This is a genomic window from Sphingobacterium sp. 1.A.4 (assembly GCF_002734245.1).
Lineage (GTDB): Bacteria > Bacteroidota > Bacteroidia > Sphingobacteriales > Sphingobacteriaceae > Sphingobacterium > Sphingobacterium tenebrionis.
This window is the reverse complement of sequence record NZ_PEAZ01000046.1, coordinates 1-46,489: the sequence shown is the minus strand read 5'-3', so window position 1 is coordinate 46,489 and position 46,489 is coordinate 1. Positions and strand designations below refer to the sequence as shown.

Below are 46,489 nucleotides of genomic sequence, written 5' to 3'. Positions count from 1 at the left end.
GAAATGTCAAAATAATCCTTTGAACAATCAATACCTGTTACCATCTTTGTATACCATTTTTGTGGATTACAGCAGCTCTTATCATAACTTATCAATCGTAAAAACAGGCTCCTGGCCTAATGAACTGTCCAAGTTTATGATAGGAATAAGAGAGGGGGATTAACATTGCGAAGGGTCTCTCAAGGACCAATGACGATTAAAAATCTTACTCCCTCTCTCGCTGTATCCTAAATGAAATACAAAATTATATTCTGTTTCTTTAATTCCTATAACTTCCCTACAAACTTACGATGACGGTATACCTCGCAATGACGGTTTTAGTCTTTATCAGTACCTCTGAAAAGGCCTAATTGACCGTTATCATCAATCTGAATATCATCTGGATTGGTAATTTCAAATGAAATCTCATCTGCTTTCGGAACAACCTCTTCATTCTTCTGTACATCCACCTCTTTCTGAACGGCATCTTTATTCTGAAGGTTTTCTTTATTCTGAACATTCTCCTTATTCTGAATATTCACCCCTTTCTTAACATCTTCCTCTTTCTTAACATCCTCCACATTGCCCATCTTTGGATTTTCCGCTTGAGAATCTACTTCTTCCAATCCTCCGCTAGCATCTTCCAAACCAGCACCATTACCCTCCAAACCAGCACCAACTTCCAAACCCGCACCAACTTCCACTACCTCTGCCAAATCCTTCTCCTCCGTCAACAACTTGATTTTTTTCACGGTATGGAAAGATAACCTATTCCCTTGCGCCTTCATACCCTTCACATCCACGATTTCTGTTAAATCCTGATCCAAATTCTCTTCCGTCTGCGATTTCCCTTTTAACAAATCAAGATGAACAACAGGTTGATCATTATTGGTCAACAAGATCAATTTACTATCCTCGCCAATAAATTTCACACGCTTTCCAACCGGATTATCATCAAAATTAAACCTTTTCACAAAATAAGTACCCTTACTATCCTGATGGATCGCTGTATAAACCTGCTCCGGAATAAATTTTTCCAATCGGATCATCTTCTCATCAAAATGGTTATTCAGATCAAAGGTGCTCAGTTCATAAGAACCATCGCCCAAAGCCATTAATATCTTATCATCACCATCAAATTCACCCAAGAACTTCCCACGATCATCAGCATTCAAACGCTTCAATATATCATCATACCAGATCTTCCTGCCCGCAAGAGTGGATATTCCCGCACTTTTGAAAATGATTTTCTTAACCGGATACTTGCTCACGATATTTCCCTGAGAACCCCGGCCTTTAATGGCCACTTCTGCAAAATCCATATCAAAATTCAGTTTCCGAAGCTTCGTATGCGGTTTCAACTGCACATTGACAATCTCTGCCTCCCCATTGGAATTCGCTGTAAAATACAATATTTTGGTACCCTTGCTTCCTTTCCCGATATCATAATCCTTATCACGCGTAACCCCGGTTACCGCAAAACGTTTAATATAACTCGTTCCAGTCGCTCCATCCTTATAAATCGCATTGTAAATAGTCCGCTCATCACCTTTCTTGAATACCGCCACATGGATGATATCCTTGCCCACAAACACCTTATCCTGGATTTTTACAATGGAATATTTACCATCCGCACGGAACACAATGATATCATCGATATCCGAGCAATCGCCCACCAGTTCATCTTTACGCATGTTGGTCCCGATGAATCCCTCTTCACGATTGACATATAATTTTGCATTGGCAAGGGCAACCTGCGTCGCCTCCACCTTGTCAAATACGCGAAGCTCTGTTTTTCGTTCGCGGCCTTTACTGTACTTTCCGCGCAGGTATTCGAACCATTTGATGGTGAATTCCGTCAGGTTCCGAAGGTTCTTCTTCACCTCCTTGATTTCATCCTCCAAGGCCTTCATCAACTCATCCGCCTTTTTCACATCAAATCGCGTGATGCTACTCATCGGTTTATCGATCAAGCGTTTATAATCCTCCGGAAGGATAGGGCGGTAGAACTGCTCGAAGAAAGGTTCAAACAAGCGGTTCAATACTTCGACCACCGTTTCAAAATCACCGGAATTTTCATAGTCAGGATGTTTGTACATCCCTTCTTGGATAAAGATCTTCAAAAGATTACTGAAGAAGATCTTCTCCATCAATTCATTCAAGCGGATCTCCAACTCCTGTTTCAGGAGGCTTTTGGTCTGCTTGGTATTCTCGATCAGAATATCATTCACACTCATGAAATGAGGTTTGTTATTCTTGATCACACAGGTATTTGGCGAAATGGATGTTTCGCAACCTGTAAAAGCATATAAGGCATCGATCGTTACATCAGGGGAGATCCCAGGTGCCAAATGCACCAAAATCTCCACGAATTCTGCTGTATTATCCTCGATTTTCTTGATTTTTATTTTACCCTTTTCATTGGCAGTAACGATACTATCGATCAAACTGCCTGTGGTAGTGCCAAAAGGGATTTCCGTGATCGCCAAGGTCTTTTTATCGCGTTCCTCGATCTTCGCTCGAACGCGTATTTTTCCACCACGCTGCCCTTCGTTATAACCCGTAACATCGGCCATACCGCCTGTCGGGAAATCGGGATAGATGCTTGGTCTTTCTCCTTGAAGAACCTGGATGGATCCATCGATCAGCTCGATGAAGTTATGGGGCATGATCTTGGTCGCCAAACCTACAGCAATACCTTCCGCACCTTGTGTCAACAACAAAGGGAATTTTACCGGCAGGGTGATCGGTTCTTTCTTCCGACCATCATAACTCAACTGCCACTCGGTGGTATCCGGATTGAAGACCACTTCCAGCGCAAATTTCGACAAACGACCTTCAATATAACGTGCCGCAGCGGCAGAGTCGCCTGTGATCGGATCTCCCCAGTTTCCCTGGCAATCGATCAACAGGTTCTTTTGTCCCAATTGGACCATCGCATCCCCAATTGAGGCATCTCCATGCGGGTGGAACTGCATGGTATTTCCGATGACATTGGCTGCTTTGTTGTATCTTCCATCATCCATCTCTTTCAACGAGTGCAGGATGCGTCGCTGAACCGGTTTGAAACCATCGTTGATATGTGGAACAGCACGGTCTAGAATAACGTAGGATGCATAATCTAGAAACCAGTTCTCATACAGTCCCGAAAGGGGAATCGTATTGCTTTGTTGGTCTTGTGATGGGCTTTGTTCGTTGTTTTCGTCGATGTTGTTAATTTCGTCGCTCATTTACTGTTTGTAAGTTTTTCGGGTTTGGCAGATTCGAATACTGCAAACCTTGTAAAAATACAAAATTCATTTTATTTTTAGGTTTATATCCGCATACCTCATCACGCATTATGAAGAATTTTCTGTTAAGTGTTTTATTCAGTTGTTTATTGTTAGTTGCCCAGGCCCAACAGGCTGCCTACCAGTTGAAGGAAAATATTTCTTATGCTGGAAAAGGGGCTGATGCCTATAGCCAAGAGCGCTGTGTATTAGATCTTTATTTCCCTACGGACAAAAAAGATTTTGTGACCGTTTTATGGTTTCATGGCGGTGGACTAACCGGAGGAAATAAGGAAATCCCAGCCTTTCTAAAAGACAAGGGAATTGCCGTCATTGGCGTCGGTTATCGCCTTTCGCCAAAGGCTAAGGTCGAAGAGATCATACAAGATGCTGCGAAAGCTGTACAATGGGCCTATCAACACCTGGAAACTTATGGGGGCAATAAAAACAAACTGGTACTTTCCGGGCATTCTGCCGGGGGATACCTTAACCTGATGTTGGCCTTAAATCCGAGGTACCTGAAAGAAGTTGCTGTTCCTGAACAGGCGATTCTGGGCGTCGTACCTTTCAGCCCGCAATGTATTACCCATTTTACTGCACGAGCGGAGCAGAAAGTCGATATCAACCAGCCGGTGATTGATGCGTTGGCACCTTTATTCTGGGTACGGAAGGAAGCTTCCCCGATCACCTTGATCACGGGCGATCGCGAACTCGAGATGGTGGGCCGTTACGAAGAGAATGCCTATCTCGCCCGGATGTTGAAAATTGTCGGCCACCAACAGGTAAAACTGATCGAACTTGATGGCTATGACCATAATATGGTTTATCCGGGTTTGCCTCTTTTGTGGAAAGAGATCCAAAACTGGTCAAAATAGGATTACCTTATCCCGATAAAATTTCTAAAAGCGCTATTGTTTGCTAATATTTTTAGTATTTTTGAAATACTATTTTAATATTTAGCTATGGAACTGTTTGATAGTAAGCGTTTTGTTGCGCATTTGGATTTGGATACCTTTTTTGTAAGTGTAGAAAGGCTCAAGAACAGTCAGTTCATTGGCAAGCCTTTGATCGTGGGGGGTATGAGTGATCGTGCGGTGGTATCTGCCTGTAGTTATGAAACCCGAAAATTTGGTGTACACAGTGCCATGCCGATGAAATTGGCTTTGCGATTATGCCCGCATGCGATCGTGGTGCGTGGTGATATGGACAGTTACAGTTATTATTCCCGGGTGGTGACGGATGTGGTGCGGGAGACCGTTCCGGTGATGGAAAAGGCGAGCGTGGATGAGTTCTATGTGGACCTGACGGGTGTGGATCGATTTTTTGGATGCAGCCAATTCATGAGCGAGCTGAAGGATAAGATCCGGAAGGAGAGTGGCTTGCCGATCAGCTATGCCCTGGCATCGAACAAACTGGTGAGCAAGGTGGCTACGGATGATGCAAAACCCGATGGCAAAAAAGAGATCCTCCATGGTCTGGAAAAGGATTACCTGGCTCCGTTGAAGATCGAGCGGATGCCCGGTATAGGACAGAAAACAGGGACCTTACTGCAACAGATGGGCGTACGGACCATCAAGATATTGAGCGAGATCCCTCTGCCGATGATGCAGAATCTCCTGGGGAAGAACGGCATCGACCTTTCCCGAAAGGCCAATGGCATCGATCCATCACCCATTATTCCCTATTCGGAACAGAAGAGCATGGGAACGGAAGAAACCTTCCATCAGGATACCATCGATATGAATTTCCTGAACGCTGAATTGATCCGGATGACGGAGAAACTGACTTTTCAGCTCCGAAAACAAGAACGGCTCACCGGCTGTGTGACGGTAAAACTGCGTTATGCCAATTTCGATACGGTAAGCAAGCAAATGGTTATTTCCTATACGGCTTCCGATGCGGTATTGCTCAAGAAAGTGAAGGAACTCTTCGGTAAGTTGTTTGACCGGCGGATGCTGGTACGCCTGATCGGGGTTCGCTTCAGCCATTTGGTGCAGGGTTCCCAACAGATCAACCTGTTTGAAGATACCGAAGAGGCCGTTCGTTTATACCAAGCCATGGACGCTATGCGCGCGCGATTTGGAGATGAAGCGATCAAAAGGGCTATTTCTACACCTCCAAAACCGGCTCAGAAACGAGACGCCTTTCGAGCATAAGCTCCACATATTTCCTGCACATCTTATCCCATCCATAATTATTTCTGGAATATTCCTGATAGCGCAGGGCAGCCATCCCAAAATGGTCCTCATTGAAAAAAAGCTCCTGTAATTGTGCCACCCAGGCCTTTGCATCGTTGGATGGCAGAAGAATCCCGTTTTTATTTTGTTTGATGGCGTCGGTGATCCCGTCGATCTCCGAGGCGATCACCAAGGTTCCGGCCAGGGAAGCCTCTAAACAGACCAATCCGAAACCTTCCATATCCCCATCTACCCGGATGTTGGGCATGAGAAATGCAGAAGCATTGGCCAATAAAAGCTTCAGGTCGGAAAAGGGCACTTTTCCAACATGTTGCACCCGATCTTTGATCTCCTTTTTTTTCAGGAGCCTGCGGATGGCTGCTTGATCGCTGGGATAGCCCAGAAAAAGAAAAAGTAGCGACCTCAACTTCTTGGGCAAAGCATACAACAAACGTTCGGTAAGCCCGGTTTTTTCCTGAAAAGGACCGACCATGAAGAGCTTAACATCTGCGGGAAGCTGCGGAACCACCTCTTCCAACAGCCAGGAGAACCCCTTGCGCTGCACGGGTCTGCCCAGGGTAATGAGGTACTTCTGTCCGGTAGCAATATGGGGAAAACGACGCTGGAGAGCCGACCTTTCCAGATTCCCGCGATCAATCCCTTCCGTATCCACCCCATTGGGGATAACATAGACTTTTTCTCGAGGAATACCTCTACGGATAGCCGCATCGGCTGTTGCCTGGCTCACCGTGATGATCTTATCATAATGGGCGGCCAATTTAGGGATGATCCTTTTCTGAAAGAATGCCCAAGGGAATACAATATCCAATCCATGCAGGGTAACCATTTTCCGGAGATGGCCATAACCTTTATGCGATAGGGCGAAGGAGGCGATCAACCCATCATTGAAATGGATCACCTGGATCTGGGGATGCGCTTTCAACAGGGTCAGTATCCGATGGTTGAGCAGAAAAAAGAAGGTCAAAAGGCTTTCCTTATCCTTTCGGAATACCAGTTTGTGAATTTTGGCATACCGGGCAGAACCTTGGATCAGTTCGTAGGACTGCTTTTCCATGCCTCCGGTTGCTGGAGGATATTTATGGCTAACAAAGAGTATTTCAGGAAGTGGCTGTTGCGACATGATTGATTTCTTTTTTGATGAAAAGGTAAAGGATGAACCCGATGAGGATCCAGCTGAGCTGTTTTGCTCTACGCAGGATGGATACCGTGATCCAAACGGATGCGCCGGTAATACCAATGGCGGCCAACATCAGTTTATTCCCCAGTTCTTCGACTCCCAACTGCCCAGGAACAAAAGCGCCCAAGCTTTTGAATACAATGACGCTCATGTCCAGCAATAGGCCGTGCATGGGCAGCACATCGAATCCAAGAAAAAGGAGGATGAAATAGAATTCCAAGCTGCCTACGATCCAGTGGAGCGTAGCTAAGGCATAGGAAAACCAGAAAGTACGGGTGTTTTCCTGATAAAAAGTGCGAATATCGATTAAGAGTTTCAGGATGTTATGGTATATTTTTTCCAGGAAATTTCGGGGCTTTTTTGGCGAGGAAGTATGCTTCTTACCGCTCTTTGATAACCAGATGAACAAACCTATTTTGGCAATAAGCAACACAACAACAATCAGGTAAAACACCCAACCGAAACGTTGTATGGCCTGCTTACCGGCCGGATTGCTGATCAACCAGACACAGGCGCCCAAAAAAAGTAATATTTGGGATAATACGGCAGTCACCCGGGAGCTGGCTACCGAATTGATGGCCACCGATTTGGAGATACCATATGGTTTCAACAATTCGGCCTTCAGCATATCACCACCAATAATGCTGGTGGGATTATAGAGCCCAACCGTTTCCCCGACCTGCCGCAAGGAGAACAACCGAAATACCGAGATCTTCGATCTTTCCTTCCCCAAACAAACATGCCAGGACCAGGTACCGATCAGATAAGCCAAATAGGTTATCCCCAGCAGGTACAGAAAACGGAATCCAATGCCGCGAAGTTCTTTCCAGACCGACTGGAAATCCGTGTTCCAAAGGAAAATCCCGATGAATACGACAATACTGATCACTAATAATTGCTTGACCCGCTTTTTAGTTATTTTAATCGACCTGCCCATTGACTGCTATTCCAAAGATCCAATGCCCAATTATTGTCCAGCCAAGGCAAAAGCCCTTTGCGGTTCACGCGCCAGTTCCTGTACATCATCAAAATAGGTATCGGTCAATTTTGCCCAATCCAGTTGTTTGATGTACTGCAGTCCGGCATGGCGTAAATCTTCCTTGAGCTTCTCATTCTGAAGGATCTTATGAAGGAAAAAAAGATATTCTTTCGGGTTGTTCGGCGAGCATTTATAGCCTGTTTGGCCATGTTCCACCAAACTGGCACTGCCGCCCGCATTCGCAATGACACTCGGTAAACCCGATGCCATCGCCTCGATCACAACGTTTCCGTAGGTTTCCGAAAGGGAAGTGAACACGAAGGCATCCGCCGAAGCGTATAGCCTGGAAAGCTCCAGATGATCCAATTTTCCCAAGAAGACCGCCTTGGGCATCAACTGCATGGCCTCCTCTTTGGCGGTTCCATCCCCCGCGATGATCAGGTTGTAAGGCATGCCTTCCTGTTCCAATTGCTGATAGATACCGATCAGGGTCTGTATATTCTTCTCCCAAACCAGTCGGCTCGCAAACAGGATATTGGGCTTGTCGTTTTTGCTGATCGCTCGGATGTAGGCCTCACAACGTTTGTTCGGGTTGAACAGCTTCACATCGATCCCACGTTGCCATAGGGTCAACCGTTCGCCCTGTATCCCGATCTCCTCCAACTCTCGGATGATGCTATGCGCCGGAACATACACCTTTTCGCAGTTGTTGTAAAAACTGCGCATCCGCCTGCGGATCCAGTTTTCCACCGGTCGGATCAAGCTGCTGAAGTTGCGGAAATAATAGGCGATATAGGAAATGAAATGCGTATGGTAGATACTGATGACCGGAATGCCCTTTCTCTTAGCATATCCCAAGGCATAGAAACCCAATAGCGATGGCGTGGCGATGTGGATGACATCCGGTTGGAAGGCATCCAAGGTTTCCTCCAAACGCCATTTGGCCAATTGCGGCACCGCAAAGGAATAATCATCGTTCATGGGGATCCTGAAGGTAGGAACCTGGTAGCTTTGACCGCCTTCAATCTCACTCGGCCCACGGCCATATACAAATAAATAGGAAAAGGAATTCGGGTCTATCCGATTGATAATCTGATACATTGTTCTGGATGCCCCGTCAAAATCCTCGATCAGGATCTCCGAAAAAAATGCAACTTTCTTCATGTAGAAATAAAATTGTCTGTATTAATAAAAATACTGCCGGAGTTTGTAGTTAATGATAACTGATTATTAATTAATTATGAACAATAAGGCATATAATTCCCGATTTTAATATGGAGTAAATAGTTTGAAAACAAACATTTAATAATCTCTAAAAACTGGGGTTATATTGCTGAATTAGTTTTGTTTCAGATCAAGGAATTTGCCGCTATGCTCATTCAGCTTACCTATCCTAAAAGACGAAAATCAAAACATCTCGGTTTGATCAGTCTTCTTTCTCTACTGCTTATCACAGGTTTTCAATTAAGTTTCAAACGAGGAAATACAGCCAAGGAGGTGTCCAAGACCGTTTTTCCGGTGATGGGAGAGGCCAGCTCGGGCGAGCTTTCGCTGTTGACCTATAATGTGGCGGGATTGCCGCAGATCATTTCCAGTGCGGAAACGGACCGTGCAGTCAGCATCCAAGAGATCGGTCGGCAGATGAATAAATTCGATCTCGTGAATGCCCAAGAAGATTTCAATTATAACCGACAGCTCTATTCGAAGAACACGCATCCCTACCGTACGGAAAACATGGGTGGGGTTCCTTTCGGAGATGGCTTGAGTACGCTGTCCAAGTATCCTATCTTGGAGACTGAACGCATTGCCTGGGAGGATTGCAGTGGTTCGGATTGCTTAACCCCAAAGGGCTTCAGCTATCATCGGGTACAATTGGCCAAAGAAGTATTTATTGATGTTTATAACGTCCATGCTACGGCGCAGGATAACCCTTCGGCAGTCCTGGCAAGAAGAAAGAACCTCCTGCAATTGGCGGAATACATCAAGGAGAAATCTGCTGGAGAAGCGATCCTGATCATGGGGGATTTCAATGCGCATTACGCCTTTTCGGAGGACAATTTACACGATTTCCAGAAAGAAACTGCGGTTCAGGACAGTTGGGTCATGGTTCAGAACAAAGGAATACACCCAGCCTTGCTACCTGATTTCAAGGCGATCCATGCACTTCAGGTGACCGAAGAATGTGAAAGTATTGATAAGATCTATTTTAGGGATAGTGAGAAGTTGCGCTTTAGCCCGAGTTCCTACAAGATCGAACATGAGTTGTTCAGCAATGAGGAAGGAAAACCGCTTTCCGATCATTGTGCCATCTCCTTGAAAATGGCCTGGTCCCTGAATGAACAATAGCCCAATTCTACTATATTATAAGATTAACCCAGTTTATAACCTAATTTCCGCATACCCAGGATTTCCAGGCTATACACTTCGAATTCTTCCATCACGCGGCCGTGCAATTCATAGAATCCACCTCCCAGAAAAGGGTATTGCTTGAGCACGGGCGGGAAGTGGACCGTATCCAACCAATTCCCATCCACATCCAGGAAAGTGCCGAAGCACATCCTTTCCCCTTTAATGGTTCTGGTTTCTTTGATGGTCACTAACCTGCCGATCACCTTGATCTGTTGGCCCAGGTAATCCTGCAGCCGTTCCGCACATACCGTTCCTTGTAGATGCATAGGGTCAAGAAGTTCGTAAAAATCCCCCACTACAAAACCCAAGAGATCCAGTTCGTCCTTGAGGTCCTCCATGCGGTCTTCATCAAATTTGGGTAGGATAAATTGCAGTTCCTCGCTTTCGAAGAGGTTGACCAGCACTTCCTTTTCCACCCTTTTGCTCCGAAAATTGGCCTCCCAGAGTAAGGTCTTCTTGTCCAGGCCGGTAAACCGTAGCGCCCCGATCCGAATCAGGATGTTCAATTGCTCCGGAGCAGGTTGTAGGCGCTGTAGGATATCATGCAGGTCTAAGTAGGGGCCATTAGCGACCCTTTCTTCGACGATGCGATGACCCAGTTCCTGCTCTAGCCCCTGTAGGTGGATGAAACCCACATACACCTGTTGTCCATGGATATTGGTGAGGTAATCACTCTGGTTCAGGCAGGGGAGTTCGATGATCCCGCCATTTCTTCGGAGTTCATGGAAATAGAATTCGGTACGGTAGAACCCTCCAAAGTTATTGATCACCGCCACATAGAATTCGCAGGGATAATACGTCTTGAGGAAAAGACTCTGATAGCTTTCCACGGCAAAGGATGCCGAGTGGCCTTTGGCAAAGGAGTAGCCACCAAAACTTTCCATCTGCCGCCATATTTCCGCACTGACGGCCTCATCGTGCCCCTGCGCCTTGCAGTTTACAAAGAACTTCTCGCGCATCAGCTCAAACTTGTTCTCCGAGCGGTATTTCCCGCTCATCGCGCGACGAAGGATATCCGCTTCTTCCAAGGAAATCCCTCCAAAATGATGGGCCACCTTGATCACATCCTCCTGATACACCATCACACCGAAAGTTTCCTCCAACAGTTCCTTCATTTTGGGATGCAGGTACTCCACCTTGTCCCGATCGTGGTATCGTTCAATATATTGCTTCATCATCCCCGATTGGGCAACCCCCGGGCGGATGATGGAGCTTGCCGCCACCAAGGTGATGTAATCGGAACATTTTAGCTTACCCAACAATTGGCGCATTGCCGGACTCTCGATATAGAAACAACCAATGGTATCCGCGTTCCGGATCATGTGGGCCAATTTAGGATCCTTAAAAAAACGGTCCACATCGTGGATGTCGATATGCTTGCCTCTGTTCTGCTGCACCAGTTCCAGGGCATCCTTGATATGCCCCAGGCCCCGTTGGCTCAAGATATCAAACTTGAACAGCCCGATGCGGTCCGCTTCGAACATATCCATGTGCAAGGTCTTAAAACCCTTGGGCGGAAGCTCCAGCACCCCGTAATTGGCAAGAGGCTCCTCACTGATGAGCACGCCCGCCGCATGCACACTCACATTGCTGGGGAAATTGACCAATAGCGCACCGTATTTCTGGATCCAACGCTGTATCTTATCCTCTGGGCTCCATTCTCTTTTGTGCACCAGCTCATCGATCTCTTCCTTCGGCAAACCAAATACCTTTCCCAATTCCCGAACGATCGCCCTACGCTGAAAAGTGGTATACATCCCTAACAGGGATACATGCTGTTTTCCATAGCGTAAAAAGAGGTATTCAAAAATAGAATCCCGGTCTTTCCAACTGAAGTCGATATCAAAATCCGGTGGGGAGGTACGGCTGGGGTTCAGAAAACGTTCGAAATATAGGTTCAACTGTATAGGATCCACATCGGTGATACGTAGGCAATAGGCAACCACCGAATTGGCGCCACTACCACGCCCCACATGGTAGAATTTCTGTTCGTTGGCATAACGGAGCATATCCCAAACAATCAGGAAATAAGAGCAGAAATTGGATTTGTAGATGATACTGAGTTCTTTTTCCACCCGCGCCATGGCTTGCCGGTTCTTGATCCCATAACGGGTCTTGCAACCCTCTACCGCCAATTTCCGCAACAGTTCCTGGTCCCCTTCCTCCGAGGCCGTGAAATACTTTTTGTTCTTATCCACATGGAATTCCATGCTGATGTTGCAGCTCTTGATCACCTGCATGGTCTTACTGATCACACTTGGAAAGCGGGCAAAGGCAGCGACCAGCACCTCTTCCTCCACGAGGGTTTCATTCGGGCCGGCATAATCCGCTGGGGTCAATTTGGAGAGTAGGGTATTCTTAGCGATCGCCCTTAAGATCCGATGCACATTGTAATGGGCTTTGTCCTGATAGGTGACCGGATGAAGGACTACCCAGCAATCCGCGGCTAGGGCTTCCTGCCAATTCAGTTTGTTGAGATCTTCCATTCCCAGGCCGATCAGCTCCTGTGGGCGGAGCTCCCCAATCTCCGTGTGCTGCTCCAGGGGATAGATCACCCATACGTTTTCCAGATCAAAAGTCGGTCGATCGGGAAAATCCAGTTTTTTCACTTTATGATGGGAAAGAAAATGATGGATCTGCGTAAGCCCCTGGTTGTTCTTCGCCAATAGGATATAACAAAGCTGATTATCATTTCTGACCTCTGTACCGACGATGGGCTTAATGCCCTTTTCTTGGCATTTTAGGACAAAATCCCAGCAATCGGCAGTAGAATTGATATTGGTAAGTGCCATGGCAGTGATGCCCATACCTGAAGCTTGCTCCAGTAGATCTTTGGGCGAAAATGTTCCATAATGGAAGCTGAACCAGGTCTTACAATTCAAATACATGTTACAAGATTACGAAATATAGCTTTATTTTGCTAAAAATATTAGTAAAATAAAGTATAACAAATTGATAGATAACCTTATAAATAAATTGGAATTATTCAGACTAACTATTAAGCAGGAAGTTCTTTCCACTCCCAATCGAAGGACATGGAGACCGCCAAATGGTCGGATAGGGCTGCCCCAGCCTGATTGGTAAAGTGTGAAATTTCCACCTCATAGGTCTTAGGGATCAAAGTCAGGTTATCCCCATTTCTAAAGAAGATCTTGTCCAGACTTTCGGTGTCATTTGTCAGGGAGAGCATGTGCTGGGCAATGAATTTCGGGATGATCTCCGGAAATGTACCGTTGCGGAGATGAGTCACCCATCCATCCGACAACCCGGTATTCACTAAAAATTCATGGAGATTATCGCGTTTATAAGCATAATGGGCGTTGAAATCCCCCATTACAATCAGGGGTTTTCCGACAGAATGTTCTTGGATATAGGCCGCTAATTGACGGATGTTTTCTCTTCTTGCTTTTGCCGCACGCGCTACATCACTGGAATTGGCATGCACATTATAAACATCGATAAACACATGCTGATCCAATTGGATTTTGGCAAAAGTGAATCCCTTCACGGTCCAACAATCCGGACCACTACAATGCCGCCAAGGAATACGACGGTATTCTACAATCGGATATTTGGATAGGGTATTCAAGCCATCACCCAAAGGGATTTTTCCTTTATGCACAGTGCGGTAGGGATGTTTGTTCAGGGAATAGAAGGCCGAATTGTAATTGAAGTCTTCCTGTACATTCACGATGTCAAATTCCTCCACCTTTTCACCAATCTCCGTGATACTGACTCTTCTAGGGGTTTTTGCGGCTGAGATGCCTTGGGGTAATCCGGCAATATTATAGGTCAGCACCTTAATATTGCCTTTTGAAAGTTGGCCGTCTTTGTCTTCATCTGGCGTTAATTCTACCAGGGTTAATTTTCGTCTTAGTTTTTTGAAAATCAATAAGACTACAATAATCAGAACAACCAGTATATATACTATAATCATCAACAAACTATTATGGGAATAAAGATAACCTGATTGGATTACCTAAATCTTTATTTTATGTTAAGTTATCCTTATTCCTTTGATGACGTTAGAATCTTATTCTTGATCAGGCTTATCCTTATTAGGTTTTTCCTTTTTCTCTTCGTTGATATTCTTCAAATCTTCATAAGGGTTTTCCTCCGCCTCATGGACCTCTTTGTAAACAACTTCTTCCTTCGTTTGATTGCCTTGCTCATCGGTAGTTACCTTCACATCCATTTCAATTTTCTTTTTGTTCTTAGGTGTTCTGACAATTCCCCATTTCATCAACAACTCCTGGGTGGAGTTCTTTTTGAGGTGAAGTTTTTCAGGTTCACCGATCAAGAAACCAATCGCCTGCATACCAGGAGAGGCATCGAAAATAACCTTCAAGGTAGCAATCAACGGTAGGGCAAGGATCAATCCGGCCAATCCGAATAGCATACCACCCAATAAAATACCTATAATGGCCATCAACGGATTGATGCTTACTTTACTGCCCACTATATTAGGGGTGATGATGTTTCCTTCCAAAAATTGCACCACCTGGAACCAAGCGACCACACCTAATGCATACCAAGCACTATCCTTGGTAGCCAAGGCAAATAAGGCGGGCAGGATGGACCCAATAGCAATACCAATATAAGGCAATAGCATTAACAAGGATGCCAAGGAACCAAAGAACCAAGCATAGTCAATGCCCATGGCCATTAAACCTACGGTATTCAGCACCGCTACGATCCCCATTACGGTGATCAGACCGACCAGGTAACTCTGTACAACCTCATAAATTTTGTTCAATACCTCATTCACTTTGTGTTGAGGAGTGGATTTGAAAGCCTTGAAGAAAAATTCCCGAAAGAAATCACGGTAGTACAATAAGAAGAAACTGAATAACGGAACCAAGATGGCACTACCCAGTAGGTTACCGATGGAGCCAAAAGTGGAGGTTAATGTCCCGGCCATATTCTCCATGGATTTATTTCCCTGCTCGCGGAGTTTTTCCATCACCTCTGTCTTCTCAACACCAAACTGACTACTGATCCATTCCTGGCCGCGCTCCAGAACCGATAGCACTTTGTCCGTTATCGCTGAAGCATCTTTTCCGATGATGATACTTTCATGCACGATAAACCAAAAAAGCCCAGAAATGACCGCGATAGCGACCAGAACTGCTAGAATGGACGAAAATGCTTTCCCTAGATGCAGGCGGTCGAAGAACCTTGCCAAGGGATAGAGAGAAATGGAAATAAGGATGGAGAATAATAGTGGTAATAAAACACTTTGCGTAAAATACATCAAAGCTATGATTAATACCATCGCCAATAAGCTTGCAGAAAGCTCCATGGCATAGGGTCTTTTGGTCTGATTTTTTTCCATATGGTCTTTATAACGTGTTAGGCAATTTTTTGTTTTTTCTCTCCCAATATAAAACATATAAAAATGCAAAGAAAATTACGATGGCATTTCCATACATGATTCCTGGGATTCGCGATAGCTGATCGTGATAAATATATCCTGCAAATACTGCGCCACCACCTATACCGGCCTCCAAGGCAATATACATGGTTGCCATGGCCTTACCGCGGTATTGCGGAAGGGAAAGATCGATGGTCCAGGCATTCACGGCAGGCGAAAATATCCCAGTACCTATCCCATAGATACAGGCACCAATGATCAGGTGCAGAATGCTGTCGCTAAAACCGATGTATAGGACGGAGATTGTAACAATCAATAAACCTACTTTCATCACGGAAATCCGACCATAACGGTCTGCCACTTTCCCGGATACCATCCGTATGGCGACGGACGCAACGGTATAGGCCGTGAAGAAGAGCCCTTTGTTCTGTATCCCCAAATGTTCACTCCAATCGGGAATAAGGGTCAGGATAACGCCATAAGCGGTATAAGAGAATAGGGTTACTATACCCGCCGGGATGACCCGAAGTTCGATGATGTCCCTCCGCGAGATCTTCAGCATTCGCCTATGGAATTTTTGCTTATCCTTTAAGGTCTCCTTCATGTTCATGACGATGATGATGGACAGGAAGGCGAAAGCAGAAGAGCTGTAGAACATGGTGTTCAGGTCGGCAACCATGGCAATATAACTTCCGATGGCAGGTCCAACCGCGCCCCCAATACTAAAGCATAGCCCATGCATGCCCAATGCTTCGCCCCAACGTGTAGAAGGAATAATATCGGCTATATAGGCAGAAGTTGCCGTAGGTTTGAAACCGGTGGAGAATCCATGCACCAATCGGAGAAGAAAGAATCCGGCCACACTGGTCAAGATAGGGTAGAGGAATCCACAGAGCACACATACGATGGATCCGATCGCCATCACGGGAACACGACCCCATTTATCGGTCAAACGACCACTGAAAGGTCTGGAAATTCCGGCTGTCAAAGTGAATAATCCAATGATCAGGCCTTTATGTTCCGCTCCGCCCAAGGAACTTAAATAGTTGGGCAGTTCGGGGATGATCATGTTGAAGCTTGCTGAAAAAAGCAAGGAACTCAGGCAAAGTAACCCAAATTGTAAGGTATATAAGGGCCTTTGATCTTCCTCCGCAGCATTCTCCATCATATTATCTTAGTTTTTGTCTTGTTAATTCTGAACAAAATATGGTAGTCGCCACAGCAACATTCAATGATTCGGCAGCACCGACCCGTGGAATGGTCACCTTTTTCTGGATTTTCGGGATCAGATTCTTCCGAATGCCATTCCCTTCATTGCCCATGATGATCAAGCCTTGCTTACCAAAATCAGTTTCATAGATGGAATCGCCATCCAATAAGGCACCGAATGTGGGCAACTGGTTTTCTTCCAAAAAGGATTCGATATCCAGGTAATGGATCTTGATCCTGGAAAGGGAACCCATGGTTGCCTGTACTACCTTGGGATTGTAGGCATCCACCGTTCCTTGGGAGCAGATCAGGTGCTCGATGCCGAACCATTCTGCGGTGCGGATGATCGTGCCTAAGTTGCCTGGATCTTGCACATCATCCAAGATCAAACTGTGTTTGTTCGCAAGGATAGCAGGGTCTAGATCGTCCTCCGCAGGCATTTCCACCGTTGCCAATGCCCCTTGTGGATTCTTCAGGCTACTGATTTTTCCAAATTCCGCTACAGTGACTTCTTCCAGTTTTATATTTTGAGGGATTTTCCCCAATTTTGCAGCGGCATCTGCCGTCGCCCATATTTTTTGTATCTTGTAGGATGAGCCAACAAATTCCATTACGGACTTAATTCCTTCCACTACAAATAATTGATGCTGGGTACGAAATTTTTTATGCTGCAATGACGTAATTAAACTGATTTGTGCTTTTGACAACATGGGACGAATGACTAAAAAAAGAAGTTTGTTTATTTTTGCAAGTATAACGTTTTTGTTGCTATTTTTTGCAGCATGTCGTTCAGCGAAGTACTTGGAAGAAGACCAAGCCTTGGTGACGGATGTAGATATCAACGGTGTCAATCAACAATTGAAGGAAAGTGCCGGTCAATACGTGGCCAATGATATCCGTCCCAATTCCCCCTTATATTTAACCATTTACAATATTTTCAATACCCGTGATGGAGCCTATAAAACGGATGGAATCAAAAACGTAGGTGAAGCCCCACGGATTTTGGATTCTGCCCTGGTGGAACTTTCCGCCAACCAGATCCAACGTTTCCTGCAGACCAAGGGATATTTCAATGCCCAGGTGAAACCCCAGGTTTTGATCAAAAACAAAAAAGCGAGAATTGAATTCAATACGGAACCTGGCCAAGGTTACCTGGTCAATGCTATCAACCGGGAAGTGCAGGATCCAGAAGTGGATCGCATTTACCAAGAGGAGGTCGTTCCGGGCAGCCTCGTGAAAGTGGGCAAGCAATATGATGCTGCCGATCTTTATCTGGAAAGGGAAAAATTATATACCAGTATGCGTGAGCGTGGGTACTATGATTACCTACGGCAGTATATGCGTGTTGCGGTGGATACCATAGGTCTTCAACATAAAACCGATCTTTCCATACAAGTTTCCAATCCCAGTGATTCGTCAGCGCATCAGATCTATCACATCGATTCGGTGTATTTCCGGGTGGAAGCAGCCGATCCATCCCTGCGGAAAAATGAAGAAGCTTACCTGGATACCCTTCGTAAGATCGTTTATCTGGATGAGACCGGTAAGTTTCGCTTATCGCCTTTATCCCGCTATGCGTTCTTACGGAGAGGACAGAAATACAATAGCGAAAACGAGGAACTGTCCTACGATAGGCTCTATGAGATGAATGGTTTCCGGTCGGTAAAGATCAACTACCAAAAAAAGGATTCCGCGTTGTTGGATGTTTATTATAACCTCATTCCGCGTGCGGCCATGAGCAACCAAATGGAAGGAGAATTTACTTTCAGTTCGGGGATGAGCGGGTTCAACGTGGGAAATACCTTTGCCCATCGAAATGTGTTCGGTGGTTCGGAAACCATCGAGGTGCGCATGCGCTACGGGGTACTTTTTGATTCCAGACTACCGGGAAGTTTGTCGGACAAGATCTTCAACAATGATTTCCAGATCGGGGTCAACCTATCCTTTCCACGCATATTGGCGCCTTTCCGCGTTCGAAGTGTTGGACGTTTTGGGCTTCCAAGAACCACGATATCCTCCAGTCTGCAGTTGTTTTTCCAAGATCAGACCTATGCCAACCGCTATTTTATCAACAGCTTGAACTACCAATGGTACGAAGCGACCAACAAGATGCATAGTTTCACGCCTGTAGTGATCGAATACCGTGATGGCCGATTGAACGAATCCTTTATGAATAACCTGATCGAACAGGGTTACGAGCTGTATGTGCGTAGTAACAATCGTCGATATTTTGGATTGGGTTCACAATATGCCTATACCTATAATGCGCCAAAACTGACTTCCAAAGAAAGCTTCAGCTATTTCCGTGGTGCCGCGGATATCAGTGGTAACCTTTTGGGGCTATTATCCAATACCCTCAACCTGCGTACCAATGATAAGGGAGAGAAGTTATTGTTCGGCGTTCCTTATCTGCAATATGTGAAGGGCGAAGTCGATTACCGTTGGTATAAATTCCTGGGCGGTAATAAACAATTTGTATTTCGCTTTAATTCGGGGGTGATTGTGCCTTATGGTAACAATTCTACCTTGATCATCTTTGAAAAGAGTTTCTTTTCAGGCGGTATGAACGGTATCCGTGCTTGGCAGGCCAGAACATTGGGACCAGGGGGTTATAACCGTTCTACCAAACCGGAGAATATCCGATTGAACCTCCGCAACCTGGATCAGCTGGGGGAGGTAAAGATCGAAACCAATGCGGAATACCGCTTCCGGATGTTGAATAACTTCTTCGGCGCCAAACTTAATGGAGCTACTTTTATCGATGCCGGAAATATTTGGCGATTGCGTAAGGACGATTTCAATATCGATGGGGAATTTGTCGGAAGTAAGTTCCTATCCCAAATTGCCATAGGTACCGGTTTTGGATTGCGTGTGGATATGGATTATTTTACCATCCGCTTAGATGCGGGTTTGAAGGTCAAAGATCCGCAGTTCCGTGGTAAAGAACAATGGGTCATCAGGCATCTGTTTGATTCCAAGGATTTCAAATACCAATATGCACTGAGCAACCGCCCAGACCGCTATAATTTTATCCAATATAATTTTGGTGTTGGAATGCCATTTTAAAAGATGGTAAGCCTTGCGAAGATCGTTTAGATCAGATCTTTCAACCCAAGTATAGTACTCTCGATCAGCTGTTTCACGTCTAATCCTTTGCTATAATTCAAATAGAAGTACACTAAGGCAATGATCAAAAGGGTGATCAGGAATCGCTTTAATTTATACGCGATGAATAAGACCAGCAATGGAACGACGATCAGCAGAAAACCAGAGATCTTGTAAGGGCTTATCCCTTTTTCGGTTACCCGAAGAAAAAATAATTTCCCGATTTCCTTATCGCCCGATTTATGCTTGAAAAAAACAAATGTTGAGGATTCGATCGGGTTGCTTGTAACAGCTACTCCATCTGTAAAACGCAGATCTTGCTGGAAACCATTGATCGTGAACTTGTAATCACCGTTCACCTGATTATTGGTTTTTTCAAGTGAATCCGTGGCAATAATAGCGAGTTTTCCATTCTGAGAAAGATTTTCTTTCACCATGAAATCATTAATACTTGCTTGTTGAGCCGTACCAGTGAACGGAAAAATCATAGCCATTGCTAGTATCAAGCAGATTATCCAGCTGTTTTTCATGATGCAATGATACAAAATAGATAGGAATCTTCTTATCTTTGCAGACATTATTAAATAAAAGCAAAATTATATGTTGCAGTTAAATTACATCCGTGAGAACAGGAATGAAGTAGTTGAAAGACTTGCTGTAAAGAATTTCAACGATGCAGAATTGGTAGATCAGATCATTGCCTTAGACGAGCAACGTCGTAAGGTTCAAAATGAATCGGACTCCATCGCAGCTGAAGCCAACTCCTCTGCAAAGCAAATTGGAGATTTGATGCGCCAAGGTAAGAAAGAAGAAGCCGAAGCTATCAAATCGCGTTCCGCAGCATATAAAGAACAGATTAAAAACTTACAGGATACCTTGGAGCAGGTAGAGCAGGATTTGCAGTCTAAACTCGTGCAATTACCTAATTTACCATACCATATGGTACCAAAAGGATTGACCCCGGAAGATAATGAAGTGGTATTGACCAATGGAGAAATTCCATCTTTGGGAGCTGATACACTTCCACACTGGGAGTTGGCCTCGAAATACGATATCATTGATTTTGAGTTAGGAACCAAGATTACAGGAGCCGGCTTTCCGGTGTATAAAGGAAAAGGTGCTAGATTGCAAAGAGGATTGATCAATTTCTTTTTGGATGAAGCGACCAAGATGGGCTATGGTGAGGTGCAGGTTCCGATCGTTGTGAATGAAGCTTCGGCCTATGCAACGGGACAATTGCCGGATAAAGAAGGGCAGATGTACCATGTTACGCAAGATGAGCTATACATGATCCCAACGGCTGAGGTGCCGATCACCAATATTTACCGTGATGTTATTGTTAAAGCGGAAGATTTTCCGATCAGACATTGTGGATATACGCCTTGTTTCCGTCGTGAGGCAGGATCTTATGGCGCGCATGTGCGTGGTTTGAATAGATTGCACCAGTTTGATAAGGTGGAGTTGGTTCAGATTGTTCACCCGGAGAAATCTTATGAGACATTAGAGGAAATGAGTACGTATGTACAGTCTTTATTGCAGAAGTTGGGATTGCCTTATCGTGTGTTGAGGTTGTGTGGTGGAGATATGAGTTTTGCCTCTGCAATGACCTATGATATGGAGACTTTTTCTGCTGCGCAGCAACGTTGGTTGGAGGTTTCTTCTGTTTCTAATTTTGAGACTTATCAATCGAATAGGTTGAAGGTGAGGTTTAAGAATGAGGACGGAAAAACTACTTTAGCGCATACATTGAATGGTTCAGCATTGGCTTTACCAAGGATTGTAGCGACGCTATTGGAGAATAACCAAACTGATAAAGGGATTAAGATTCCGGAGGTATTGGTGCCTTATGTAGGCTTTGAGTATATTGATTAAGGGATTTTTACACGTCATTGCGAGGAACGAAGCAATCTTTTTACACTAATCCAAAGATTGCTTCGTCGTACCTCCTCGCAATGACGTAGAATCCTCTTTAAAAGGCTCCATCCTCACCAAATACTGATCATTCTCATCCTCAAAAAGGATCTGAACTACCCATCCCTCTTCCCTCGCTATTTTAATCAAAGTCTCTTGATCAATATACAACCACTTAAACAAATCCCCCTTCTGTTCCTTATACTCATATTGAAAATTGATCTCCCCAAAATAATGCTCCGGCCTTTTGATCTTATATTCTTCATACAAATAAGAAATATCCGAGCTATCAAACAGCAACTGCCCTCTATCCGACATCAATGTTTTGGCATGTTGAAGCACCTTCCGAAATCCCTCCAAAGTCCCAGCAATCCCGATTCCGTTCATCAAGAACAACAAGGTATCATACTTTTCTTCACCCCCATATTGGAAAAAATCCCCATGCACCACTTTCCCAACACCTCTTTCCCGCATGATATTACAAGCGATCTCTGAAATCTCCAAAGCCGTCACATCAAATCCTTTTTCCTGAAGGTATAAAGCATGAACACCTGTTCCTGCCCCCACATCCAACACCTTACCATCACATAACGACAAGGCGATAAATTCCAATTCCGGGATATCATCATCCTGCCTGTAAAAAACCTCCACCGGCATTTCCTCGATATCGCCATAACTGCTATGCAATAGTAGGGGATGGCTCAGTTCCCCCTTTTCCTTATAATCAAATAAGGCATCGCCATATACATCTCTACTCATGTTCCTGGATATTTAAGAATCGCTTCGCCATTTTTATTTCTTCTGGATCACCGGTATGTTTGTTCGGCTCGTCGGAAAGTTTGATAACCGGTGTCCATTCCCCTTCATCCGGATAGGCTTCCGTCATTTTCAGCACGATATTCATCCGTGGTAGTCCCACATCATTGGTGAAATCTGTTCCGATACCAAAGGAATGGCCGATTTTATCCTGGCTGAATTTCACGATCTTCACCACCTTTTCATAATCCAATCCATCGGAAAAGATTATGGTCTTGGTCAAAGGGTTGATCCCCCTGCTTTTATAATGATCGATGGTCTTTTGTGCAAATTCGATCGGATCACCACTATCATGCCTTACCCCATCAAATAATTTGGACAATTTTTTATCAAACTGTTTGAAGAAAACTTCGGTGGTATAGGTATCAGATAAGGCGATCCCCAAATCCCCACGATACACGTTGGACCAGTTCTCCAGCCCAAGCAGGTTCGCCATTTTATAACCATATTTCGCAGCATGGAACATAAACCATTCATGGGCATGCGTGCCGATCGGTTTTGTTTCATATTTCATGGCAAAATGAACATTGCTGGTACCGATGAAGGTATTGGATTTATGGGATTTCAATGCTTTGATCACCAAATCATGCACGGCTGAGGAATGTCTACGTCGGGTTCCAAAATCGGCAATGGTGATGTTCAGCTTATCGTATTTGTCCATCTTATCATTTACGATCTTCATGACCTCTTCATCGTCCACCCTTTGCAAGCCGGTCATTTCATAATACAATTCGCAGATCAGGGCCATCAAAGGCACCTCCCAAAGAATGGTCCTGTACCAATATCCCTCGATCTTCACGATCAGATCATCTCCCTTTTGGGTAATCTTCACCTCATCCGGGTCGTACTGGTAACCTTGGAGAAAATCAAAATAGGTAGGATCGATGTAGGGACATGTTTTTGAAAAAAAGGTTTTCTCGGCTTTGGTTAATTTCAAATCGACCATCTTATCCACGGCCTCTCTGAATTTCGCTGCAAATCCTTCCGGAAATTTATGTTTACCACGATTGATGAACTGGTATCTCGCTTTTGCTTTTGGAAACAACTTAACGACAGCGTATTGCATCGTGAATTTATAGAAATCGTTGTCTAAAATGGATTTTAGTTTTGCCATTAGGTGTGATTTATGCTTTTCTGTTCCTTACAATTTAGTAAAAATAGAAGAATTTCGGGTTTTTACCAGCATATTTCCGAATTATGAAATCGAGTTACCCTCGAGGCTTAAGCAGTTTGTAAGTAATTTGCAAGTGAGGTGTAAGTGTATAAAGTCACTTACAAGTCACTTACACCTCACTTAGATCTCACTTGCAGCGCGATTCCAAATGGTGAAAAATTCGGTTGAATTTACCAAGATCCTTATCTCTCCAACCATACAAAAAAAGGCCGTATACTGCTGTGTATACGACCTCTTTAAAATTTATTTCGACTAAATGTATGTATTATCTTCTTCCTGAATTTCCTCGTTCCGAACGTCCAGAATTACCACCGCCATTAGATCTTGCGGCAGGTTGGCTAGAACGGCTTGAGCTTCTTTCCACAGCTGGTCTACTTTGAGAACCTCTTGACTGGGATTGATTACTCGTTTGGAAAACACGGTTCTGCGTTTGTGGTCTGCTTGAACGTTCCATTTGTTGAGAACGCTGCGGACGACTTTCCTGACGTGGAGCTGCTTGCCTTGGAGATGATTGTCTCGGAGCAGACTGCCTTGCAGTTTCTTGTCTCGGAGCAGTCTGTCTTTGTTGACCTCTGCTCATCGATTCGCTTCTTCTTGACTGTTCAGTGGGACGAGTCGTTGTACTTCTTGTGTTTCCTTGAGAACGCTCGGTTCTACTATTAGCGTTGTTAGAGTTGCCAATACGCATCACACGTTGACCGTTTTCATCCTTAGTAATATTATAGTTTCCACTTCTTGAAGATGAACGAGAACTTGAGCTTCTATTACCTTCAGAACGAGAGATGGTACCTCTATTACTTTCTGAGCGAGAACTTGAGCTTCTATTACCTTCTGATCTAGAGATGGTACCTCTATTGTTCGAAGGGCTACCTATTCTTGCTGAACGGTTTGCTCTAGCAGAGTTTCTATCCGGACGGTACATATCTACCGAGTTTCTTCCAACGCGACTTACAGAACGATCGCGGCTAAAATTCACATTTCTTACATCTACACGTCTACCAAGTCCACGTTCGATATCACGACGTGATGGTCCACCATAGTAATGGTTGTTATTAACGATATAGGTGTTGTTGATAATCGTAGTTCTGTTATAGATATTACGGTTTCCGTAAGACCAGTAACGAGACATATGGTTATCATAGATACGACCGGTAGGTAGGAATAACCAAAGATTAATCGGTAAACCAATATTAACGGTTACAGAAATACCAGGCGACATTGGAGCCCAACCGTAGTATCCACCACCATTACGCCAATTTACCCAAGCCGGTCCCCATTCATATCCAGGGATCCAGGCCCAGCCACGATGGCTACGGTGAATCCAACGACCATAGTGGAATGGAGCCCATCCCCAGTCGTAATTAGAAACCCATGTGTTACCATATTCGGTCATGGTCCAATAGCCATTGGTTCCATAAGGACGAAAATCGCGTCCTTCATTAGGATACCAAACATCACCATATTCTGGGTCTCTATCCCAGTCGCCATAGGGGCTTAATTCATGATAGAAGTCATCAAATTCCAAATCATCCTCATAATAACCTTGGGCGGCTGCATTTTTTGCAGAAAAAACAGCAAATAGCATGAATAAAATTCCTGCAAAAATTGTCGAAGTGTTTAAATTTTTCATATGCCAACCAAATTAAGTTTTCGCTTATTTTGTCAGTATGACCTTAAACGAGAAGGAAAGGTTTAATAGTATAATTTTTTTGTCAAACTTTTTTGGCTCAATTGCTGTATTAAGGAATAATGGCTTTGAGAAATTTTGGGAAAAAATAAATTTGTACATTTGCCAACGAATATTACCAATGCTGGAAAACAGGAAGAGTAACATAATCATTCATTAATGGCAAAAAAGATAGAGACCTTACTCCTTGAATTTGCGAAGATCCATCGATTCTTGATGCGCTTCTTCCGCGAAGTGGTAAGTCCCCCATTTGAGTTTAAGGAAATTATCCGTCAGTGTTATGAAATCGGATGGAAGTCATTTCCCTTGATTAGTTTAACCGGATTTATTGTGGGCTTTGTATTTACAAAACAATCCCGACCTTCTTTGGAGGATTTTGGGGCCACATCCTGGCTTCCGAACCTGATCTCCATTGCCATCGTGAGGGCATTGGCACCTTTGGTAACCGCCCTGATCGCATCGGGTAAGGTGGGGTCGCAGATCGGTGCCGAATTAAGTTCCATGAACGTAACGGAGCAGATCGATGCGATGGAAGTTTCTGGTACCAATCCTTTCAAATTTTTGATTGCCAGCAGGATCCTTGCTACCACCTTGATGATTCCTGTTTTGTGTTTTTATGTGGCAGGTATTGGTCTAGCAGGTGGTTATTTAAGTATCATCTCCAAGGATCAGTTAAGTATATTGAGTTTTATTACCCAAGTCTTTGAATCCATCACCGCGAAAGATGTATTTGCGATGGTGTTCAGAGCAGTGGTATTTGGTTTTACGATTGGATTTGTAAGTACATATGTAGGTTATTATTCTACAAAAGGTACTGAAGGTGTGGGTAAAGCGGCCAACGCGGCGGTTGTTGCCTCCATGTTCATTGTATTTATTGAAGAATTGCTGATCGTACAGATTCTAGCCTTAATAGGATAACATGGAACAGAAAAAGAACGTAGAGATCGATTATAATGATGCCGTGATTCATGTAGACCATGTGAGCAAATCATTTGGAGACCTGCATGTACTGCGTGATGTCGACCTGAAATTGTACAACCGCGAGAACCTGGTTGTTCTTGGGCGTTCTGGTACCGGTAAATCCGTATTGATCAAATTGATCTCCGGATTGTTGAAACCAGATGCTGGAGATATCCATGTTTTGGGCGAGGTGGTCAATCATCTAAAAGAAAAAGAATTAAGGGAACTTCGATTGCGGATTGGATTCTCCTTTCAGAATAGTGCCTTGTATGATAGTATGACGGTTAGGGAGAACCTAGAGTTTCCTTTGGTGAGAAACAAAAGAAACCTAACCAGGGCAGAGATCAACAAAGAAGTGGAAGATGTGTTAGATGGCGTTGGGCTATTGCGCACGATCAACCAAATGCCATCCGAACTGTCCGGTGGACAACGAAAAAGGATCGGTATTGCGCGGACCTTGATTTTAAGACCCGATATTATGATGTATGATGAACCAACAGCGGGACTTGACCCGATTACCTGTTTGGATATCAATTCCCTGATCAATGAGGTTCAGGAACGGTATAAAACATCATCCATTATCATTACCCATGACTTGGCCTGTGCAAAAATGGTCGGTGACCGAGTGGCCATGTTATTGGACGGACGTTTTGAACGCGTAGGTAAATTTTCGGAAATATTTGATACAGAAGATGAAAGGGTGAAACCTTTCTATGATTATAATTTTATTGTATAACAGAGTTTATGGCAACAACAGATAGAAAACGATCCATAATCGTTGGTTTGTTCACCTTTATTGGATTAATCATTTTAGTGGCTGGTATCTTGGTATTGGGTACTCAACAGAATAAATTCAGTAAGAATTTAACAGTTACGACCTATTTCAAGGATGTTAAAGGATTGAAAGTTGGAAACAATGTTTGGTTTTCCGGTGTAAAGGTTGGGATTATCAAGGAGATCAGTTTTGAGAGTGTAGAGAATGTGAAGGTGGTTCTGAATGTAGAGGAAAAATCGAGTCAATTTATCCGTAAGGATGTTATTGCGACCTTAAGTTCAGATGGTTTGATCGGTAATGCGATCATCAGTTTGGTGGGTGGTTCCGAAGCTTTCCCACAGATTGAGGACAATGATGTCATCAAATCCGGAGTTTCTGGTGGTATGGATGCTATGTTGGCAACCCTACAGGTTAACAATGAAAACCTATTGGAAATCACCAAGAACTTTGCCATGTTATCGAAACAGATTTTGGATGGAAAAGGAACAGTAGGTGCGCTGATGACGGATGATGAGATTGCCAATAACCTGAAGAAAACCGTTGTTTCCTTGAATGGAACCATGACTACAGCTAATGCAGCGGTAAATAATTTATTGACCTTATCTCAGAAATTGAACAACAACGAAGGATTGATTCATGATTTAACCACCGATAAAGAGGTTTTTGCGAGTTTGAGACAATCTGCAGCACAATTGCAGGGAGTAACTCAAACGGCATCTGCTTTGATGGCCAACCTGAATGAAACAACCGCTCGATTGAATGATAAAGACAACGCGATCGGTGTGTTGACCAATGATCCAGAGGCTGCCAATGAGATCAAGCAGATCCTACGGAACCTGAACATGGGTTCGGCGAAGTTGGATGAAAATATGGAAGCTCTTCAGAGTAACTTCCTATTGCGTGGATTCTTCAAGAAAAAGGCGAAAGAAGAAGCTGAAGCAGGCGTAGATAGCTTAAAAAATTAAGCTTAGATGATTACAGAAAATGATATCCTTTTTGAGGATAACCATCTTATTGCCATTAATAAACTTGGTGGTGATATTGTTCAGGTAGATAATTCAGGTGATCCTTCGATGGAGGATATGCTGAAGGTTTTCCTGGCGAAAAAATATAATAAGCCCAATGATGCATTTGTTGGGGTGATCCATCGCTTGGATCGTCCGGTAAGTGGGATGATTTTATTTGCCAAGACCAGCAAGGGTTTGGATCGGATGAATAGGCTGTTCCATGATCGTAAGGTCAGGAAAACTTATTTAGCTGTTGTTCGCGAAAAGCCTAAGGCGATGAAAGGAACTTTGAAAAACTGGTTGTTGCGGGACAGGAAGAAGATGGTGACCAAAGCCTTTGATCGGGAAGTGAAAAATGGGAGTTATGCGGAGTTGGATTATGAGGTAGTGGGAGCTCTGGATGGGTTTTATCTGTTGAAGATCAATCCGTTGACTGGAAGAACACATCAGATCCGGAGCCAGCTTTCTTTTATGGGCTGTCCGATCGTGGGGGATAATAAGTATGGGTATCCTCGCGGAAGCCAGTTAAGGACTATTTGTTTGCATTCGAGGTCTTTGGCGTTCAAGCATCCGGTGAAGGAGGAGGAAATGATCGTGAAGGCTCCATTGCCGAAGGATGGTTTCTGGGAGAAATTCAATGTTTTATTGAAGGAGGATATCTGATCGTTGGTCTGCTAAGATCTGATCGTTGGTCTGCTGTGGATGTTTGATATTAGTTAAGATTTATACGTAACTTTATAACATGAAATATTTAAGAGCCCTGAAGTTGAGTCTAATTGCTTTGCTGCTTTGTTTGTCTTTTGTTTCTTTGCCTACGGTTAGTTCCGCGCAATGTGCGATGTGTTCATTAAATGCAGAGAACAGTACAAAGGATGGCAATACGCAAGGGAAGGGATTGAATGCGGGGATATTGTTCCTATTGGCGATGCCATTTCTTTTTGGCGCTGGTATGGGAATTCTTTGGTACAAGAAATACAGAACACCTTCGGAGAAATCTGGGTTTAAGATGACGGAAGGGTTAGAGAAGTAAATTTGTTAGGGAGAGCCAGGGCATTGGGAGGTGTTGCGTCATTGCGAGGCCTACGTCATTGCGAGGAACGAAGCAATCTTTCGATTAATTTAAAGATTGCTTCGTCGTACCTCCTCGCAATGACGGGAAGAGTCCTCGCAATGACGGGGAAAGCTACCTACTCATGATTAATATACTGCATCGTACTATCAAAAATAAACGCCTTATCCGGAAACTGCGTTCCAATAACAGCTTGAATTTCCTGCAAAACCTCCTCTTGAAACTCCACAATCTCTTTTTCGCTATTCAACGTCACCTGCATACAATACGTCTGGCCTTCATGCGGCGAATTCAACATCTTCAAAAATTTGATGTTCTTGCCTTCATGCGCCTTCAATTGAGTCCTGATCCAAACCAGCAGATCATGATGAACGCTGTCCTCCATAATGATGGAAATGTTATATAGAAACATAAAATATGATTTTGATATCTGCTGTAAAATTAAGGTTGCAAAAGTAACTTTTCCGTATTTTTTTTTAATATTTGAGAAAGGGATAAAATAGTATATGAAAGGGAATGCTTTGATTTTTGTAATAATCTTGCTTGGGATGTTTATTTCTTGCAAGCAATCGGACAGAAATCAACCGATTATCCCCGTGGAAGATTTCTTTGTAAAACCCGATAAGGGATCTTTCAAATTATCACCCGATGGCAGCAAAATTGGCTATCTGGATGTACATGACCATTGTAAGAATATTTTTATCCTGGATCTACAAAACCCCGATTCATCCAAGCAACTGACCTATCAGGCCGACCTGAATGTGCAGAGCTTCTTTTGGCTGGATAACAAACAGATTGTCTTTTCCAATACCCAATCAGCGGCAGATAGCCTCCGATTGTTCTATATCGATGTGAAGACCGAAAAACGGTCCCCATTATTATCGCCCCAAAAGTCAAGGTTAAGATGGATCAATCCCATCAAAGTGAATAATGGTGCTGTTACTGTAGCGATGAATAAACGGGATTCTTCTCTTTTCGATCTCTATAAAATCTATTTTGATGGTCGTAAAGAGGAATTGGTCTACAAAAATCCGGGCAATATTGTTTCCTGGATCGGCTCGCCGGATGGGGTGGTGAGATTGGCAATGACCAGTGACAGTGTACAGGAATCCGTGCTATACCGTGCTTCCGAAAGCGCAGCTTTTAAGGAGGTCATGCAGAACAATTTTGAAACAATTTTCATTCCATTGGGATTCAAAAAAGGCGCTATGGAAACCGTATATGCCCTATCCAATCAGAACAGAGATAAACTTGCTTTGGTCGAATTTGATGCAAGTCAAGGAAAAGAGGATAAATTACTGTTCATGGAAGAAAAGGGAGATCTATCCTCCGAAGGATATTCCCATCAGGTTCAAGAAATGGCTTTCACCTCTTCTTTTACCAATAAATATGAAAAACGCTTCTTCAATCCCGTGTACGAAGATGTATATAAAGACCTGAAAAAGAAATTCGATGATTCGGAAATTGGTTTTGTGGATGCAGATCAGAAACTGGAAGGTTTCATTGTACGTGTTTACAGCGACGTCCATCCAGGGGAGATCTACTATTATAACCGCTTGACCAAAACCTACAAATTATTGACAGAGGATAATCCGAAATTGAAGGATAAAGACTTCAATAAAATGGAGGAACTGGTTTATCAGACCCGTGATAATAAGACCATCCATGCCTACATTACCTATCCAGGGAATAAAACGAAAGATGTACCTGTTGTTGTATTGGTCCATGATGGGCCGAACCGACGCAGCGATTGGGGCTTTGACCAGGAGGTGCAATTTTTGACCAATAGGGGATATGCGGTCTTCCAAATCAATTATAGAGGTTCTATGGGGTATGGAAAGGAATTCTGGACCGCTGGTTTTAAGGAATGGGGTGGTAAGATCCAATCGGATATCTCCGAAGGGGTAACCTGGTTGATCCATCAGGGGATTGCCGATAAGAACCGTATTGCCATAATGGGTTCCGGTTTTGGGGGTTATTCGGCGCTCTACGCTGCAGCCTTCAATCCAGGATTGTATAAATGTGCGATTTCATCCTCTGGATACAGTAATCTATTTACCTATTTTAGGGAAATCCCAGCCCATTTACAGCATTATGTGCAGTTGTATTATCGGATCATCGGAAATCCAGAAAAGGAATCCGAACTCTTCCAGGCGATCTCACCTGTTTTCCATGCGGATAAAGTAAGAATGCCGGTCCTGTTTTTCCAAGGCGGAAAAGATAAATACAGCTCGGTAACCGATGCCAACCAATTTGTGGGCAAGTTGAAAGCCAACAATGTGCCTGTACGCTATGTTTTCAAGAAGGATGAAGGGAAACGCTTTAGAAACGAGGAGAACGTAGTGGAATACTACCAGGAAATAGAGCGTTTTTTGGCTGAGAATTTGCGTTAATTAACTTAACATGATCAATAGGACCAGTAAATATCGTAAGAACTTAGGTTTATTGATAACCTTTTTCTCCTTTCTGACGATCCTATACATCGTTTCGGTCTTTGTGGCGCGACGGACCATGACGAATTTCGTGGAATCTGAATTCTTTAATAGAAAGGCCGATGTCTTTGATAGCAGCCTAAAAGCCTATAATAATTTCTTCAATAACGATATTCCGGAAGTCTCCAACTACCAAGGTTATCTGGACTCTGTACATGCCATCACCTATGCTGAAAAAATCTTAAGAAAAACCCCTTTCTTGGAGGAAGTGGTCTTCTATGATGTGTTGTTCAGTAATTTAAATGAAGGGGTACGTGGTGTGAGGTTTCAGAACCTATTGATCTATCCTCGATCTATCTTTTCCTTCCACCTGAATGAAGAGAACAAATTGATCAAGAACAGTCTGACCGAAAGCACAAATAGGCCATCTTCGGATGATTTCAACAATATGGCCATCAAAATGGTGAATTTTTTGGAGGTTTTGGATGATTCCACTTCCCTTTCCGAAAATGATATCTATCGGATCTTTTATAACACGATGCCCGGGAAGATCACCTTTTTGAACATCCCTCGGGTAAATGCCCTCCGTGCCTATAAGGGTTTGATGGAGGATACCAGCAATATTTCCCAAGCTTATGACCAGGATTTCTTTGTGTACAAGGTAAATCCGCAAAAGATAAAAATCGTCAATACCCAAGAGCGCTTGTATGAGAAGGTAAGGATTCTGCCGATCGCCAATCCAAACCTGACCGAAGAGCCCTCTTACCTTACTACCGATATGCCCTTGCCAAACGCCTTATCGGACTATAAACTGCAGTTTGATTCCTCCGAACAACATCTCCGGGGCGAGATAAACCGCCGATTTTTCCCTGTAGTGTTAGGGATATCTTTAGTTTATTTTATTTTATTGTTAATAATTTACTTGATTTACCGTAATATATCAATCAACAGCAGGCTGTTTCAGCTGCAGTACGACTTCATCAATAACCTGACGCATGAGTTCAAGACCCCGGTGAGCGTGATCAAGATTGCAGGTAATAATATCAAAAGTGCGGAGAAAATATCCGATCAGGAAAGGAATATGTATGGAAGGATCTTGGATCAGGAAGCGGATAAGTTAAATAATTTGATGAATAAACTGCTGTCTTTCACGCAGATAGAAAATAAATCCTTAAAATTTAAGGGAGAATACGTGGATTTGAACAGTTTTTGCGAGGAAATATTTGATGCAACACGTTTGAAGTATCCCGATTTAAACCTGAGTTATCGAATTCAGGTGGTGAATCAAATGTATACCGATCCAGTTTTATTGAATTCCGTGTTTCAGAATTTAATCGATAATGCTTATAAATATTCCGAAGTTTCGAGAAAATTTATTGATATTAGTGTTGAGCAAATCAAAAGTAATTTTGTGATCGTGTTTGCCGACAAAGGAATCGGGATTGAAAAACAAGAATTAAAGAATATATTTAAAAAGTTTTACAGAGTAAAGAATCAATTTAATCAGGGTGGCAGTGTTGGATTAGGCTTGGCATTTTGTAAAGAGATTACTGAATTTATGGGTGGAGAGATCAAGGTAAGCAGTGTAAAAGGTGAAGGAACGACATTTACCCTGGTTTTTCCAAAATAATTCGAAGCAAACTATGAATAAAGATATAAAAATTGCAGTTGTTGAAGATGATGATAACTTACGCTTCTTGGTAAGTCATCGCCTCCAGACAGAGAATTTTCAGGTTATTCAATCAAATAATGGTATAGAAGCCGAGAAGATCATCTTGGATGAGCGTCCAGACATCGTTCTGTTGGATTGGATGCTGCCCGGGAAAGAAGGTATTGATGTGTGTGAATCGGTTAGGAAGGCAGGGTTTGAGAACATCATCATCATGATGACGGCAAAATCACAGGACATTGATAAGATTGATGCCTACAGCTTCGGAGTTACCGACTACATCACGAAACCGTTCAACATGGACGTGTTGGTTGCCATGATCGAGAATAAGGTGCGCTTTTTCGTGCCGAAATCGCAGAATGAAGTATACCACTTTGGCAATACCGAGCACCATCCGAATGTGCATTCCCTGATCAGGGATGGCAAGAAGATTGAGTTGACCATCTTAGAGAACCGTATCCTACTTCATTTCCTGCAGAATAAGGGCCGTGATATCACGAGGGAAGAGTTAATGGAAGTGGTATGGGGCTATAGTTCCAATGTGAATACCAGGACCTTAGATATGCACGTGGTGCGGTTGCGTAAGAAAATCGAGACCAATCCGGACAAACCATTCTACCTACAGACGGTGCGTGGATTAGGATATAAATTTATCAACGACGAGGGCGAGGAAACCGCCTAAAAATTTGTTTTATTAAAATATTTTATATATCTTCGTCAGAAGAGCAAGACCATGTTGTCCTTATTTGGATAGTGTGGTCTTGTCTTTTTTTTGTTAATTAAAATTATTCATTAAAGATCGCGTAAAGGGTTAATATTATGGCAGAAGTAACGTATTACACCGAAGAAGGTTTGACCAAATTAAAGGAAGAACTTCAATACTTAAAAACAGAAGGAAGAGCAAATATTGCGAAGGCAATTGCAGAAGCTCGTGATAAGGGAGATTTGTCGGAAAATGCAGAGTATGATGCTGCAAAAGAAGCTCAAGGGCTTCACGAGGCGAAGATCGCGAAATTGGAAGAGGTTTTGGCCTCTGCACGAATCATCGATGAGTCCAATCTGGACACGTCGAAGGTGCTCGCACTTTCTTTCGTAAAGATTAAAAACAAGAAGACCGGGGCAGTGATGTCCTATCAGTTGGTTTCCGAAACGGAAGCTGACCTGAAGGCAGGGCGTATTTCGGTGAAGTCGCCAATTGCACAGGGTCTTTTAGGCCTGCAGGTAGGTGACGTCGCGAAGGTGGATGTGCCTGCTGGTCAAATGGAATTGGAAGTCTTAGAGATTTCCCGATAAATTTATTCAGGTTATGTGCGGTTTGCCATAACCGTATGTAATTTATGAGAATGCCTCCAAATCTTGGGGGCATTTTTTTTAGCGGTCAAAAAGGCCGTCGAGATGTACAGAAAATTCTTATCTTTGTTACTCACGAAAAACGAGTAGTTTATGTCTACAATATTTTCAAAAATTATAGCTGGTGAGATCCCAGCGCATAAGGTTGCCGAAAGTAATGATTACCTAGCCTTTTTAGATGTTAATCCATTGGCCGAAGGTCATGTGCTAGTGATACCGAAAAAGGAAACAGATTATATATTCGATATCGATGATGAAGAATATATGGGCATGTGGGTTTTTGCTAAAATCGTTGCTCAAGGAATCAAGAATGCCTTTCCATGTAAGAAAGTAGGGGTAGCGGTAGTAGGATTGGAAGTGGCACATGCGCACATCCATCTGATTCCTTTGAATAATGTTCATGACATGAACTTTGAAAAACCCAAGTTGAAACTGGAAGATCAATTGATGTCGGATATCGCTGAGAAGATTCGTGAATCAATCTCTTCCATCACAAATCCTGCTTAACTAAAAACATATGCAAGAATACTTGTTGTCTTTTCAACAATTACTAGATGCTGAATATTTATTAAGCCACGGTGGATTTTACATCGTTTGCCTTATTGTATTTGCTGAGACTGGACTCTTTTTTGGATTCTTCCTACCTGGTGATTACCTCCTGTTCCTAGCGGGCCTATTCTGTGCCCTGAATAAAATTGATGTTGACATCGTAACCCTATATTTTGGTATCCTGGGGGCGGGGATACTCGGTAATTTCACGGGCTATTGGTTCGGTCATCGAACGGGCCCTATGCTCTTTAAACGAAAGGATAGCTTCTTGTTCAAGCGCAAATATGTGATCATGGCCGAGGAGTTTTTCCAGAAATATGGTGGAACTGCATTAATCATAGGTCGTTTTGTACCTATTATTCGTACATTTGCCCCGATATTTGCTGGAGTAGTGCAACTTAACTTCAAAAAATTCGTAATCTATAATGTATTAGGGGCGCTTTTATGGGTATCCTTATTGACATTGACAGGTTATTATTTAGGAATAGAATTCCCTTCCATCATTAATTATGTGGAATATATCATCGTAGGATTGATTGCTATTGCATTTTTACCGATTGCGATCGCCCTATTGAAGAAATGGTTGAAGAATCGAAAAACGAAAGACGAAATAAACAAACAGTAGAAAATTAAATGAGTACACAACATCCTTGGCATCAAGTGTCTCCTGGTGAGGACTTACCAAATTCCGTTAATGCCATTATTGAAATCCCAAAAGGTTCAAAAGCGAAATACGAAATCGATAAGGACAGTGGTTTGATCAAATTGGACCGCGTTCTATTTTCATCCGTGATGTATCCAGCAAACTATGGATTCATTCCTCAAACGTATTGTGATGACAAGGATCCATTGGATATCTTGGTGTTATGTTCGGTAGATGTTTATCCAATGAGCTTGATCGAAGCGAAAGTGGTTGGTGTTATGCACATGATCGATAATGGTGAACAAGACGATAAAATCATCGCTGTTGCGAAACACGATATGTCGGTAAACCACATCAACGATCTTTCTGAACTTCCTCCGCATACCATGAAGGAGATTGTTCGTTTCTTCCAGGATTACAAAGCTTTGGAAGGTAAAAACGTATCGATTGAAAATCTTTACGGACGTTCATATGCTCAAAAAGTAATCATGGAGAGCGTAGAACTTTACAATACCGAGATTAGAAACAAATAATATTTTTATGAATCTTAACCTACTTTGGTCTATATGCCTAGTATTGTCAAATAGTGTTGGGATTACAGATATTCAGCAACATCCTTGGCACAGGGTTTCTCCTGGCAAGGATGTTCCTCGTTCTGTAACCGCTGTGATCGAGATCAAACAGGGGAGCAAAACGAAATATGAGATTGATAAAGAATCGGGGATGTTAAAGCTTGATCGAATATTGAAGACAAGCATGGTATACCCCACCAATTATGGATTTATCCCGCAATCTTACTGTGGCGATAAGGATCCATTGGATATTTTGGTGATCTGCTCCGAAGGATTACAGCCAGCCAGTTTGGTGGATGCACAAGTAATCGGCGTGATGCGAATGACCGATTCTGGTGATCAGGACGACAAGATAATTGCTGTCGCCAAACATGATGCCGCTATAAACCATTACAAGGATATCAAAGATTTACCAGAACAAACCATGAAGGAAATTGTTCATTTCTTTCAGAACTATAAAACCTTGGAAGGAAAAACCGTAAAAATCGAAAAAATAAGTGGGCGAGACTCCGCACAAACTATTATCTTAGAGAGTTTAGAATTATATAAGAAAGAATTTGGTCAAATAAAACCTCATCATGGCAATTGATATATTTTGGACTATTTTTCTTGTGCTGGCTAACGGATTCTTCGTTGCCGCCGAATTCGCTATTGTAAAGGTTCGTGCCTCCCAGATCGAGTTACAGGCTAAATCGGGCTCTAAAGTGGCTCAGATCGCCAAGAATATCACCGAACATCTTGATGGTTACCTGGCTGCTACGCAATTGGGTATTACCTTGGCTTCCCTAGCCCTGGGTTGGGTCGGTGAAGCAGTGATGACCCAGATCGTTAACCAGATCTTTGGGTTCTTTAATGTGGAATTATCCGGTAAATTAGCGACTAACCTTGGCCACGTATTGGCATTTAGTATCATTACCTTTTTACATATTGTTTTTGGTGAATTGGCTCCTAAGTCGATCGCGATCCAGAAACCTGTGGCCACCACGATGAAGATTGCCCTTCCTTTGCAATTCTTCTATTATATCTTCCGCCCGATTATTTGGTGTCTGAATGGTTTTGCCAACTTCCTGTTACGCCTGATCGGTATACAGGTCAGTGGCCATGAATCAAGCCATTCCTCCGAAGAGTTACAATACTTATTGGAGAAAGGTAAGGAAAGTGGTGCGTTGAATTTTTCTGAGCATGAGTTGATTAAGAATGTATTTGATTTCAACGAACGTATCGTGAAGAACATTATGGTTCCCCGCACGAAGATCATCGCTGTTGAACAGCATGATACGGCAGAGGACTTTATCAATACCGTGACGGAAGAGGGCTATTCCCGTATTCCGATCTATGACGATAATATTGATCAGATCATTGGGGTTGTCCACACCAAGGACATCCTGCCCTTGGTCGTGAAAGGCAAGGAAGTGGTGCTGCGCAACATCATGCGGAAACCTTATTTCATCCCGGAGACCAAGAAGATCAATGATTTGATGACCGAGTTCCAGTTGAAGCGTATCCAGATCGCTTTTGTATTGGATGAATTTGGTGGTACAGCCGGTATGGTGACCTTGGAGGATATTGTGGAAGAGTTGGTAGGTGAGATCCAGGATGAGTACGATGAGGAGACTCCAGTAGTGGAGCAGATCTCTGAAACGGAATTCATGGTGGATGCCGGTTCCAGTGTTCATGATGCGAATGGCTATTTGCCATTGGAGCTTCCCGAAAGCTCGGATTATGACACGGTTGCGGGATTGGTGAGCCATCTGTTCGAAAAGATCCCTGATGTGGGCGATAGTACGGAAGAATTGGGTTACCGATTTACCATCATCAAAAAGACCCAACAGAATATTGAATTTGTGAAGTTGGATCTGATCGAGACGGCCAACGACGACGAAGAAGATTAATTGAATACCCGTGCATTTATTTTACACCGCAGATATACAAACTGATCAAAAGCAGTATCAGCTTTCTGAGGAAGAAAGTAAGCATGCTGTTCGGGTGCTTCGTATGCAGGTTGGAGATCAGGTGCAATTGGTAGATGGTAGGGGCGGTTTGTTCCTTGCCGAAATTTTAGACGCACATCCAAAACGAACGTTATTAACCATTCTTTCTTATACAGGAGATTTCCAGAAACCTGCTTATCATCTGCATATTGCTGTAGGACCAACGAAGAACATCGATCGTATCGAATGGTTCTTGGAGAAGGCCGGAGAGATCGGCATCCAGGAAATCACGCCGTTGATCTCGGAGCATTCCGAGCGGAAGGATGTGAAGATAGATCGCTTGAACAAAGTATTGGTATCCGCCATGAAGCAGTCGCAAAAGGCTTATTTGCCTTTGATAAACGAGCCTGTAGCCTTTGATGTGTTTGTAAGGAAGATGGGGGCTGTAGAGGGCCTTTTTAAGGCTATAGCACACTGTGAGGAGGATGAGGCAAAGAAATACCTGAATCAGGAATTTCCTGCTGGAAAAGATTACTTGATTTTGATTGGTCCTGAGGGCGATTTCTCGCCATCTGAAATAGAAACAGCCTTTTCTGTAGGTTTTGTTCCGGTTTCTCTTGGAGAAGCCAGATTACGCACAGAAACGGCTGCCTTATATGCTTGTACGGAAATCGCGCTGCTTAACCGGGGTTAATTCCTCAACCGTAGGTTCATTTTCTTGTCTTTTCTAGTTGACTAACACAGCATCCACGATCTGGATTTCTGCATTTCCTTTTAATGGTTCCGGATTGAAGACCATTTTTCCTTTTATTTTGATCGGTTCATCCGTGAACTTCACTGTTCCTTTTTTCATGAAGATCTCCACCATTGGTGGAATACCATTAGTTCCACAGAATTGGCATTGGGTGATCGGTAAGACCGAAAGCATGAAGGTGCTGTGGTTTCTACCTGAAACCAAGGGAACGATATAGCCCGGAAGATCGACAATGGTGTTTTCTAGTTTCTTCAATACCGGTGGGTAGGTTGGGGTATACACCTTTTTATTTCCTTGGGTGGATACCTTATACATCATTTTATCGATTGCTTCCCAGGTTTTGTTCATCATCGGGGTGTGGTCAGGGATCTGTTCCCCACCAAAATTTCCGATCTGTGCTTTTGCGAATGTTACTGTTATGATCAGCAACAAGAAACTCAATATGATTTTTTTCATGTTATTTACTTCCTAAAATACTTGATATGGTGGTACCATACGCCTTGATAGCTGGAATGATCGATGCAACTACACCAATCAGACAGGCTGTCAACAAAATTAACCATTCTTTGCTATAAATCTGGAAAGCCTGGATAAAATCAGCACTTTGACTGGTCTGCGTACTGATGAAATATAGTCCAAGATGACCTAAGATCAAGCCTAGAATGCCTCCAATCGCCGTAATCACTAAGCCTTCGACAATCAATAAGGTGAATAGTTTAATTTTACTTGCTCCCATGGCACGCATGATGGCTAGGTCGTATTTACGGTCTTTCAACGCATTGTACAAACTGATAAAGACGCTAAGACCGGCGATGATCATGATGACATAGGCTAAGATTTCCAAAGAATCTATTCCTACACCTAATAGGGAGAACAATCTGGCAGTTTCCAATGCAGGAGATGCTGCCTGCATACTGGTGGATTGGTTGATCATTTTAGGGATCACGCCGATTGCGGCTGGCGTGCGGTATTTGACCAATAGCGCAGTGATCTCTAATCCTGAATCTTTCACTACATCATCTGCGATGCTTTTTACGAAGACATTAGGCCTAGGTCTTTCAGAAACGATGCTATCGTCTGCTGGAGCGGATTGAGTTGCTTCAGATGCGTGGTCGTGGTCATGGTCTGCGTGGTCATGTCCTTCATGACTATCTGCTGCATGGTCGTGATCCTCATGGCTATGTGCTGCGTGGTCATGGTCATGATCTTCTTCCGTATGTGCATGGTCATGATCCGCATGATCGTGTCCCTCATGATTGTCTGCATCATGATTATGCCCTTCATGGTCATGATGTTCGTGGTCATGGTCATGATCATCATGTTTAATACCGTGTACATCCCATACACTTTCCAGGTTGGATAATAATAAATTATCTACTATAGAACCTGAAGGTTTTAAGATCCCTACGATCGTAAAGGGATGCTCATCATGAATATGTGCATTTTCCGCCAATCCATGTGCGCCATGAATTTGATCGCCGATTTTAAGTTTGTTCTTTCTGGCAGTTTCACTTCCGATGACCACCTCATAGCTTTTACTCCAGATTTTTCCTTCTGCGATGGAAAGCTCATACATGGTCATAAAACTGGTGTCTGTACCTACAATGCGGTGGCCCTTGAAATTATCTCCAAGGGAGATGGGCACCGCCATATCAATCATCGGGTTATCCTTTAGTTTTTCTGCTTCGGATAAAAGAATATTGCCAGTTGGATTGTCAATATGATAAAGTGCAGATAGGATCAATTGCAATGGGCTTCCTTTTGCGCCTACAACCAGGTCGACCTGTTTACTGTTATTGTCCAATTGCTTTTCGAACGTATCGCTGGTAATATATATACTGCAAAGAATAGCAACTCCAAAAGCTGTTAGGATGATACTTAACAAGGTGGAGCCCCATTGTTGGGAAATGTTTTTCCAGACTAATTGTAATGTGTTCATCTTATTGGGCTGCTAATAAATAATTATGTTGGAATTCGTCTTTTAATCTTTTGTCATGCGTGGATATCAATAAAGTACTTCCTTGTTCGGAGGCCAAAGCTTTCAAGAGCTCGATCACTAAATAGGTGTTTTTATCGTCCAAGGATGCGGTGGGTTCATCGGCCAAAAGGATAGCCGGTTTATTGATCAGTGCCCGTGCAATCGCCACTCTTTGCACCTGTCCACGACTTAATTCATTTGGAAGCCTGGTTGAAAATGATCCTAATTGAAGTTTATCCAATAACAACATGATCGCATGTTCATCTACTTTTTCTCCTGCTAGCGATTGGGCAAGCTTGATGTTCTCCATCACGGTAAGATTTTTCAGCAGATGAGCTTCCTGAAAAATAAATCCGAGATGCTTGGCCCGGAATCTATCCAAACTACTTTCGGAAAGTTGATAGAGGTTTTGACCTTTAATTGTTACAGAACCGGTGCTTGGATAAGAAAATCCTCCGATAAGATTCAAAAGAGTTGATTTACCGGAACCGGATTCGCCAAGGATTAAAGTATGTTGCTGATTGGAAATCTGCAGATCTTCAAAGGCAAGATTTGCTCCTTTTGGATAGGAAAAGGAAAGATCAGCAGTTTGTAGGACGATTTCGCTCATAAAATAAACTTTGTTGCAATTTAACAATTCTACTCTTTTTAAGCGAATTAATATTATTGTTGGCAATTTGCTGCTTCTTGTTACAAAAGCTATATAAAGGTTAATCGATGTAATGTGTTTTTAACAATTTTTTAGCTTTAACGACCTTATTACCGTAAACAAATCTCTTGTTAATAATAAGATAATATATCCTTAACTATGTTGTAACACTTTGTCTCAATATTTGCCCCAACAAAAAACATAAATTTGAGATAAATGAAAAAGAAATTATTTTTTGCTCTAGCAATTGTTTCATTAGGAGTAACATTAAGCTGTTCAACAAGTGATGATCCAACTCCAAAACCTGAACCTGGGAAAGATGTAGAAAAAAGTGGATTGCTTACAGCAAATGAGACTTGGACTGCTGGGAATATCTATATCTTAAAAGGAAAAGTAGTTGTAGCAGAAGGAACTACATTAACAATTGAGCCAGGAACAATTATTAAAGGTGCTCAAGGTACTGAAGCTAACGCATCTGCATTAGTAGTTGACCAAGGCGCAAAGTTAATTGCAAATGGTACTGCTGACAAGCCAATCATCTTTACGTCGATTGATGATAACATCAAAGTTGGTCAAAAAGCTGGAACTAACCTTACAGAAGCGAACACTGGCCTTTGGGGTGGTGTAATTGTTTTAGGTAATGCGCCTATTTCTGTAGCGGGTGATGTGAAAACTAAACAAATCGAAGGTATCCCTGCAAACGAATCTTATGGCCAATATGGTGGTACAAATGCAGCTGATAACTCTGGTTCATTAAAATATATCTCTATCCGTCACGGTGGTATCACTATCGGACAAGATAACGAAATCAATGGTTTAACTCTTGGAGGAGTAGGTTCAGGAACTGTAATCGAAAATATCGAGATTGTTGGTAACCAAGATGATGGTATCGAGTGGTTCGGTGGATCTGTAAACGCAACTAACTTGTTGACTTGGGCAGCTGGTGATGACGGTTTAGATGTTGACCAATCATACTCAGGTACTATCAAAAATGCCTTAGTAATTAAAGGTAAAGATAGCGATTCAGCGTTAGAGTTAGATGGCCCTGAAGGTTCTAAAGCTACAGAAAAAGGCTTTACCATGGAAAATATCACTATCAATAATAACAATAATACTAGCAAGATCGCTGATTTAAGAGACGGGTTAATTGCTAACCTTAAAAACATCCTTGTTTATAATATTGGTACTGGTTCTACAGTAAAAGTAAATGGAGCAGATTCTCAAGCTGAATTGAAAGCTGGAAGAATTACTTTCTCGAACTGGGAAGCAGTTTTACCTCAAGGGTTAACACTTGATAAATTTATCGATGGTGCAAATGGTGAAGAAGCTAAATTTGTTTCTAACGCTAAAGCCATCACTGCAGTTGCAGACGCTAAAACTGGAGCTAATGTTTCCGTATTTGGTTGGACTTACGCCAAATCAAAAAACGCATTCTAATACCCTAATAAAAAATTACATATCCGCTTTCTCTTCTGAAAGCGGATTTTTTTAAAATCCTTTTTTTAATCATTCAAATGTTTAAAGTTACTAAACTTACTTTTTTAATATCATTCTTTATTTTCATTGCGGCAGCAGCACATGCCCAATCTGGAAAAGTAAGCGGAACAATTAGAGATGATGCTGGTAATGCCCCTTTAGCAAACGCTACGATTTCGGTACCAAACCTATCATCCACCAATTCTGATTTCGAAGGTGATTATACGTTAGAATTACCAGCTGGAAATCATACCTTAACGGTAAAATATCTTGGGTATGCCCCAAAAGAAATTAAAGATGTTGTTGTAAAACAAGGTCAAGTCGTGCAAGTGGATGTAACCTTATCCGGTGAATCCAATGCGATCAGTGAGGTTGTAGTAACTGTGTCTGCTCGTAAAAATACGGAAGCATCGGTATTAAATATGCAGAAAAACGCTGGAGTCTTAATGGACGGTCTTTCTTCACAATCTATCAAAAGAAGTGGTTCTTCAGATATTGCTGCGGCAGTTAAGGCTGTTCCAGGAGTATCTGTTCAAGATGGCAAATACGTCTTTGTTAGGGGGTTAGGAGATCGATATTCAAAATCCATTCTAAATGGTGTAGATATTCCAGGATTGGATCCAGATAAGAACACAGTTCAAATGGATATCTTCCCTACTAATATTTTGGAAAATGTTATCGTTTATAAATCAGCTTCTGCTGAGCTACCTGCTGATTTTACAGGTGGGGTAGTAGATATTGTAACAAAAGATTTTCCATCACAAAAACAAATGGGAGTTAGCTTCTCGCTAGGAGTCAACCCTGATATGAGTTTTAATGATAATTACTTAAATTACAAAGGTGGTAAAACTGATTTTCTAGGTTTTGATGATGGTAATAGAAAACTACATGTAAACCCAAAAGAAGATCTTCCAAGACCAACTTCAGCAGATAATAGTGGTATTGAAGCTATTACAAAAACCTTTAATCCTTTAATGGCCCCAAAAACAAGTACTAGCTTACCTAATTTTTCATTAGGTTACTATTTTGGAAACCAATACCAGGTAGGTGAAAACAAGTTGGGTTTAATTGCTTCTATCGATTATCGTAACTCTACGGAATTCTATCAAAATTTTAGGAATGGAATCTATCAAAAACCTCAAGAACGTACAGAGTTCGAGATCTTACCTGATAGAACGCAATTCGGTAATTTAGGTTCTAATAATGTTTTATTATCTGGATTATTGGGATTAACTTATAAAACGGAAAAATCTAAATATTCCCTTAACCTTTTGAGCATTACCAATGGACAATCAAGTGCCGCGGTTTTTGACCAAGAAACTAGAATTTCTAATGTGATCAATACACAAAAGCAGAATTTGGAATATACCCAAAGAAACGTTACGAATTTGTTGTTGAGTGGAAAGCATAGTAATGAAGATGCTAGCTTTTTAACGGAATGGAAAGTTTCTCCAACCATCTCACATGTGAATGACAAAGATATTCGTTCGACTACTTTTGTGAAAAATTCAGATGGTTCCATGTCCATTAATACGGATGCTGGATTGCCTAATAGAATTTGGAGAAACCTAAAAGAAGTAAATCTTGTCAACAAAGTTGATTTTATCAAAAAACATCAACTGTTCGATAATGCTGCCCAATTGAAATTTGGTGGATTATATAGCTTTAAGAAAAGAGATTATAGTATCCCTACCTACCAGATCATGAATCTGAATGTTAACACCAGGGATTTGAATGGAGATCCAAATCAAATCTTAACACCAGAGAATATTTGGACCGTGGAATCTAATTCAGGATACTATTTTAGTGGAAGGTCACAACCACAAAACCAGTTTGATGCTACGCAACATACGTTAGCGGCTTATCTGTCATCTGAATTCAAACCAATGGAAAAATTAAGAGCCATTGTAGGATTAAGAGGTGAAAAATATTTGACCTTGTTTAATGGTACAAACAGCATGGCTTCTGAAGTTTATGATAATAAAAAGACCATTGATAAACTTGATTTATTTCCATCTGTTAACTTGATTTATGGGGTTCAAGAGAACCAAAACCTAAGGGTTTCTTACTCTAGAACAACCGCTCGTCCTTCATTCAAAGAACTTTCTGTTGTACAGATCCCAGATTTATTAACAGGAGTTATGTTTTTAGGTAACATCAATTTAGTTCCTACTTATATCAACAATTTGGATTTAAGATATGAGATGTTTGGGAATGCCGCACAGATGTTTGCCGTAAGTGCATTCTACAAAAAGTTCAAAGATCCTATTGAATTAGTGGCTTATTCATTCGAGTCTCCAGAAAACTTTACACCAAGAAATGCTCCTAGTGCAGAAGTATATGGTTTGGAATTTGAAGCTAGAAAAAACTTTGGATTTATTTCTGAAGACCTTACAGGCCTAAGCTTAAATGCGAACGTATCTATCATCAAATCTAAAATTGATATGAGCAAGGTTGAAGGCGGTGAATACCAATCAAGGCAACAATTTGCTAGAGAAGGTGAAACCATCGAAGATAGCCGCGTATTGCAAGGACAGTCTCCATATTTGATCAATGCTGGATTGAACTACAACAGCACCACATTAGGTTTGGAAACTGGAATCTTTTACAATGTTCAAGGAAAGACATTAGAAGTGGTTGGTTTTGGAAAGAACTCCGATGTATATGTTCAACCGTTTCACAGTCTGAATTTCAATTTGTCGAAAAAACTAGGTCAAGCTCAAAGAAACGTCCTAAGAGTAAGTGCAGAAAATATCTTAGGAGCTGAGAAGAAAAGTATCTATGAGTCCTATGGATCTGCTGATAAGGAGTTTTTATTTAGAGCTCCAAGAAGAACATTCACTGTAGGATATTCTTACAATTTCTAAGAAGACGAAAATAATATCGCATAAAAAACAGCCTCCAAATCTGTAGGGCACTGAAAAAGTCCTCTTTTAGATTGGGCAAAAAAAGGAGTAGAAAACAACAGTTTTCTGCTCCTTTTTTCGTATCTTAAAGTAGGCTTTAACGGACATCAGGATGCTCTCTACCCAACAAAAAATACAGTTCAGTTCCTATTCAGGATTGTACGATATCATTGTCCCAAAAGACAATCTACTTCGCAAAATCAACGATCTTATCGATTTCAGTTTTATACATGACGAACTTTTGGAGAAGTATTGCCGGACCAATGGACGCAACGCTGAAAGTCCAATCAAGATGTTCAAATACCTTCTGTTAAAGACTATCTATACCGTTTCAGATGTCGATGTCGTTGATCGCTCCAGATATGATATGTCCTTTAAATATTTTCTTGAAATGGCTCCTGAGGAGGATGTGATCAATCCAAGTTCGCTCACTAAATTCCGTAAACTACGATTAAAGGACATGGATCTATTGAACCTGTTAA

40 protein-coding genes are annotated in these 46,489 nt (G+C 42.5%); 23 read left to right on the top strand and 17 right to left on the bottom strand.

Features of this window, described 5'->3' with window-relative positions; genetic code table 11:
- Window positions 1–317 precede the first annotated feature (317 nt).
- Entirely contained in the window at window positions 318–3,209 is a 2,892-nt protein-coding gene (locus CRJ00_RS07185) for a DNA gyrase/topoisomerase IV subunit A (protein ID WP_099366189.1), read from the bottom strand.
- 110 nt (window positions 3,210–3,319) lie between these two features.
- Between CRJ00_RS07185 and CRJ00_RS07180 the strand changes: the two genes are divergently transcribed.
- Together CRJ00_RS07180 and dinB are read left to right on the top strand one after the other, a co-directional pair.
- A complete protein-coding gene (locus tag CRJ00_RS07180; RefSeq protein ID WP_099366188.1) occupies window positions 3,320–4,123 on the top strand; it encodes an alpha/beta hydrolase in 804 nt (267 codons plus the stop codon).
- An 87-nt stretch (window positions 4,124–4,210) separates the two neighbouring features.
- Window positions 4,211–5,404 carry a DNA polymerase IV gene (gene dinB / locus CRJ00_RS07175; RefSeq protein WP_099366187.1) on the top strand — a complete coding sequence of 398 codons (1,194 nt, stop codon included), beginning with the start codon at window positions 4,211–4,213 and terminating at the stop codon, window positions 5,402–5,404.
- Here the strand turns inward: dinB and CRJ00_RS07170 are convergent.
- Genes CRJ00_RS07170 through CRJ00_RS07160 form a run of 3 tightly spaced genes read right to left on the bottom strand, consistent with a single transcriptional unit; the run spans window position 5,358 to window position 8,766 of the window.
- The gene (locus tag CRJ00_RS07170; protein ID WP_099366186.1) at window positions 5,358–6,566 is read right to left on the bottom strand and encodes a glycosyltransferase family 4 protein; all 1,209 of its coding nucleotides are present in this window, start codon (window positions 6,564–6,566) and stop codon (window positions 5,358–5,360) included. The genes dinB and CRJ00_RS07170 overlap by 47 nt on opposite strands.
- Window positions 6,544–7,560, bottom strand: coding sequence for a lysylphosphatidylglycerol synthase transmembrane domain-containing protein (locus CRJ00_RS07165; protein WP_099366185.1), 1,017 nt, complete (start codon window positions 7,558–7,560; stop codon window positions 6,544–6,546). Before CRJ00_RS07165 ends, CRJ00_RS07170 begins: the two co-directional genes overlap by 23 nt.
- 30 nt (window positions 7,561–7,590) lie before the next feature.
- Window positions 7,591–8,766: a glycosyltransferase family 4 protein gene (locus tag CRJ00_RS07160; protein WP_099366184.1), complete on the bottom strand. Its 1,176-nt coding sequence runs from the start codon at window positions 8,764–8,766 to the stop codon at window positions 7,591–7,593.
- Window positions 8,767–8,973: 207 nt separating this feature from the next.
- Here CRJ00_RS07160 and CRJ00_RS07155 point away from each other — a divergent pair, with 207 nt between their 5' ends.
- On the top strand, window positions 8,974–9,948 hold the full coding sequence (locus CRJ00_RS07155; protein ID WP_257213718.1) for an endonuclease/exonuclease/phosphatase family protein: 975 nt from the start codon (window positions 8,974–8,976) through the stop codon (window positions 9,946–9,948).
- 23 nt (window positions 9,949–9,971) lie between these two features.
- On the opposite strand, the gene CRJ00_RS07150 is transcribed toward CRJ00_RS07155, so the two are convergent.
- The 5 genes from CRJ00_RS07150 to CRJ00_RS07130 all read right to left on the bottom strand — a co-directional run bounded on the left by CRJ00_RS07150 (window position 9,972) and on the right by CRJ00_RS07130 (window position 17,304).
- Window positions 9,972–12,899, bottom strand: coding sequence for a DNA polymerase III subunit alpha (locus tag CRJ00_RS07150; protein ID WP_099366183.1), 2,928 nt, complete (start codon window positions 12,897–12,899; stop codon window positions 9,972–9,974).
- A 110-nt stretch (window positions 12,900–13,009) separates the two neighbouring features.
- Window positions 13,010–13,948 (bottom strand): endonuclease/exonuclease/phosphatase family protein, encoded by a 939-nt coding sequence (locus tag CRJ00_RS07145; protein ID WP_099366182.1) that lies wholly within the window; start codon window positions 13,946–13,948, stop codon window positions 13,010–13,012.
- Between the two features lie 96 nt (window positions 13,949–14,044).
- Window positions 14,045–15,346, bottom strand: coding sequence for an AI-2E family transporter (locus tag CRJ00_RS07140; RefSeq protein ID WP_099366192.1), 1,302 nt, complete (start codon window positions 15,344–15,346; stop codon window positions 14,045–14,047).
- A 7-nt stretch (window positions 15,347–15,353) separates the two neighbouring features.
- Window positions 15,354–16,553 carry an MFS transporter gene (locus CRJ00_RS07135; protein ID WP_257213717.1) on the bottom strand — a complete coding sequence of 400 codons (1,200 nt, stop codon included), beginning with the start codon at window positions 16,551–16,553 and terminating at the stop codon, window positions 15,354–15,356.
- Window position 16,554: 1 nt separating this feature from the next.
- Window positions 16,555–17,304 (bottom strand): TrmH family RNA methyltransferase, encoded by a 750-nt coding sequence (locus tag CRJ00_RS07130; RefSeq protein WP_099366181.1) that lies wholly within the window; start codon window positions 17,302–17,304, stop codon window positions 16,555–16,557.
- Between CRJ00_RS07130 and tamL the strand changes: the two genes are divergently transcribed.
- Entirely contained in the window at window positions 17,303–19,660 is a 2,358-nt protein-coding gene (gene tamL / locus CRJ00_RS07125; RefSeq protein WP_441347598.1) for a translocation and assembly module lipoprotein TamL, read from the top strand. The genes CRJ00_RS07130 and tamL overlap by 2 nt on opposite strands.
- A gap of 26 nt (window positions 19,661–19,686) precedes the next feature.
- On the opposite strand, the gene CRJ00_RS07120 is transcribed toward tamL, so the two are convergent.
- Window positions 19,687–20,187, bottom strand: a complete 501-nt coding sequence (locus CRJ00_RS07120) for a hypothetical protein (RefSeq protein ID WP_257213715.1) — start codon at window positions 20,185–20,187, stop codon at window positions 19,687–19,689.
- Window positions 20,188–20,299: 112 nt separating this feature from the next.
- Between CRJ00_RS07120 and serS the strand changes: the two genes are divergently transcribed.
- Window positions 20,300–21,571, top strand: coding sequence for a serine--tRNA ligase (serS, locus tag CRJ00_RS07115; RefSeq protein WP_099366179.1), 1,272 nt, complete (start codon window positions 20,300–20,302; stop codon window positions 21,569–21,571).
- 45 nt (window positions 21,572–21,616) lie between these two features.
- Here serS and CRJ00_RS07110 read toward each other — a convergent pair whose 3' ends face one another.
- The 3 genes from CRJ00_RS07110 to CRJ00_RS07100 form a co-directional block, all read right to left on the bottom strand.
- Window positions 21,617–22,369, bottom strand: a complete 753-nt coding sequence (locus tag CRJ00_RS07110) for a class I SAM-dependent methyltransferase (RefSeq protein ID WP_099366178.1) — start codon at window positions 22,367–22,369, stop codon at window positions 21,617–21,619.
- Window positions 22,362–23,540: a nicotinate phosphoribosyltransferase gene (pncB, locus tag CRJ00_RS07105; protein ID WP_099366177.1), complete on the bottom strand. Its 1,179-nt coding sequence runs from the start codon at window positions 23,538–23,540 to the stop codon at window positions 22,362–22,364. Before pncB ends, CRJ00_RS07110 begins: the two co-directional genes overlap by 8 nt.
- A gap of 325 nt (window positions 23,541–23,865) precedes the next feature.
- Window positions 23,866–25,230 (bottom strand): DUF6600 domain-containing protein, encoded by a 1,365-nt coding sequence (locus CRJ00_RS07100; RefSeq protein ID WP_099366176.1) that lies wholly within the window; start codon window positions 25,228–25,230, stop codon window positions 23,866–23,868.
- 216 nt (window positions 25,231–25,446) lie between these two features.
- Between CRJ00_RS07100 and CRJ00_RS07090 the strand changes: the two genes are divergently transcribed.
- The 5 genes from CRJ00_RS07090 to CRJ00_RS07070 all read left to right on the top strand — a co-directional run bounded on the left by CRJ00_RS07090 (window position 25,447) and on the right by CRJ00_RS07070 (window position 29,059).
- Window positions 25,447–26,205 carry an MlaE family ABC transporter permease gene (locus tag CRJ00_RS07090; protein WP_099366174.1) on the top strand — a complete coding sequence of 253 codons (759 nt, stop codon included), beginning with the start codon at window positions 25,447–25,449 and terminating at the stop codon, window positions 26,203–26,205.
- Between the two features lies 1 nt (window position 26,206).
- A complete protein-coding gene (locus tag CRJ00_RS07085) occupies window positions 26,207–26,983 on the top strand; it encodes an ABC transporter ATP-binding protein (protein WP_099366173.1) in 777 nt (258 codons plus the stop codon).
- Window positions 26,984–26,991: 8 nt separating this feature from the next.
- A complete protein-coding gene (locus tag CRJ00_RS07080) occupies window positions 26,992–27,987 on the top strand; it encodes an MlaD family protein (RefSeq protein ID WP_099366172.1) in 996 nt (331 codons plus the stop codon).
- 6 nt (window positions 27,988–27,993) lie between these two features.
- Window positions 27,994–28,692, top strand: coding sequence for an RluA family pseudouridine synthase (locus CRJ00_RS07075; protein WP_099366171.1), 699 nt, complete (start codon window positions 27,994–27,996; stop codon window positions 28,690–28,692).
- Window positions 28,693–28,771: 79 nt separating this feature from the next.
- Window positions 28,772–29,059 carry a hypothetical protein gene (locus CRJ00_RS07070; protein WP_099366170.1) on the top strand — a complete coding sequence of 96 codons (288 nt, stop codon included), beginning with the start codon at window positions 28,772–28,774 and terminating at the stop codon, window positions 29,057–29,059.
- Between the two features lie 157 nt (window positions 29,060–29,216).
- On the opposite strand, the gene CRJ00_RS07065 is transcribed toward CRJ00_RS07070, so the two are convergent.
- Complete coding sequence (locus tag CRJ00_RS07065) at window positions 29,217–29,510, bottom strand: DUF4286 family protein (protein ID WP_099366169.1); 294 nt, start codon at window positions 29,508–29,510, stop codon at window positions 29,217–29,219.
- Window positions 29,511–29,646: 136 nt separating this feature from the next.
- Here CRJ00_RS07065 and CRJ00_RS07060 point away from each other — a divergent pair, with 136 nt between their 5' ends.
- The 10 genes from CRJ00_RS07060 (at window position 29,647) to CRJ00_RS07015 (ending at window position 38,938) form a co-directional block, all read left to right on the top strand.
- Complete coding sequence (locus tag CRJ00_RS07060) at window positions 29,647–31,491, top strand: S9 family peptidase (protein ID WP_257213714.1); 1,845 nt, start codon at window positions 29,647–29,649, stop codon at window positions 31,489–31,491.
- Between the two features lie 10 nt (window positions 31,492–31,501).
- The gene (locus tag CRJ00_RS07055) at window positions 31,502–33,160 is read left to right on the top strand and encodes a sensor histidine kinase (RefSeq protein ID WP_099366167.1); all 1,659 of its coding nucleotides are present in this window, start codon (window positions 31,502–31,504) and stop codon (window positions 33,158–33,160) included.
- 13 nt (window positions 33,161–33,173) lie between these two features.
- Entirely contained in the window at window positions 33,174–33,881 is a 708-nt protein-coding gene (locus tag CRJ00_RS07050; RefSeq protein WP_099366166.1) for a response regulator transcription factor, read from the top strand.
- Window positions 33,882–34,018: 137 nt separating this feature from the next.
- Complete coding sequence (greA, locus tag CRJ00_RS07045) at window positions 34,019–34,492, top strand: transcription elongation factor GreA (RefSeq protein ID WP_099366165.1); 474 nt, start codon at window positions 34,019–34,021, stop codon at window positions 34,490–34,492.
- Window positions 34,493–34,642: 150 nt separating this feature from the next.
- A complete protein-coding gene (locus CRJ00_RS07040) occupies window positions 34,643–35,056 on the top strand; it encodes an HIT family protein (RefSeq protein WP_099366164.1) in 414 nt (137 codons plus the stop codon).
- Between the two features lie 10 nt (window positions 35,057–35,066).
- Window positions 35,067–35,723 carry a DedA family protein gene (locus CRJ00_RS07035; protein WP_099366163.1) on the top strand — a complete coding sequence of 219 codons (657 nt, stop codon included), beginning with the start codon at window positions 35,067–35,069 and terminating at the stop codon, window positions 35,721–35,723.
- A gap of 8 nt (window positions 35,724–35,731) precedes the next feature.
- Window positions 35,732–36,274 (top strand): inorganic diphosphatase, encoded by a 543-nt coding sequence (locus CRJ00_RS07030; RefSeq protein WP_099366162.1) that lies wholly within the window; start codon window positions 35,732–35,734, stop codon window positions 36,272–36,274.
- A 7-nt stretch (window positions 36,275–36,281) separates the two neighbouring features.
- Window positions 36,282–36,902 carry an inorganic diphosphatase gene (locus tag CRJ00_RS07025; RefSeq protein ID WP_099366161.1) on the top strand — a complete coding sequence of 207 codons (621 nt, stop codon included), beginning with the start codon at window positions 36,282–36,284 and terminating at the stop codon, window positions 36,900–36,902.
- Window positions 36,892–38,205 carry a hemolysin family protein gene (locus CRJ00_RS07020; protein WP_099366160.1) on the top strand — a complete coding sequence of 438 codons (1,314 nt, stop codon included), beginning with the start codon at window positions 36,892–36,894 and terminating at the stop codon, window positions 38,203–38,205. Before CRJ00_RS07025 ends, CRJ00_RS07020 begins: the two co-directional genes overlap by 11 nt.
- Window positions 38,206–38,215: 10 nt before the next feature.
- Window positions 38,216–38,938, top strand: a complete 723-nt coding sequence (locus CRJ00_RS07015) for a 16S rRNA (uracil(1498)-N(3))-methyltransferase (protein WP_099366159.1) — start codon at window positions 38,216–38,218, stop codon at window positions 38,936–38,938.
- 33 nt (window positions 38,939–38,971) lie between these two features.
- Here the strand turns inward: CRJ00_RS07015 and CRJ00_RS07010 are convergent, their stop codons facing one another.
- The 3 genes from CRJ00_RS07010 to CRJ00_RS07000 are packed head-to-tail and all read right to left on the bottom strand — an operon-like array spanning window position 38,972 to window position 41,586.
- A complete protein-coding gene (locus tag CRJ00_RS07010; protein WP_099366158.1) occupies window positions 38,972–39,454 on the bottom strand; it encodes a hypothetical protein in 483 nt (160 codons plus the stop codon).
- A 1-nt stretch (window position 39,455) separates the two neighbouring features.
- Complete coding sequence (locus tag CRJ00_RS07005; protein WP_099366157.1) at window positions 39,456–40,937, bottom strand: ABC transporter permease; 1,482 nt, start codon at window positions 40,935–40,937, stop codon at window positions 39,456–39,458.
- Between the two features lies 1 nt (window position 40,938).
- A complete protein-coding gene (locus CRJ00_RS07000; protein WP_099366156.1) occupies window positions 40,939–41,586 on the bottom strand; it encodes an ABC transporter ATP-binding protein in 648 nt (215 codons plus the stop codon).
- A gap of 255 nt (window positions 41,587–41,841) precedes the next feature.
- Between CRJ00_RS07000 and CRJ00_RS06995 the strand changes: the two genes are divergently transcribed.
- From CRJ00_RS06995 to CRJ00_RS06985, 3 genes are all read left to right on the top strand, one after another.
- Window positions 41,842–43,062, top strand: a complete 1,221-nt coding sequence (locus tag CRJ00_RS06995; protein WP_099366155.1) for a hypothetical protein — start codon at window positions 41,842–41,844, stop codon at window positions 43,060–43,062.
- A 77-nt stretch (window positions 43,063–43,139) separates the two neighbouring features.
- The gene (locus CRJ00_RS06990) at window positions 43,140–45,968 is read left to right on the top strand and encodes a TonB-dependent receptor (protein WP_099366154.1); all 2,829 of its coding nucleotides are present in this window, start codon (window positions 43,140–43,142) and stop codon (window positions 45,966–45,968) included.
- A 151-nt stretch (window positions 45,969–46,119) separates the two neighbouring features.
- The coding region (locus CRJ00_RS06985; RefSeq protein WP_144038118.1) for a transposase at window positions 46,120–46,489 on the top strand (370 nt) is incomplete at its 3' end.

What these genes read in the sequence shown, in the direction of transcription:
- CRJ00_RS07080 (WP_099366172.1), top strand. Translation starts at nt 26,992, where the DNA reads ATGGCAACAACAGATAGAAAACGATCCATAATCGTTGGTTTGTTCACC.
- CRJ00_RS07055 (WP_099366167.1), top strand. Translation starts at nt 31,502, where the DNA reads ATGATCAATAGGACCAGTAAATATCGTAAGAACTTAGGTTTATTGATA.
- CRJ00_RS07140 (WP_099366192.1), bottom strand. Translation starts at nt 15,346, where the DNA reads ATGGAAAAAAATCAGACCAAAAGACCCTATGCCATGGAGCTTTCTGCA.
- CRJ00_RS06995 (WP_099366155.1), top strand. Translation starts at nt 41,842, where the DNA reads ATGAAAAAGAAATTATTTTTTGCTCTAGCAATTGTTTCATTAGGAGTA.
- CRJ00_RS07145 (WP_099366182.1), bottom strand. Translation starts at nt 13,948, where the DNA reads ATGATTATAGTATATATACTGGTTGTTCTGATTATTGTAGTCTTATTG.
- CRJ00_RS07020 (WP_099366160.1), top strand. Translation starts at nt 36,892, where the DNA reads ATGGCAATTGATATATTTTGGACTATTTTTCTTGTGCTGGCTAACGGA.
- greA (WP_099366165.1), top strand. Translation starts at nt 34,019, where the DNA reads ATGGCAGAAGTAACGTATTACACCGAAGAAGGTTTGACCAAATTAAAG.
- CRJ00_RS07050 (WP_099366166.1), top strand. Translation starts at nt 33,174, where the DNA reads ATGAATAAAGATATAAAAATTGCAGTTGTTGAAGATGATGATAACTTA.
- CRJ00_RS07120 (WP_257213715.1), bottom strand. Translation starts at nt 20,187, where the DNA reads ATGATTTTTCCGTTCACTGGTACGGCTCAACAAGCAAGTATTAATGAT.
- CRJ00_RS07085 (WP_099366173.1), top strand. Translation starts at nt 26,207, where the DNA reads ATGGAACAGAAAAAGAACGTAGAGATCGATTATAATGATGCCGTGATT.
- CRJ00_RS07010 (WP_099366158.1), bottom strand. Translation starts at nt 39,454, where the DNA reads ATGAAAAAAATCATATTGAGTTTCTTGTTGCTGATCATAACAGTAACA.
- CRJ00_RS07150 (WP_099366183.1), bottom strand. Translation starts at nt 12,899, where the DNA reads ATGTATTTGAATTGTAAGACCTGGTTCAGCTTCCATTATGGAACATTT.
- CRJ00_RS07025 (WP_099366161.1), top strand. Translation starts at nt 36,282, where the DNA reads ATGAATCTTAACCTACTTTGGTCTATATGCCTAGTATTGTCAAATAGT.
- CRJ00_RS07165 (WP_099366185.1), bottom strand. Translation starts at nt 7,560, where the DNA reads ATGGGCAGGTCGATTAAAATAACTAAAAAGCGGGTCAAGCAATTATTA.
- CRJ00_RS07030 (WP_099366162.1), top strand. Translation starts at nt 35,732, where the DNA reads ATGAGTACACAACATCCTTGGCATCAAGTGTCTCCTGGTGAGGACTTA.
- CRJ00_RS07000 (WP_099366156.1), bottom strand. Translation starts at nt 41,586, where the DNA reads ATGAGCGAAATCGTCCTACAAACTGCTGATCTTTCCTTTTCCTATCCA.
- CRJ00_RS07130 (WP_099366181.1), bottom strand. Translation starts at nt 17,304, where the DNA reads ATGTTGTCAAAAGCACAAATCAGTTTAATTACGTCATTGCAGCATAAA.
- CRJ00_RS07135 (WP_257213717.1), bottom strand. Translation starts at nt 16,553, where the DNA reads ATGATGGAGAATGCTGCGGAGGAAGATCAAAGGCCCTTATATACCTTA.
- dinB (WP_099366187.1), top strand. Translation starts at nt 4,211, where the DNA reads ATGGAACTGTTTGATAGTAAGCGTTTTGTTGCGCATTTGGATTTGGAT.
- CRJ00_RS07110 (WP_099366178.1), bottom strand. Translation starts at nt 22,369, where the DNA reads ATGAGTAGAGATGTATATGGCGATGCCTTATTTGATTATAAGGAAAAG.
- CRJ00_RS07065 (WP_099366169.1), bottom strand. Translation starts at nt 29,510, where the DNA reads ATGTTTCTATATAACATTTCCATCATTATGGAGGACAGCGTTCATCAT.
- serS (WP_099366179.1), top strand. Translation starts at nt 20,300, where the DNA reads ATGTTGCAGTTAAATTACATCCGTGAGAACAGGAATGAAGTAGTTGAA.
- CRJ00_RS07075 (WP_099366171.1), top strand. Translation starts at nt 27,994, where the DNA reads ATGATTACAGAAAATGATATCCTTTTTGAGGATAACCATCTTATTGCC.
- CRJ00_RS07070 (WP_099366170.1), top strand. Translation starts at nt 28,772, where the DNA reads ATGAAATATTTAAGAGCCCTGAAGTTGAGTCTAATTGCTTTGCTGCTT.
- CRJ00_RS07180 (WP_099366188.1), top strand. Translation starts at nt 3,320, where the DNA reads ATGAAGAATTTTCTGTTAAGTGTTTTATTCAGTTGTTTATTGTTAGTT.
- CRJ00_RS07155 (WP_257213718.1), top strand. Translation starts at nt 8,974, where the DNA reads ATGCTCATTCAGCTTACCTATCCTAAAAGACGAAAATCAAAACATCTC.
- CRJ00_RS07035 (WP_099366163.1), top strand. Translation starts at nt 35,067, where the DNA reads ATGCAAGAATACTTGTTGTCTTTTCAACAATTACTAGATGCTGAATAT.
- pncB (WP_099366177.1), bottom strand. Translation starts at nt 23,540, where the DNA reads ATGGCAAAACTAAAATCCATTTTAGACAACGATTTCTATAAATTCACG.
- tamL (WP_441347598.1), top strand. Translation starts at nt 17,303, where the DNA reads ATGGGACGAATGACTAAAAAAAGAAGTTTGTTTATTTTTGCAAGTATA.
- CRJ00_RS07100 (WP_099366176.1), bottom strand. Translation starts at nt 25,230, where the DNA reads ATGAAAAATTTAAACACTTCGACAATTTTTGCAGGAATTTTATTCATG.
- CRJ00_RS07170 (WP_099366186.1), bottom strand. Translation starts at nt 6,566, where the DNA reads ATGTCGCAACAGCCACTTCCTGAAATACTCTTTGTTAGCCATAAATAT.
- CRJ00_RS07160 (WP_099366184.1), bottom strand. Translation starts at nt 8,766, where the DNA reads ATGAAGAAAGTTGCATTTTTTTCGGAGATCCTGATCGAGGATTTTGAC.
- CRJ00_RS07005 (WP_099366157.1), bottom strand. Translation starts at nt 40,937, where the DNA reads ATGAACACATTACAATTAGTCTGGAAAAACATTTCCCAACAATGGGGC.
- CRJ00_RS07185 (WP_099366189.1), bottom strand. Translation starts at nt 3,209, where the DNA reads ATGAGCGACGAAATTAACAACATCGACGAAAACAACGAACAAAGCCCA.
- CRJ00_RS07040 (WP_099366164.1), top strand. Translation starts at nt 34,643, where the DNA reads ATGTCTACAATATTTTCAAAAATTATAGCTGGTGAGATCCCAGCGCAT.
- CRJ00_RS07090 (WP_099366174.1), top strand. Translation starts at nt 25,447, where the DNA reads ATGGCAAAAAAGATAGAGACCTTACTCCTTGAATTTGCGAAGATCCAT.
- CRJ00_RS07060 (WP_257213714.1), top strand. Translation starts at nt 29,647, where the DNA reads ATGTTTATTTCTTGCAAGCAATCGGACAGAAATCAACCGATTATCCCC.
- CRJ00_RS06990 (WP_099366154.1), top strand. Translation starts at nt 43,140, where the DNA reads ATGTTTAAAGTTACTAAACTTACTTTTTTAATATCATTCTTTATTTTC.